Source organism: Pseudomonas sp. ATCC 43928, assembly GCF_005938665.2.
GTDB lineage: Bacteria > Pseudomonadota > Gammaproteobacteria > Pseudomonadales > Pseudomonadaceae > Aquipseudomonas.
Genome location: NZ_CP041753.1, coordinates 1,972,650 through 2,030,320, shown reverse-complemented (window position 1 = coordinate 2,030,320; position 57,671 = coordinate 1,972,650). Strand labels below are relative to the sequence as shown.

The window sequence follows — 57,671 nt, the reverse complement described above, 5'->3', positions numbered from 1 at the left end:
CGGGATTCTGGGTATTAATCATGATGATAATTAAGTTAATTCCTGGCGCACTCTTCAAAAAAATGAATATGTGAAATCACTCACTTCCAGACGGGTGGGCAGTGCGAATGTTGTAGTTATGCTACAGGCGCAAATTGTTGCGCAATAACAATGTACCGCGCTTCTGGTCATTGATCATGATGGTCATCCGGAAGTTGCCGCAATTCATATTCAAAAAAAAAAAATTCTGATATTCAAACTTTTAGACGGGCTGGGGTGGATCCTTGAAGCTATTCAAGTTGGCAGATAATGAGCTGCTGATCGAGCGCAGTATCAAATGCATTGCCGTATTGACGGTGCTTTACGCGACCTATTTGGCGTTTCGCTTTTCGGGGCAGCCATTGCTCGAATTGTTCGGCTTTCGCCAGACCCAAACAGCGCTGACCTCCTTCTGGTTCATCAAGGAGGGTTTCAAGTTCGCCTACGAAACACCCGTCTCCGGCGCCCCCTGGTCAATCCCGTTTGAATTCCCGCTCTATCAGGCGCTGGTGGCGCTGATCAGCAAGTTCACGGGCATCGATCTGGGCAAGGTCGGCAGGATCGTTTCTTTCGTGTTCTTGGTGCTGTGCCTGCTGCCGGCTCGCTCAATCTGCCAGTCGTTGAAGCTAGCCCCGCGCAGCTTCTATATTTTCGCCGGTCTGCTGTTCTCCAGCCCTCTTTACCTGTTCTGGGGTCGCACCTTCATGATCGAGACGGTGGCGGTGTTCTTCGCCGTTGCCGCGATTAAGTATTTCCTCGATTTCCTGGCCGCAGGTCGCCACCGGGACGCGATTTATTTCACCACTCTGATTTCGCTTTCGATCCTGCAAAAAGCCACCACCGGCCTGCCGGTGCTGGCGGTAATGGCACTGGTATTCCTGGTCCACGAAATCCAGCGCAATGGGGGCCTGTTCAAGGCCATCAGTGCACGCAACATCACGCTGGGCATTCTGCTGTTCGCACTGCCCATCGTGTTCGGGGTTGCCTGGACCCACTACACTGACGTGCTCAAGAACCAGAATGAATTCGGCAGCGCCCTGACGTCCAGCGCACTCTCGACATGGAACTGGGGTACTTTGCCTCAACGCTTTTCCAAGCTGTTGTATGGCGAGGTCATCTGGTCACGCATCGTCAAGGGCAACCTGTCGGGCGTCTTCGGTATCGCAATCATCCTTTGCGCCCTGTTGATGGCTCGCGACACCAGAACTCGCCTAGTGGTGCTGATGAGCTGCGTCCTGGCATTGTTGCCCCTGTTCCTATTCACCAATCTTCATCTAGTCCATAGCTACTACCAGTCGGCCAGCGTCATTTTCATCATCTTCGCACTGGCTGTGGCGCTGTCCGAAGGCCTCGCTCATCCGCAGTCTCGCCTGTGGATATTGGGGCTGTTCGTAGCCTTGCTGGCCAATAACTACAGCACCTTCGCACAAGGGTACGGCGAAAACCTGCGGCAGAAGATTGACCTGAGCAACTCCAGAGACCTGCTGGTGGCTGACACGCTGAAGCACAACATGAAGGAAGGCGAGGCATTTACCCTGTACGGCAACGACTGGAGTTCGTCGATCGTCTACTACGCACAACACAAGTCATTCACCATTGCCAACAGCTTCAAGGATCTGGACAAGACCATCGAATCCCCCGAGACCTTCCTGGGTGGCGCGCCCCTGGGCGCGGTAGTCGCGTGCCCGCCGGTTGAGAAGCCCAGCCTTGGCCAATTGGTTAACCAGCAACACAAAGACGGTCAGTGGAAGGTCGCCGAAGTATCAGGCTGCTACATCAGCCTGCCACAGACGAACGTGGGCCTGGACCTACCGAAGGCCCCAGCGCAATGCATTGGTAGCCTTGACTTCGCGAACCCGACCACGCAGAAGCTCGCAGGCGCCATTGAAGCCAAGGGCTGGACCGTCGTGGATGCGGCCCGCAACCAGCTGCCGTCACAGGTCTACATCACCCTCACCGATGCCCACCAGAACGTGCGTTACTATGATGCGACCCAGTACGCACGCCCTGATGTAAACGACTTCTTCAAAAAATCCGACCTCGGCAACGCCGGCTTCGGCCGCGTTATAGACACCCGCGACCTCAAGGGCAGCTATGCCGTTGGCGTGGCCCGCGTGGTAGGCAAGGAACTGCAGTTGTGCCAATTTCGCAAAGACATTCAGGTTAACCCGCAATGACCGCTATTAATCTTGATGAACGTATCATCCTGCCCGGCGGTGCCGGGCTGGTCGGACAGAATCTGGTAGCTCGCCTCAAAGCCAAGGGCTACAGCAATATCGTGGTCATCGACAAGCACCGCGAAAACCTGGATATCCTCAAGCGCGTGCAGCCTGACGTGATCACTATTTTTGGTGACCTGTCCATGCCCGGCGAATGGCAACAGGCCTTCGCCGGTGCCAATGTGGTCGTCATGCTGCAGGCACAGATCGGCGGTATTGACTATCAGGAATTCGTCAAGAACAACGTTGATGCCACCCGCCTGATTCTTGAACAGATCAAACTGCACAGCATCGACTATCTGGTGCACATCAGCTCTTCGGTGGTCGAATCGGTGGCCGACGACTTCTACACAAAAAGCAAAATAGACCAGGAAAAGATGGTGCTGGAAAGTGGCATCCCCTGCCCGGTGCTGCGCCCGACGCTCATGTTTGGCTGGTTTGACCGCAAACACCTGGGCTGGCTGTCGCGCTTCATGAAGAAGGTTCCGGTCTTCCCTATTCCTGGTCATGGCCGCTACATGCGCCAGCCGTTGTACGTGGGCGATTTTTGCAATGTCATCATCAGCTGCATACAAAACCGTGTGCGCGACGGCATCTATAACGTATCGGGGCACGAAAAAGTCGACTACATCGATATCATTCGCGAAATCAAGCGTGCCACCGGCGCCAAGGCCGTGATCGCATGCATTCCCTACGGCCTGTTCTACAGCCTGATCTGGACATGGAGCCTGTTCGACAAGAACCCACCCTTCACCACCCAACAGCTGGCTGCACTCAGCGCCAAGGACGAATTCGAGGTCAATGACTGGCCCGGCACCTTCGGCGTGACCTACACGCCGTTTGCCAAGGCGATACAGGAAACCTTCAACGACCCCACTTACAGCAAAGTGGTTCTGGAGTTTTGACGATGGGACAAAGAGTTGCCGTGCTGGGCGCTGGCCCCATGGGCCTGGCAGTGGCCTACCAGTTGGCCAGGGACGGGCATAAACCCGTGGTATTCGAGGCGGATGACCGTGTGGGTGGAATGACCGCGGCGTTCGATTTCTCGGGCACCACCATCGAGCGCTACTACCACTTCCATTGCATTTCTGACCACGCCTTCCTGAAGGTACTGGACGAGTTGGGCTTGGCCTCGAAAATGCGCTGGGTCGAAACCAAAATGGGCTATTGGTATCAAAACCGCTTGCAACCTTGGGGTAACCCCATTGCTCTGCTCAAGTTCAAGGGCCTAAGTCTGACAGCCAAAGTCCGTTATGGCCTACACGCATTCCTGTCCACCAAGAGAAATGACTGGAAGCCTCTGGACAACGTCGAAGCCACGGGCTGGATCAAGCGCTGGGTCGGGGCCGAGGCCTGGGAAGTGCTATGGAAGCGCCTGTTCGACTACAAGTTTTACCATTACACCGATAACCTATCGGCAGCCTGGATCTGGAGCCGCATCCGCCGCATCGGCCGCTCGCGCTATAGCCTGTTCCGCGAAAAACTCGGCTACCTGGATGGCGGTTCTGACACCCTGCTGCAAGCGCTGAAGGCCGACATCGAAAAACACGGCGGGATCATTTGCCTGAAGTCGCCGGTCAACCGCGTGATCATCGAACACGGCAAGGTTCAGGGTGTGGTCTGCGGGGAAGAAACCCAGCGCTTCGACAAGGTCATCAGCACCGTGCCGCTGCCCTATGTGCCCTCCCTGATGCCGGACCTGCCACAGGATATTCTCGCGCGCTTCGCAGCCCTCAAGAACGTTGCGGTGGTCTGCGTGATCGCCAAGCTGCGCAAGCCTCTGACCGAGAACTTCTGGCTCAATACCAACGACCCCGAGATGGATATCCCCGGACTTGTCGAATACACCAACCTGCGCCCAATGAACGAACACATTGTCTATGTGCCGTTCTACATGCCTGGTGAACATCCTAAGTTCGCCGAACCGGACCAGGCTTTCCTCGACAAGGTGCGTCGCTACTTAAAGAAGATCAACCCGACGCTGAACGATGAGGACTTCATCGATATCCGCGCCAGCCGCTATCGGCATGCGCAGCCCATTTGCGACCCGGGCTATCTGGACCGGCTGCCGCCGGTTTCGCTGCCAGTGCAAGGCTTGTGGGTAGCCGATACCTCCTACTACTATCCCGAGGATCGCGGTATTTCCGAGAGCATCGATTTCGGTAGAAACATGGCAAGGGATGCAGTTAAGTGAAACAACTGCTTAATCGACAGTTCCTTGCCTTTCTGGTGACGGGGGGTAGTGCAGCTGCTGTCAACTTCTTCTCGAGGATTCTTTATAACCAATGGCTGAGCTTTTCAGTCTCGATCGGGCTCGCCTACCTGACCGGCATGATCACCGCCTTTGTACTGGCACGAATGTTTGTCTTTACCGAAAGCCAACAGCCCATCCATCACTCGGCAATGTTCTTTGTACTGGTCAACCTGGTTGCGGTCGTACAGACATGGATCATCAGTATTGGCCTGGCATCGTACATCCTGCCTGCAATGGGCATGGAGTCCTTCAAGCATGAAATAGCGCACGCTGTCGGCGTGGCTGTGCCGGTGTTTACCAGCTACTTCGGCCACAAGCGCTGGTCATTTCGCTGAAATCGCGCATCCAGGCGCCCGGGCCATGGCCCGGGCTCCGGCAATGAGACCGCCTTGGACCGCGCCCACAGCACCTTCAATAATCCATAGTAAGCGCTCCATAAACCCCATCTACTTCAAAATTGGCGCGCTCAGCTAGATTATGCCTGCGAGCAATTCCACGGCAGTAGGGTTTGGTAATCTTGTACACGATCCATAAACCCCACCTACTTCAAGATGGGGTTACGGTTTACCGTGGCATCTCTGGCGAGCAGTTCCACGGCAGCCTTGATCCAATGCTGTCCAGGTAACTGATGGCTTTGCCCAGTGCATTTTGCGCCGTCACTTGTGGCTGCGTTTTCTCCAGCCATGTTTGCAACTGCGCCGACACTGGCAGGCTGTTTTGCTGTCGGCTTCCGTGGCGATGTTCATCGCCGACTTCTTTAAAATCTCGCTCGAAACCGTACAGCTTGTTGATCAAATTCAGGGCGATATGGGCACGCCCGGTTTTGCCTTTAGGCTGCACCTTTTGCGCCTCGAAAAACTTGAGCCGCTCTTATGCCCAACAGCCTAAACGTTCGACACCGGATTGCGCACCCAAGGCGTTATAACCAGCGTAATCATCGGTTATCAGGTGTTCGACCAGCGCCGCGAGGCCATCAATGGGTTTTTGGAAGTCGACGGTCTTAGGGTAGAGATAGACATTTTCGACTTTTACGTCGGGACGCATCATCAGGTGATGGCTCCGGAAAGGAATCGGGAACACAGCATCCGGGATCAAGTGGCGGGTTTGAATGTAGGGTTTATGGAGTAGTTACGAATAATCTGAGCAAATATTATGAATATCAAATCACCCTTAAAAAAAACAGTCCAACTAACACGCAACAACTAAACCAGAACACACCACAACAAAATAAAAACACGGCTTACAGAGCACATTAAAATAATTGGCTTTTTGCCTACCAGGCAAAAAGCCAATTAGCGACTTAGCGACTTAGCGACTTAGCGACTTAGCGTGTGCTACCTCTAACATTTGTTACTGCATATTCAAAGCCCTCATGTTCACAGACTAAGGGAATGATACGCTCTAGTGCATGCAGCAACGAGCCATCATACGGAAGGGGCTCTGCAGGATAATCCTCCCACTTCAAACACAAATTAACTAGTGGCGCCAATACTTCTGAGCGACCCCAGAACATTGTTCCCACCGGAAAGTTAATATTCTTAGGCAACTGGTCAATCGACAAGCGTAAAGCTAGTTCTTGAGCAGGTTTTTCGTTTGCATCCCAACCCACGACATTCGAATCATCTGGAAAAATCAACCCGAATTTCGGATTCAAGCACATTTGACCAACGATGACGTCAGCCATATTTCCAGCTGCTCCGCCCAACAAATTATCCAAGAGGAAGTTGAACCATTTTCTACCAACCTCCAAGTCTTTTACATCAACAGTTTTCTTCGTGTGAATATGCCCAACAATTTGATAATTTTGTACGAGCTCTGAACCGAAAGCAGTCAGCAAGGGACCGATGTCTCTCCCTCTATTTGGAACAACTTCAACACAGACAGCCTCTACGTTACTAGCCTTTAATAGAGCCAGGATTTCAAGCTTAACTTCTAACGAAGGAGCACTGATAAATAGATCTGGCCTTACCTTGTTCGCCTTGAGTCTTTGCAAAATTTCCGGGAGTAAATCCGGATAGAATACGTGAATATGAAGCGCTATCTTTGTGTCATCCAACACATCGGCAACTATTGTCTTTGGCGTCAGCACTGGACGCAGCCAAGCGCCCTGAGGTTTGCCTGCCTGAAGAAAATGAGAGTAAGGATCAATCTCAAGATTATCGAGATTGTTCTGTTCAAGGTAGATACCCGGATGAAAGCCCGGGAAAGGTTTCTTTCTGCCTATTCCGCGCACCCAAGAACGCATATACATACAGAGCAGGTCGCCATCACTAAAGTTCACCCGATGGGAATCTCTGAGAAACTCAAAATCGGTCAAATCAGAGTCCTTCACGATCAAATAATCTGCATATTCCTGCTTCGTTCGCGCTTCGACAACATGCGCAATCCGTTCCAAACTTTCAATATATTTATTCATATCGAAATAATCTTGAGATTTAGAACGACTCTGCTTACTGACGTCAGCTCTCAAACTTTGAGAGTTCGCTAACGAAAGGATTTTTCCTGCCATTGATACAGTATCCAGATACGGCGCAACACATTCTTCAACAAGACCGCACGAAGATAAGAAGTCAGCTATACCCGTAGTTTTATCAAAACACACAATCGGCAAGCCATGGCTGAGTGCATCAATGGCAACATTGGGCAACGGATCCAGTCGTGACGTCAGCAGGAAAATATCGGAGTTTTCATACACCGTATCGATGGCGGAGGTTTCGGAAATGAAGAATACATTTTTCTCGAGGTTCGCTCTCGCTATTTGATCTGCCAAATAGACAGAATAGCCTATATCGTGATCGGGATTGTAGCCTTGTCCAACCCAGACAAAACGGCAGTTTTTACCCCCAGGTGCATTGACCACCCTTGCCGCACATTCAATGAAAAGGTCCACTCCCTTTCTCAGCTGCACATAACCGGCTCCAAGGATTACGACCTGCCCCTCAGCACTCCCATTAGGTCGCATTGCATTTATAATGCGTTGTTGCTCCCTCTCGATTTCGGAAGAACTATGGTTCTCGGGAGGCAGAAGGCAGCGACCTTGGGGAAGAATATGCGTATGCCCTTTGTTTAGCTCCGCGTACTCCGCCTGGGCACTTTTCAATGTAATGTCTGTTGAAAATATCAGCTCACCTGACCAAAAAAGCGCTTCTCGAAATGCACTGCGAGGTCGAGTATTTGCTGCGAATTCATGCACTAGGCTTAAGCAAGGAACAAACCGCTCAGCAAGAGCAGGCAGTACGTATCGGGCTTCAATACTATTCGCTATTGCGCAATCTATATTGAAACGCTCAAGTATCTGTTTTACGATCGCCTTGGTAATTACCGAGTTATTTTTTATATCCGCGACGGGCCCAATTACCGCAGCACCTGAAGCTAAAAATGCATCCTCTAAATCCCCCCCACCAAGAAGAAGGGCGACAACATTGTACTTTTTAGACAGGTTTATAATTATATTGAGACTTAATATAGGTGCGCCTGTCCTGGAAGCTTCGTGACTGACAACCAAAAACGTTTTGCGTAATGGATCGACAGACCCGTTTGCACCCCGAACTTCAAGAGCAGGCATGGCTCCCATGCGCCCCTCCCTTTTACCTGTAGATCGATAATGCACCTCTGGATCTACGCCGGAGTTTTTTACATCAGGGTAAAGAGCACGATATAACTCCGCATCAAAAATGTCCGCGTCTTGGATTTCAATAGAAAGCGGACGTCCTTCAATAGCTCCATTCACAAGGAAGTGCTCTTCTGGAGAAACTCCGATAGCAGCCACATCTGAGTTAGCATGTAAATATTTATTGTACTCAAAGCTAAAATGCTTTGAAAGCACACGTGCAAATGGGTGCTCAACCGCCCCCATTAGCTTACGCGCCGCTCGCATAGCTTTCCACGGACGGGAAGAAAATATAATTTTCAGACACTCGGCCAGAACTATAGTTAGCTGATGTTTACTATCCAGCAATACTTCGAACTGATGATGAGCCTCCTTATTTCGCTCATTCAAGGAGCGATTCTGTTGCCTCAGGGAAAGATTTTCGTCTCGCTGCTTAACCAATTCAAGTTTTAAATTCTCCCGTTCAGTCAGTACAGTGGAAACTTTCGCTTCTAGCCCCTTCAGTCGCCCCTCAAGTCCATCAGAGAGCTCTCTAAGTTTGTATTGTTCTGCCTGAGCATCTTTTATCTGTAGGTGAAAGTCAGCGATCCTGGAGTGCCGACCTTTAATCATACTGATCCCTTTCAGCGCCATATCGAGTGCATCTTGACTCAACTCGGCTTTACCCTTAGGTACATCCAAAGGGTAGTTGAAAGCAGCAAAATCCCCAGCATACAAAAGCTTTATCAACTCCGCAGACCTTGAAGTAATAAAGCTTTCGGAGTAAGGAATTAGACTTTGGTTAGCTCGATTTGTCACAAACGGGGCAATAAACCCATCACCTATAATACTTTCAAGCTCTGCTTCCAGGCTCGACGTATCTTCCAGCTGCGCAACAATGTCGTATTTTATTAAATCAGGACGCAGCAAGGCTACTTGTGGAGTCCAATGCGGATCCAAAAAACTCGGAGCCTCAACAGCTAACAAATATTCAAGAAAACCTTCAAAAGCATTCGAGATATCAACGGTGCTCGCTATTTTATGACAATAAAATTCGTGCTTAACATACCGCCCTATTTGCAATGGCTCACGAAGTAAAATTTTTGATTGCCAAGCTGAAAATATACGTTCGTAAGGATTTCGAACCACCGCAAAACGAAAAACCCCATCAGTGTTAACTAGCTCACCCAGCCGGGACTCGGAAAGGCCGGTAACTGATGGAGCAACCAGATGAAAGGTGTCATGGATGGTTAACTCTGGCGTACTCTCTAAACTTTTCAGGTCTTTATTGATGTCAGGCACATAACCTTCAAGCTTAGCAAACCACCATTTTAATGAAGTGGAGCCTGCTTTCGGCGTCGACACATAAAAAATCTTATATTTTTCAGAGTAGCATGAGCTATATCTCATCAACTCCGCTTGACCTTTAGAAATAACACCAAACATAACGCACCCACCCTTTATCACAGAATTTTTTTCATATAACAACAAACCGTCTACAGCACCCTACTAACAGGCAACTAAACTATGAGTTAACAATACCAAAAAACCCCCTAGTTAATGCCGGAGAGACTCGAAACACCAAAGTATCCATGACACGACAAAACTCATTCGACTGATAATTCGACCATAGCCCGCGGCCAGTAGAACAAACGCACGACTGTAGATTCATGACACAAGAGAAATCAACTGCGGACCGTTGTCCAGCCGCAGCCATTCTAATAATTTTGGGATATTTAGGATATTGCAGCCCTGCCACTTCAAACCCTAATAACATTTTAATGAGCGACCCGAAGTAAAATGGTGGAGTCGTCAAGAATCGGATCGTCCAGCGAGAGCCGGGTGAACTGGCGTAACAAGGTACTTTCATGGAACGCATCCATCGTCGGATCACTTCAAGAAAAACCAGTATTGCAGCAAACGAATAGGCAGCATGGGCTCCAGAGGATACAACTTACGACCATCACCCACCTTGGGAAAGTACGGTTCAATCAGCGCCAGTAATCCGCTCCAGGGCACCACCCGCGCCATTTCAGCCAGAAAGCGTTCACGCCGGGGTTGCTTACGCTTGCTGGCGTATTCGAAATCGGAACAGCTCATCTGATTCATGCAGGGCTCAGGTCAGGTAGTCATGGCGTATTCAAGCACATCTGAGGACTTGTTCCGAGTTTCTCCAACACACCTACGACAAAAAAACTGCGAATAATTGACAGTCGGGCGCGCTTTCTGACCAAACGCGTGAAACGCCTAAAAGTCGAACGCGATCCCCCCTACGCCCCAAACAAAGTCTACTTCAGCACGCGGGTGACGATCGAAGACGCGCATGACAGGGCATCGCGCTTCCAGATTGTAGGCACTGACGGCTGGACCTGAAACTGTATCTGATCAGCGTCGCCCCCATACGCTGGCGAACAGTTCGTGTAGATCGTCGCGATCGACTACCCCTGAATCTCAGCGACGAGTTATCAGACCTAGGAGGGCAATGCGCGTCAGCTGCCTGATGACCTCGGGTGCATCTTCGAAGCCAGGTGATGACGGCCAGGTCGAAGCTGTCGCCGGCAAAACGTACGATCAACTCACCGTCGTCAAAGAACTGGACCAGGATCGCCGAAAGGTTTCCGTTATGTTGTGGCCAGCCGTCAAAATAGCGAAGCAAGGTGGGCTGGTATTAATCAGCAAAGAGTTTTTTTGGATTGCGCAGGGTAAGGTATGCCGTGATCGGCGCAGGACTTAGCAAGGGTCGTAGTGCATTCATCTTGCCTCAAAAGTCTGCATTACAGGTGAGAGGCAGCACCGAACCAGCGCTTTAACTGTAATTCTGTCTGCAGCATGCGCGTTACTGGTGTCGGACTTGACCACAGGCGCAGCAATAGCACCAACATAAGCGCTGGTCATCAGGGAAAAAAAGAGAGTAGAACTAGCCTGTACCCTTAAATGACGCTCCATGGCATTGATAAGGAAGAACAGCTTTTCCGAAGCTGCCTCCCAAACCTGGGTCATGGGCAATTCTGTCAAAAATGTGTCCGTTACAGCCTGTGTAACGATCAGGGCTCGAGGCGACGCTGCTGGTAAATCAAGTCGACGATTTCACCATCCGGGGCGTAACCACTGACAGTGTCACGCAGAAGTTCGCGAACCCGCGAATAATCATCTCGCTCAACGGCAGACAGCAACTCCATCAAGCTGCGCTTGAGCACTTCCCAAGGCAAATGATCCTCTTTGGCGCTCATGATCATCGGATGCCGGGTAGCAGACACGTTGTCTCCGATCAGCAACTCTTCGTAAAGCTTTTCCCCGGGACGCAGTCCAGTGAACTCGATGGCAATATCGCCTTGCGGATTTTTCTCCGAGCGAATGCTCAAGCCAGACAGGTGAATCATCTTCTCCGCCAACTCAATGATCTTGACCGGCTCGCCCATGTCCAGCACAAACACGTCACCACCCTGCCCCATGGAGCCGGCCTGTATTACCAATTGTGCGGCCTCGGGAATGGTCATGAAGTAACGGGTAATCTTCGGATGGGTAACCGTCAAAGGCCCACCCGACTTGATCTGGCTGTGAAAAAGCGGAATAACCGATCCCGATGAGCCCAACACATTACCGAACCGCACCATGGTGAAACGGGTCTTGTTGACCCGGGACACATTGGACTTGTCCCCGAACAACACCGGCGCCAACTCACGACTTAGGGCCTGCAAGGTCAACTCGGCAAGCCGTTTGGTGCTACCCATGACATTGGTCGGGCGTACAGCCTTATCAGTCGAGATCAGCACAAAGTTTGCAACACCTGCCTCCAATGCAGCCTGAGCGGTATTGAGCGTCCCGATCACATTGTTCAGCACACCTTCGGCAATGTTGTGCTCAACCATCGGCACGTGCTTATAGGCCGCCGCGTGATAAACCGTGTCCACATTCCAGGTCTTCATCACATCCAGAAGTTTATGGGGATGACGAATCGACCCCAGTATCGGCAACAACCGGACAGACAACGACTCACGAGCAATACGATGCTCGAGCTCTGACAAAATGCTGTAGAGATTGAATTCGCTATGATCGAACAACAACAGCGTGGTTGGCCCCAGGGAGAAAATCTGACGACAGAGTTCGGAACCGATCGAACCGCCCGCCCCCGTAACCAAAACCGTCTTGCCCTTGACGCATCGAGCCAACAAATCAGGCTGCGCCGGCACCGAATCCCGCCCCAACAGGTCAGCAATGTCGACTTCCTGAATGTCGTCCACCTTGACCCGACCACTGGCCAGATCAGTGAAATTCGGAACACTGCGCACATGGAGCGGGAAGCCCTCCAGAAAATTGAGAATCTCCCTACGCCGCGCACGAGTCGAAGACGGCAGCGCCAGAAGGATTTCCTGAGCACCAGTCACGTCGATCATCTGCTGAATATGCTTGGGCTTGAAGACCTGCAACCCAGCAATCGAACGATCCGCGATAGAGGAATCGTCATCGATAAACGCCACAGGACGCATCACGCGCCCCATGCGCAACGCTGCAACCAACTGGTTGCCCGCGACGCCAGCACCGTAAATGGCGACCTTGGTCAAACCATCGTCTCGATTGACAAACGGTACATGCTGCGCAGCGGTGAACCAATCGCCCATGAAATACTGACGCATGCACAGACGCAGGCCGCCAATGATTACCAGGCTTAGCCACCAATAATTGAAGATGATGGAGCGCGGCACCACGACTTCGTGATTGCTGTACCAGTAGACCACCACGGCGAGGATCAGCGAGGACAGACTGACCGCCTTGACGATGGCAATCAGTGCATCATTACCGAAGTAGCGCATGACAGCGCGGTACATGCCAAAGCGTACGAAAAGGGGAATGGCAATAATCGAGGCACTGACGAACAGCCAGAAATGCGACTTTAGCGGATTGTACATGTCGTCGATGCCGAGGCGGACGATAAAGGCCAGCCACAAAGCGACCCACACCAAAACCACATCGGTGGCGACCTGTATCAGTCTTTTTTGCCTACGAGGCAAACCCAGCAAAACTCTCCGTACTTTATCCATTCAAACTTTCGAGCACGCAGCCCCCCCCCTTTTTACGCGGTCGTTGATCAGCATTGTAACCTCAATGAGGACGAGATCACCCAATACTTGCAAATGGCAGGGTCCAGGAAGGAGCATTTAACTGAAAGCGCCGCTATAATTCACCCCTCTGACCGGCCTGCCCGACAGACAACGCACGGACGCGAAACTCGCTTGAAAACCACGAAACGTTGCTGCCGCGAAACTGCTCGTCGGCAACCATTGGCTAATCGCTCCGCCCGCTTCCGAGCAGGCGATTTATCGGAGCGCTGACGATCAGACGCCGTGACTTAACCCAAAAATGCGTTTCTGGAGTGAGGGAAATTTCTTGGGAGTTCACATCTGACCGTGGGATGATGGGATGATAGAGAAAGTGCGAATCATCTGACAGAGATTTTATTTATGATCGCTAGCACACCTGACCCGCTCAACACAAGTACTTATTTTTTGAGCGAATAGCTCAAGCTTGGCATGATAGCGAGCGCGCGCCATACGAAATAGCTGCAGGCTTTATGCTCCCTCCTTGCAACAGGGGGAGGCACTCTACGTGGAGTACATCCCGCGATCGTAAAAAACTGGAAACCAGACGGGATGGAAAAAGTGACACCCCCCCCTCCTACAAGATTACAATCATTGACTGTTTTGACAACCCGGTGTTTCGAATGCTAAACAACTCAATTACCGCCGCCATGGCAGATATAGCGACAGCTGTAAAGCGCTATTCTCTGGTAGGCATGCTCGGATGGCAGGATGTACGTCAACGGTATAGACGCTCTGCTGTCGGACCGTTTTGGCTAACCATCAGCATGGGCGTTATGATTGGTACCATTGGCCTCGTATTTGGCCAAATTTTTAACTCCCCCATGAAAGACTTTCTGCCATTTCTTGCAGCAGGTATGATTCTCTGGAGTTTTATTTCTACCTGCGTGTTAGAGGGCTGCACCAGCCTCATCGCCGCAGAAAGCATTATCAAACAACTCCCCATCCCATTATTCGTGCATATTTTACGCACAATATGGCGCAATACTTTGATCCTCGCGCACAACATCGTCATTTTCCCGCTTGTACTGCTGGCTGTTCAGAAGCCATTGGGTCTTGGAGCACTGTTGAGTGTCCCGGGCTTTGCACTGCTTGTTCTCAATCTGGCATGGATCTGCTTGATATTGAGCCTTTTATGCGCTCGATATCGCGATCTCCCGCAGATCATTGCGAGCGCCTTGCAAATTGCCTTTTACTTGACGCCAATCATGTGGCTTCCAAGCCTGCTACCAGGACGAGCCGGCACTTATTTACTGGATTTGAACCCCATCTATCACCTCATACAAATCGTCAGGGCCCCCTTGCTCGGACAGGATGTGAGCACTGTTAGCTGGTGCGTGGCCGGGGGCATGGCTCTGTTTGGCTGGTGCATAGCGATCATCATCTATGGCCTCTATAAACGTCGCATTGCTTATTGGCTCTAAGAAGAAAACTATTATGGCTTGTATTGAATTTCATAACGCATGCGTTGATTTCCCTATCTACAACGCAAGTTCTCGCTCTCTGAAAAAGCAACTGATTCAAGTCGCTACAGGCGGCAAACTCAGTGCCAACGACCAAGGCCGAGTGATCGTCAGAGCACTGGAGGACCTTACTTTCTCCCTCAATGACGGAGACCGGGTTGGATTGCTCGGTCATAACGGCGCTGGCAAAAGCACATTACTCAGACTGCTGAGCGGTGTATACGCCCCCTCCGCTGGCACCGCCAGTATCAGCGGCGAAGTCGCTTCCCTCATTGATATTTCATTAGGGATAGACCCGGAGGCATCCGGCAGGGAAAACATCTTCATGCGCGGCATCCTGCTTGGGATGACAAAAAGCGATATTGCAGAAAAACTCGACGAAATCATTGAGTTTTCAGAACTGGGTGACTTCATTGACCTGCCGGTACGCACGTACTCTTCCGGCATGCACTTGCGCCTGGCCTTTGCGGTATCGACGACCATCAGACCTGAAATATTGATCATGGACGAATGGCTGTCCGTAGGGGACGAAGGCTTCAAGCACAAAGCAGAAGCCCGGATGAACGAACTGGTCCAAGCCACCAGCATTTTGGTGATAGCCAGCCACTCCCGTGACCTGGTGCTGCATACATGCAATCGGGTCATTTGGCTGGAGCACGGCAAAATAAAAATGGACTCGGACCCCGAAACAGTTACCCGAGCTTATTTTGGCCACTAATATTTTCGTTCGCGCCTGCAACCCTCAATAAGCTAATAAACCGGCGAACTCATAAAAAACCACTTTATCAAGTTAGGATGAACATTGGTTTTTTATGAAAGTAGCCGCTTAGCCATTGCAGCGTAGAAGCCAAAGCAACAACGCCTCTTGCCAGCTACATCTCATGATGCAACCCGACGCAAAAGCCGAAAATGTTTATCTGCATCCAATCCCCCCAAAAAAATTATCGATAGCCTCGCAACTCCGATTGAACGGGTCATTATGGTGACGTTATTCACCTACCTGCGCTGACGCGCTCGTCAACAAATTCGGCGACCGTGTGAAAACTCCCCCAGCGCGGAGAGAGACGACGCCACCGCTGGGCAACTCCCCCAAAGCTACTGGCCAAGGCTAGCCAAAACAAATAAATATGCCTATTATCCCGCACTCATAGATCAAACGATAAATATTCAAGGCCTGACATGTCAGCAAAACTGGAAACTGGAAGCAATAGACTATTCCCCCTAGAAGCCTATAGGGGAATAGCTGCATTTATTGTGCTTGTTCACCATTTTTTTTTAGGGTTTTCCCCATATACAACTGGATTATTAGGGGACGCACGAAACAAAGACAGTTTAATAGGGCAGCCATATTTTGCTCTTTTTAACGGCACAGCAGCTGTCGGTTTTTTCTTCACCCTTTCCGGGTTTGTTTTATGCTGGTCCTATTTTAATCATGAAAACCCACAAAAACTGCTTCTGGCATTTCTTAAAAGATTTCCTAGACTGGCCGCCACAGTAACGATTACCACTGTCGCAAGTTACTGCTTATTCAAGCTTGGTTTTTACTATTTCCACGACGCTTCACAACTTAGCTTGAGCCCATGGCTTGCGACATTTGCTTACGGATGGACGCCAGGGTTTGAACCGAGCTTCTGGGGAGCTCTAACACAAGGAATAACAACTTTTTTCACAGGAGTAGCTAGCTACAATACAAACCTTTGGACTATGAAACCCGAATTTTACGGCAGCATGATTGTCTTTATGCTTGCATGCTTTATTTCAGTAATACTCGAATACCGCTACCTTATTTACGCCTTCATAATTATTTCAATATCAGCACTGTTCTATAACGACTTCATATTCCCCTTTGTTGCCGGTACATTTCTTTCTGTTTATCTGACCAAAAACAAAAATGAAATCCCCTTCCTCGCCTCCATAGCATTAATTATTTTCGGGCTATACTTGCTCGGATACATGATCCCGGAAAAGTCATACGTTTGGGCTTCAGTCATCCCAGATATTATGAAAGCTCACACCCAAACCTTGCTCCACACACTTGGTTCCGCCTGCATAATATTCGCAACCATGAGCAATCAAAAGGTTTTTAAAAACCTGAACGGGAAATTTTTAAGGGGTATTGGAAAAATCAGTTTTCCACTCTATCTTGTCCATACCCTTGTGATCTGCTCACTATCAAGCTACGTATATATCAAACTTGCAAATCACGGAATCAGCAACACACAAAGCTTAATTATCGTATTTATTGTCACCGCTACCACTTCAATAGCACTAGCAGTACCACTCTCTCGCTTTGATGACTGGTGGGTTAAGCAGGTCAATTCAATCACACGAAAACTATTGAAAGAAAAACAATTAGTCCATCGACTCGACCCACAAGATGCACCTGCCGACCACCGATAAATCAGCTACAGGTGCGTAAATGGCCTTTCACGGATGAAAGGAAATACAGAAACAAGAACGCCGACTTGATTGATGATGTTCGCGGATGCAAACATATTCAACAAATCGGCGTTCTTATATGTAATATTCTAGAAGGGCATTTCTTTCGTCACAACCCGGCCGGATGGCGACCCTTTACAGATCGATTTGACGCCTTATGCCCCCCCCGCTTTTGAAGCCTTCCCAGAGATCGTAACCACCCCATAAGCTCACCTTCCAAGAAGCGGGCTTATACAGTGCTTACATCGTTATATCAACGTGCTTATTCCGGATTATCCAATAACCAAGCAGCAAAGCGCTCCAACCCCTCATCGAAACTCACGAAAGGGGCCCACCCCAAAGACTGTTTGGCGCGCTCGATATCCAGGACACTGACAGGCACATCAAATCCTCGACCCGACAAGTACTCACGACTGGCATTTCGCCCCGTGACCCTCTCGATCGCGCCAAGAACCTCATTGAGACTATGTCCGCGCCCTGAACCGATATTGAACACATGCTCTTCACCGGATTGCGCTGACGATGCCAACAACGCTCTCACCACATCAGAGACATGAATGTAGTCACGTACAACCGTGCCATCGCCCCAAATCTCAACCGTCTCGCCACGCAGGACTTTGCCAAGGAATACGGCTACCGCGCCTTGGCTAGCATAGGTGCGCTGCCCCTCACCAAAGGGGTTTGCAAGACGTAGAACAGTATAATCAAGGCCGTATAAGCGATGGAAAAGCGCCAAATACTTCTCGATCGCCAACTTGGCAATTCCATAGGAACAAGCCGGGTCAGTAGCATGGGTTTCTGGAATAGGTACTTGCGTAGGGTCTCCATACACCGTGCCGCCGGAGGAAATAAAAACAATCTTCCTCAGCCCGGACTTCACCGCGAGGTTTAGCAGGCGGATGGTCGCAACGACATTGCTCTCCACATCGAAGACGGGATCCGCATTTGAAGACTTGGGGAGGGTCGTAGACACCAGGTGATAGCAAACATCGCAACCTTCCAATGCCTTGGCGACTTCGGCCTCGCTGGTGAAGTCTCCTTCGCAAAGCTCGAAATTAGGATGATTGAAGTGGGATTCACCCAACGGCGCCACATTGGGACGATCGAAACAGCGCACAAAATGGCCCTGATCGAGCAATGCGTCTATTAAGTGGGTGCCTATGAAACCACGCCCCCCCAAAACCAGGGACCGCTTAACGGGATTAGGGGAAGTGTTCTCGGAATTATTCAACGTTGCCCTCCAGCGCTTGATATGGTTGAAACTGCCGCCTTGTGCAGCAGCAGACAAGGCGGGCGTGACCTGCCCCATCCTTGGCAACCATTGCAACGACCTACACTTTATTGTTTAACGGAACACACTGTGACGGCTAATGATACGTCAAGAGAGGCGGCTTACCAAATTGCCGGAGACGCCCGTCTTGCTCTCAGCGCAGGCCTGGTAATCAGCCGGACCTGCCCTGTGAGCCCTCCCCTTAACGCTAGCTGTCCTGCTTACAGCAACTCCGGCTACAGGTCTTGGACAGTCAGGCCAGCGGCTTCGGCCTTCGCCGGCTCCGCCCTGCGCTGCTGAATGTCACGCTCGAACAAACGAAGATATTGAGAGGCAACGGCGTCAATTCGATATCGACTGGAAACGTCTTTCACCAGGCCGACGGCTTCCTTGTATTTCCGTTCATCTGTCGCGAACGCTGCAATCACGCGGGCCGCACTCTCGATTGGGACGACCCAATCTTCCAACCCGATAATCTCCCCGGCAACGCCGCTCTCTATCGTCAACATGTTTTTGATGTCGCCTACGTCTGTGGCAATGTATGGCTTGCCGGCGAACAGACAATCGACAATGGTCAGAGGGAAACTCTCTGACCTGAAGGTCGATAACATGATGCCCATGTCCGCGGCAGCATAATGGCCTACGGAGTTATCACTAAAGCCAGCCAGGTAAACGAAGTCCGGCGCACCTGCTTGACAGTATTCATCGTACACCAGGCCATTACCGACCAATATAATACGGATGTCCCGACCGGAAAGTGATCGCGCAAGTTCTACCGCCTGGATAGCTTCGCCCCAGCCTTTATCGGGAATTGCCCGACTGACACAACACAATACAAAAGCATCTTCCGGTATACCCATCTGCACGCGCGAGATTGGAACGATTTCCGGCGGCTGCAACCCGTTAGGAACCTTGACGAAACGGGGAGAAGACTTGTCGTACAGTGAGATGTCCGAGAAAGGAACAAGATTTTTCTCAGCGGTGTAGACCCATGTACTGACACCTTTGTCAGCAATGCGCAACTGTTCATCAGTCACTCCATTGCCATGTTCAATCATCCCGTGCAGAGCAGCCACATGGGCGCCAAGCTCGGAAAAAACATCCGGGACATCGACCGGATACTTCTGAACGTACCACTGGTGGCTATTAAGTGCTTCAATTCCGAAATCATGAATGATCTCTTTCACTGATTCGATATTCGACGTCTCGATCACCGGCACGTCGTTTCTCAGCATCTTGCGAACACCATCTTCGCGTTTTGGTATCCCGGCGCTAAACAAGGAGACGGAAATACCTTGGCGTTTAAACTCGTTTGCCAGTCGAATCGGAAGAATTTCGGCACCGCCCGGATAGAAGCCGATGGTGGAAACCATCACGTTCGGCAGTCGGTCAGCCCTTGCACGAACAATCGAATCATGGTCGTACCAACGTAGAAACTCTTCTGCGGAGCCCCCGACATAGTGGTCATACAGCTTCTTGCTGGATTCCTCACAAGCCTCAAGCACCGACATCGGAACATTGTAGAGGGACTGGACCGTTCTGTTCGCCACCCCGAGCTCGCGATAAAAGACCTCTTTGCGATAAGTGGTGTTGGCAGTACTTGCATAATGTCGACGGAAATAGTTTGTACCCTCAGTGGAGTAAGCAATCTTTCCGCCACGCATGATGTGCAAATAGAAGACCCAGTCACCGGCAACCTTCATTGATAACCACGACTGATCATCCAACAGTGGCATATCAACGGGACGCTTGAAAAGCACGCCACTGGCATTAGGTATTGTGTTTTTAATACCCAACGCCGAGCGCACTTCGTTATGCGCTGTGCTTACATAGGAACCCGCCCATTTATTCGCACACTCCAGATCACTTACATAGTTAAGGAACTGGTCCGGCATCACAACTTCGTCGGTCGTTACGAACTCACATTTCGAGTACGCAAGCATGACCGCTTCATCATCAAAACAACTAACAAGCGCCTCCAGGAAACGCTCATCACAGTAATCATCGCTTTCAGCGACCCATACCAGATCACCTTTGGCCGCCTTGATCCCCTTAGCCCACTGATGAAAAACGCCACCCGAATTCGTCTCATTGAACAACAAGCGCGTTATATCAGGGTACTTTTCCGCATAACCAGTTAACACCGAACGGCTATCATCAGTCGAACAGTCATCCATCAGGATAACTTCTATATTCTTGTAAGTCTGCCCATAAATACTATCCAGCCGACGAGCAAGGTAGCTCTCATGATTATAGTTTGGAACAATTACCGAAACTTTTGGCATAACGATACTGGAATCAATATCCAGCAAAGCGCGTGTTGTTTCGTTCAACCGACCAAAACCGGTGATACTGTCTGGCTCAAGGAAAAGTCCTTCCTGCCAATTGTTCCAGGCATTCACGAACAGTAGACGGCGATCCTCGGGGAGCGCCTTTCTCGCGCCCCTGATCGCCGCGTCAAGCCAACGTCCATAGTCACGAATGTGAAAGCGCGAATACACAAGAGGAGAATATTGCTTAAGCGCAGTTTCATCACGCCCCAATGAAATAGCGTGGAAAACCGGAGTAGTACGAAGATGTGTTTTCTGCGCTCGTACGATCCCTTGCGAAGCAACAAGGTTATACGGAACGGTATCTATTCCATTCTTGTTTTGCGGTGTAAATACGCCAGTTTCGCCCGGTACAGGATCTGCAGAAAGATCAAGCACGGCGTCACACAAACCATCCAGGTCCTGCGCCAACTCTTCCGAACCCGCAAAACCAAACTGAGCAATCAGGTACACGCCGTCACACAGTTCATTCAATCGCTCACGTAGCTTGCGAATTGAATCAACGATGTCTTCGTCGTACTCATTGAGCTTAACCAAGATGACGGGACGCTCATCAACCCGCACACATCGCTTATCAGCTAGAACTGCAACAACAGGCGTAATCAAGTTGTTCGCCAGGCCTTCCAGATGCAAATCTATTTGAACGCAGAAATTAAAGTCGATTTCTGTGTGGGCAAGAAAAATGTCCAGAGGCTGTGGCGACGCTTGCACAACCGAATCCGCGCTCAGTTTAAAGCAAAAGCCAAAAAAGCCATGGCTCTTGGCACTGAGTACCTGCTGGGTGAGCACACGCCCATCCAACGGATCATACAACCCAAGCATCTTGTCAGGACGTGGTCGCTGCGAATTGCCTTTGGCAGCGAATCTGGCACTACGCAACGCCTCCCAGTCAGGCGATACATAGAACGCGAGCAACTTGATGTCGCTGTTAACCTCACCAAAACGGATGTCGTTTTCGTGATTAATGAGTGCATCCGGTACCGCTATTCTATGCTCCGCCGCGCCAGTGACAATGTAATGCCAAAGCGGGTTGAGACCAATGTGTTGAATGTCTTTGTAAAGTGCGAGATAGGCGCGCGTATCAAAGTCCATGGAAGGATTTTTACCTTCGCGCCAGCCCTGTTCACAGTAGTGCCTGAGCGGATCGACCGAGACCTCTGGCACATCGCTGTACATCGCAAGGTAGTACTTCTCGTCGAACAATCCTGACTTTTTGACGGCTTCGATCTGTGCCTCGAGCACAGCCTTGAGAACCGGTATCGGTGTATATTCACCATACGGATTGAAAACCGCATTGCGCCCGACGGGTCGACGCTTGACCGCCGTCATTTCGCAAATGCGAACTGGCAATCTGATTGGGCGACCTTCGAGCTGTCCGCATTGAATGTAGTGAAGCAGCGGATGAACCTGAGCCTCGGCAACATCAGGGTTGGCCAACAGATAATCCGAAGGACTGAAAGCGGCGCAAGGATTGCGATTTTCTATCCAGCCCTTGAGCATGTAGTGCTTGAGTGGATCAGTGCCTTTTGCACGCACTTCTGCATTATTGGCCAGGTAATAATCCGGATCAAACAACCCGCTTTCCTGAATCTCACGAAGAGTATTTTCGTTATAAAGCTCTCGACGACGCCTTAACGAGTCGACAACTTTACTCCATGTCAGCGTTCTGACGTTATGGACGGACTCTCGCACAAACCCTGAAACCATGCGCACAGACGACATTAAACGCCAGGAATGCGAAGAGAGTAATGCCTGGAGTTCCTGCTGCGTCTTGAGCAGATCAGCCTTCAGACTGACATTCTCTTTTTCGTAATCAACCAAAACGGCTTTGAGATCGACTAACTGCCTATTGAGCACACCCACAGATTGCTCAAGACTGGCGATATGCCGGTCACGTTTAACCAAAGAACCCATGAGCTCTTTTAACTGCGATTCACGCTCGAACAGAGTCGGGTTCAATGAGGCAATTCGCTGATTCAAATCCTCGATCTGTTGGGTCAAGTCCTGAATTTGAAGGGAGCGCGCACCTATTTGTTGACGACTTTCCCGAATCAGCCTGGCCGCGTCAAACGCAAGATCCAACTGCTCTACCGAAAACGCTTCTGTACGTTCTGGTACTTGCCTATCATATTCGAAGACATCAAAATCTTCGGCATACAACTCTTTAATCAAACTCGCACTTCGTTCCGTTATAAAAGCAGGAAGGAAGGGAATGACATTTTCACTTTGCGAAGGCTCTGCGAAAGGATCGGCGGCCTGCTCACCGAAGTGCTCCGATAATGCTTTATGGAGTTCAGAGGAGTTTTCAATTTTGACCAACAGGGAATAATTGATCAAATCCGGACGCAATAGCGTGGCTTGAGGCGCCCAAAAATCTTTTTCAGGTGAAGATGCGCTATTACTTGCGAGATACTCCAGAAACGCCTCAAAAGCCGAAGCAACATCCGCTACGCTTTTTACCGGCTGCTGTAATAACTCAAACTTTGGATACGATGCGACCTGCTCCGGATCTTGTAACAGTATTTTCGACTGCCATGCGGAGAAGATGCGCTTATAAGGATTTCGTACGGCGGCAAATCGAAAATATGTATCAGCAAGAAGCGGTTCCAAAAGGTCGTCTATTTCCAGCCCGCTGACATGGGGCGCAACCTTGTGAATCTCGTGAACAACTTGATCAGAATTGCTTCCCGCAGCCTCACCGACGCCGCGCAAGGCCTGCGAGCAACCTTCCAGTGACGCAAACCACCACTTCAGGGAAGTACTCGCAACTTTGGGGGTACTAACGTATAAAACCTTGTACTTCTCGGAACGGAAACTGTTCCATTTGAGATAGTCGAAGACTTTTTGTTTGTCCACTGATGACAAATCACTAATATTTAGCATATGCGTCAAAAAATCCTATGGGCATGCTGACTCTCAGCAACGCACTTCCAAACGAGTAAATTATCTGCACTAATACGAACACCCTGTAAGACGGCTACAACCATAGCCCTACATAAAAGGGTAACACTTGCAAATGACCACTCCCTGGTTCCACGACGACTTTACGTCGACGACGTTAGCCCCCTTGGGCCGAGTGAACCTCAAACGCGGTCACTGACCCGGAGCAAACAAGCGCGAAACCATCCAAAACTGATTTATAACATTTTTTGGTCTTAACATTCAAAATAGCTCAGAAATACCGGGTTCCTTACCTATGGTCTAGCTGCAGCCCCCAACAAAAAAGGTTCCCCCCTACCGCCAAGAGCGAAAAACACGTCAACCCCAGGCAGACACACGGCGGACTGAATCGTTGACGGGACAGAGGATGGGCACCGCTCGAAACCATCCCGGCCCAGACCTGCGCCCCCTCCCGAAACAGCCAGATTTGATTACTTTAAAGGGCTGCCGCCGTCCATCTGAAAAAAAGCCAGAATATTGAGGAGCAAAAAACCAATAAAGAGTCAACAAATCGTATACAAAACCAACCACTTCGACTAACGAGCCAGAGCTACATCAGTAGAAAAATACAAAAAAAGAGTCACTCACTCGGAATGACTCAATTCAAAAACTCGATACCACAAACCGCTAAAGCACGAACTTAGGTATAACTCTTACACGTTTTCAGCGCGTGATTCTTGGCAATATAATATGCGTCATGCAACTGCATATGCCGCTCTACCCGTACAGTGGGGTCACCTGGAGTTCTAAACAAAGACGTGGTTTTTGGCACATAAACAAACTTATTGCCATAACCATACCGCAACCAAAGATTCCAGTCTTCGAGACTGCTCATATCGGTTTGAAATCCGCCTCGTTGCAAGAAGAGATCCTTTTGAAAAAGGAGAGACTGGATAGCTATATAGTTGTGATCCAGCAGAACCTCATAGTCATATTCTTGCTTGAGAATCGGAGGTACCGCATGGCTAACCTCAAAATATTGCCCTTCCACGCCACTGGCAACAGTACCGACTTCCAGCGCCAATGAGTAGGCCGCTACCGCGTCAGCATTTTTCGCCAACGCACCAACAAGCACCTCGACATGATCCGCGAAAAGCAAATCATCATCATCGAGAAACATGCAATATTTTCCGGCAGCCTTTTCCAAACCATAATTACCGGTCACCGAACGACCGACTTTATCGAGGGAGTAGTAACTAACACTCATTCCCTCCGGAAATTCAAAATCAGACACAACCGAGCTCATCGTAGAACCGCCATCCTCAACGACTATCAACTCGATATTCGGGTACGTCTGATTACACACAGACATCATGGACTGTCTGAGAAACTCTCCTCGATTCTTGTAAGTTCGAGTAACCACAGTAACAAGAGGGTAATCAGCCAATGATTCGCCCACCTCCCAGAACGCCCCATCCCTGATCATTTCATAATCAAAGCCCCTGAAAGGGAAGTAGCAGTTTTCACTCGGTCCCTTGCCCCGCATAAAATACCGAGCCTTCTTGAATATCACACCGAAGTTTCTGAACACATCGCGACGGGCGCCAGCATAGGGTTCTGGACGGAGCAAAAGCAGGCATTGCAAGATAAAGCCACCCACTCTATCGCTCAAATTCCCATAGCGCAGCCTGATATAAGCATTGGCCAGCGTGCTGCCGGTATACTGAATCGGTTTTATATGATGCTCATGCTCATAGGTATAATGATAGACGACGGCGGATGGGCAATACTTGAGTTGGTATCCATAGGACCTGAAGCGATAGGAAAGCTCGACGTCTTCGCCATACATGAAGATCTCGCGCTCGTATCCACCGACCTCAACGTAAGCCGACCTTCTTACAAGTACGCAAGCATGGGACGACCAGTTGGTTTCCAACGTTACCGGATCATAATATTTAGGGTGTTCATAAGGTGCCTGCCTCAACTCCCAGGATGCCACCTCAGCCTTGGCATCAGCCAGAGCAGCAGCCACCACTTTGGTTATAGAGTCTTTGGCAAAAACGATATCCACATTACTAACAAGAAAATATTCAGAGCGTCCTTTACGGATTGCCTTTTCATGCCCGGCACCAAACCCGACATTGGCGCCTTCCATAATGTCGAAACCAGCCACTTCCTGACCAAGCAATGTCTGCCAACGCTGCAATGCTTCGAGGGTGCTGTCCGAAGACCCGTTATCAACAAAGAACATATTCAATTTGCTGAGCGGGTAATTTTGCGCTCTTAACGATTCAAAAAAACCATCAATCCACTTGCCACTATTGAACGTCACCACCGACACATCAATAACTGGTTGCGCCTGAGCGATCGACGAGCTCTGGAACCGTGAGAAACGACGATTCAATATAGCCTGGATAGCCTTGGTATTATTCCGCGAATTAATCACTAACATTATGTTTTCGCGCAAACGCTTGAAAAACAAATGTATACGAACACGAATCCACACAAGGAAAGGAAACTTTTGGTAAAAGGGCCGAATAAACGCTTTAGACTTAGCCAAAAAAGAGCGCAGCCCTCGTGAAAAACGCGTTATGACTTGCCAGATTTTTGAAGCAACCATACTGAATAAACCACTCATCAAATCGAACTCCCTAACCAATGCAACTTAGCGACCTGCAAATATCACAACATCAGCGGCAGGTACATCCCTAGATGCTCTATAAGAGAGGCGACCATGCAAACCCGTGTTGATATGTGTTTTTGACGCTTTTTAATTACACTACTTGCTCCGACTCTCCTGCTTTGTAGGTACGTGCGATAAACAGCAGTGGCGCATAAGCTACGACCATACCAAAAAATCCGGAAATCCAGCCACTTGCTACAGCAATCGATAACGGCATGAGCCATACAAAATTGATAGTGATCGATGCCAGCGTTACTGCTTTATGGCTACGGTGCTTGCGAGAGGCATATTGATAACCATGACTGCGATGGGCTTCATATACCTTTTCACCTCGTAAAAGCCTGCGCATCAGGGTCCACGTCGCATCAACAATGAAAACGCCAAGCATGATCAACCAGCTCCAGAGCAACTCGGGCGACTTGGAGGCTGCCTCAATCGACATCCCTGCTAATACAATCCCCAAAAAACCGCTGCCTGCGTCTCCCATGAAAATTTTCGCCGGCGGATAGTTCCAACAGAGAAAGCCCGCGACCGCAGCTACCAGAGCCAGAGGCCCCCAGGCCAGTTCGAGGTTTGCGCTAAACCAATAGACCAGCAACATTCCGAGGCAGACGCTGATCGCTTCAGCACTGGCCAGGCCGTCAATGCCATCCATGAAGTTGTAAAGATTCAGCATCCAGACCAAATACAGCACAAACAAAATATTCCCAATCCACCCTGGATCAAGGGTGACTCCAAAGAGCGTGACACCAGGAGAGCCTCCCAGCCAATATAACGCCCATATCGAGGCTGCAAAATGGCCTAATAGGCGCCACCTTGCGGCGATATGCCCGTGATCATCGGCAAAACCGATAAGCGCGACCAACAAGCCGCCCCCCAGTAAACCGACGAGCGTCGCCAGGCTCATCAAATCAAGCCCCCGAAGGATCAGAAGCGCCAACAGAAAGGAGACAACGATAGCTACACCTCCACCCCGAGGAGTAGGCACAGAGTGAGAGCTGCGCTCGTTTGGTGTATCCATCAAGCTATTGGCCAAAGCATAACGACGTAAAACAAACGTCAGCCCCCAGGAAACAACGAATACTGCTAGTAGCAGCCACAAAAAAGTCATTTCGTCTGCGCGTCCAGATAGTGACCTGCGGTTTGGCGCATGGCTTCATCCATGTTGATGGGGGGGGTCCACCCCAATAATTCACGATTTTTGCTGATGTCGACCTGCAATGACCCGCAGATCCGTTGAGCAACGGATTGCTTTCTCAATGCCGAAGCTGCCATTACCAGCAACCACTTTGGCAGTGGCAAGAGCCAGGCCTTCGTCCCGAGCGCATTGCCCAGGCGACGTAGTATTTCAGTTGTGGACAAGTCCTGGCCATCACTGACCAGAAAGGTTTGGTTCGCTGCGGCAGGATGATCGATACAAGTGATTACAAGGTCCACCAGGTTTCCGATCGCCACAAGGCTACGCTGGTTCCGGACCGCTCCCAACGGTAACGGAATACCTTTGTTCAGCCAGCGCAGCATACTCAGAAAATTGGCTTTAACACCCGCCCCATAGATCAATGGCGGGCGAATAATCACGACTTCCATTCCGGTTTCGCGAGCAAGTTTTCTCAGGCCTTGTTCAGCCTCGTGCTTGGACACGCCATAAGGATCCGCCGGGGCCGGTGTATCATCAGCCTTGAACGGCTTGCCTGGCTGGGTGCTTTCGCCATTGACCTTGATCGAACTGATGAAGATGAAGCGTTTGACTCCCGATTCAGCGGCGCGCTTTGCCAACCGAAGAGTGCCCTCCACATTAACCTTGCGAAACTCGGCCAAGGCATCAGAAGCGATTTCGTTCATCACATGAACTCTGGCCGCCGCGTGGACGACCGCACTGACTTCCTTCAACTCAGGCAAGGCTTCAGGATCATTCAGATCAAAGGGTACAACCGGGCATAAACCCTGCAACCGGGTGAGACTGCGAGCGGCCGCGATCGGAGCGAACTGTTTGTCCACCAACATCCTGAAAACCAGCGCCTCACCCACGAAACCGCCTGCCCCCGTGACCAATACCTTTGGGGCTGTCATTGAGCTTTGTTTCCCATCAATGCGGTGAACCAACAGATAAAAAAGAAAAAAATCTTGTCCCGCACCCGGCGCCTGCATTGCCAGGCACTGAAGGACAGTTTCATCAGTTCCGTACGCCGTAATTGCAACAAGACGCCTTTAAAGGGCTTCGCCCCCTGCCCCACCAGATCTGCAATCAGGTGAACCTGACCGAACCACCAACCGTCATGAATGGTTTTGTAACGAGCGATCAACGGACTCAGGCCTGTGTTGGCACCCACCTGATTACGCTCGTGCTGCCGGTAATCCATGCTGGGTAACGGGTCGATATACCAACGGTAACCATGACTGCGCGCAAAGGCGTAGAAATACCAGTCATGCAAAGTTACACCTTGCAGTTGCTGCCAGTTGGCGAGCATCGAGCCTTTCAAGGCTTCTATCAGGCTTTTTCTAAAGACATAGGTGCAGCCAGGCCCGGCTGCCTCGAACAAAAAATCCCAGGCGACCTGAGGTTGCGCCTTGTCCAGCAGCAGGGTTCTGCCATTTGGCCAGAACGCCGTCACGTTACTGGAGTAGGCATCCACTCCTCGTGCCTGCAACGCCTGGGTTGCTCTGTGCAGCTTATCGGGATACCAGATGTCGTCCTGGTCGGCAAAGGCGACGAAGTCGTAGCCATCGAAGTCAACGTCCCGGATCAGCCGAAAGAAGTTGCGCGATGCTCCGCCGAAGCGATTGGCATCCGGAAGCACTACAACTGCTGGATGCTCAGCCGCATAAGCTCTACACCACGCCTCGGTGCCGTCAGTAGAGGGGTCGATGCTAATGTGCAGGGTAACGTCGACCGATAACTGGCCGAGAATCGAGACCAATTGCTCCTCAATCCACTGCATTCCGTTGTACGCAGCCAGCAAAACTGCAACCTTGGGATGTTTTACTGGCATGCTATTCCTGCTTGCTCGGATTAAACGCTAGGTTTGAAAGTAAACCCTCTCGACTCAGAGGGAATCCAAATCCAGCAGTTTTTGCAGGTACTGACCATAGCCAGTCTTCTTCAGCCTATCGGCCTGAGCGCCCAACTGTTCAGCGGTAATCCAACCGTTGTTGTAGGCGATCTCCTCCAGGCAGGCCACTTTCAAGCCTTGACGCTGCTCGATCGTGTGCACGAAGTGACTGGCCTCGAGCAACGAGTCGTGAGTCCCCGTGTCCAGCCAGGCAAAACCGCGTCCGAGCATTTCTACATTGAGGGTGTTCTGCTCGAGGTAGGCGCGGTTAACGTCGGTGATTTCCAACTCGCCACGCTCGGACGGCTTGATGTTCTTGGCGATCTCGACAACCTGGTTGTCGTAGAAGTACAGGCCAGTCACCGCGTAGCTGGATTTTGGCTTCAGCGGCTTCTCTTCGATGCTCAAGGCACGGCCGGCAGCGTCGAACTCGACGACACCAAAACGCTCTGGATCCGACACGTGATAGCCGAATACAGTCGCGCCGCGTTCTTGAGTGCTAGCCGAACGCAGGTTGTCCGAGAAGTGTTGACCGTAAAAGATGTTGTCGCCCAGGATCAGGCAGCAAGGATCCTTGCCAATGAATTCTTCGCCGATGATGAAAGCCTGAGCCAGACCATCCGGGCTAGGTTGCTCGGCATAAGTCAGCTTGATGCCGTACAGGCTGCCGTCACCCAACAACTTCTGGAAACATGGCAGGTCTTCAGGCGTGGAGATAATCAGGACTTCGCGCATACCGGCGAGCATCAGCACCGACAGCGGATAGAAGATCATCGGCTTGTCGTAGATTGGCAGCATTTGCTTGGATACGCCGAGGGTCAGCGGGTGCAGACGAGTGCCCGAGCCGCCAGCGAGGATGATGCCTTTACGATTTGTCGTGGTCATTTATTCAGGACTTCCATAAGCATTCGGGTGACACCACTTTGCCAATCCGGCAAGTGTAGAGAAAAATTTTCGCGCAGCTTCTGAGTGTTCAACCGGGAATTCAGAGGGCGGCGTGCCGGTGTTGGATAAGCGGTCGTGTCGATCGGATTGATTGCCGTGACAGCAAGCTCTTCACCGTTGGCCTTGGCAAAACCAATCACATGGCTGGCATAGCCGTGCCAGGACACTTCGCCAGCGGCCGCCAGATGATACAGGCCCGCCAGCTCAGGACGCTGCAAGACTTGCTGAATAGCCAGCGCCGTCACGTCGGCGATCAGGTCTGCGCCGGTAGGGGCGCCGATCTGGTCGGCGATGACGCTCAGGGTTTCGCGATCCTTGGCCAGGCGCAACATAGTCTTGGCGAAGTTGTTGCCGCGTGCGCCATAGACCCAACTGGTGCGGAAGATCAGGTGCTTGCAGCCGGAGGCGATAATCGCCTGCTCGCCGGCAAGTTTGCTGGCACCGTAGTGATTCACCGGCGCGACAGCATCTGTCTCTTGCCATGGCGTCAGGCCTTCACCGCTGAACACGTAATCGGTCGAGTAGTGAATCAGCCACGCCCCTAGAGATGCCGCCTCTTCAGCCATGACCTGACTCGCCTGACCGTTCACGCGGTCGGCCAACTCTGTCTCGGACTCAGCTTTATCGACCGCCGTGTAGGCCGCTGCGTTGACGATGACGTCTGGTTTGACCTGACGAATCGTCGTGCGCAACGCATCGAGATCAGACAGGTCACCGCTCAAACCATCAACCGGGTGACGATCCAATGCGATCAGTTCACCAAGAGGCGCCAGGGAGCGTTGCAGCTCCCAGCCCACTTGACCGTTTTTTCCCAACAGGAGGATTTTCATGCCTTGTCCGAACGGTCCGTGTAGTTCTGGTCGATCCATTGCTGGTAGCTGCCGCTCTTCACGTGAGCGACCCACTCAGCGTTGTTCAGATACCACTCGACGGTTTTGCGGATGCCGGTTTCAAAAGTCTCTTCCGGCGTCCAACCCAGCTCACGCTGGATCTTGCTGGCGTCGATCGCGTAACGCTGGTCGTGGCCCGGGCGATCCTGAACGTAGGTGATCAGGCTGGCGTGTGGACGATGAGCGGAGTCTGGACGCAGCTCGTCGAGCAGTGCACAAAGGGTATGCACCACTTCGATGTTTTGTTTCTCGTTATGGCCGCCGATGTTGTAGGTCTCGCCGATAACACCTTCGGTCACGACTTTGTAGAGTGCGCGGGCGTGGTCTTCGACGTAGAGCCAGTCACGGACCTGATTGCCTTTGCCGTAGACCGGCAGCGGCTTGCCTTCCAGCGCGTTGAGAATGATCAGCGGGATCAACTTCTCAGGGAAGTGGCAAGGACCGTAGTTGTTCGAGCAGTTGGTGACCAGGGTCGGCAAGCCATAAGTACGGCTCCAGGCGCGAACCAGGTGATCGGAACTGGCCTTGCTCGCGGAGTAAGGCGAACTTGGCTGATATGGCGTTGTTTCGGTGAAGAGGTCTTCCGGACCTTCAAGGTCTCCGTAAACTTCGTCAGTCGAAATGTGGTGGAAGCGGAAGCTGGCTTTACGCGCGTCATCCAGCGCCGCCCAGTAGTGGCGCGCAGCTTCAAGCAGGGTGTAAGTGCCAATAATGTTGGTCTGGATGAATTCGGACGGGCCGGAGATCGAGCGATCAACGTGGGACTCTGCGGCCAGGTGCATGATGGCATCCGGCTGGTGTTCACGCAGGACACGGTCAATTTGATCGCGGTCACAGATATCGACGCGCTCGAACGCATAGCGCGGGTCTTCGCTGACTTCGGCCAAGGACTCAAGATTGCCGGCATAAGTCAGCTTATCGACGTTAACGACAGCGTCAGTGGTGTTGGAGATGATATGACGGATGACCGCCGAGCCAATAAACCCGGCGCCGCCGGTAACTAGAATTTTCACGCGAAACCATACCCTTGAGTTGCTGACAGGGCCGCCAACCGAGCACTGTCGAATCCATGAATGCAAAAGCCATCAAATTCGCTGAGGCTTCTGACAGAGTCAGTCTGAACCGATGTGGGAATATGCCACTATCGGATAAGCGCAGCATTTTACAGCTAAATGAAGGTTTTACTAATGGATATAGACAAGCTGTGATGCAAATCCGATGCTCACCATGGGTTTGTCGCAATCAGACAAGGCGCTTGCGTGAGGCTCTGGACGTACGCCCCAGAAACCAGCCGAGAACCGGCCCTATCACCATACCGATCAGCAACGTAATCACCATGATCAACGACACTGGCAACTGCGGGCTCGCCCACCCCAGGAACAGCAGTGACATGGCCTGCTGATTCTCAAGAACGAACGCCAGGATCGCCAGAACAAGCAAAAGGACAAATACAGCAAGGAGTACGCGCTTGAAGTTACGCATCAGCGGCCCCCTGGAGTGCAACAGCCGTCAAAGCCCTTCCTCCTCATCCTCGTTCACACGATCACGCAGTTCTTTGCCTGGCTTGAAATGTGGAACGAACTTGCCGTCAAGGCTGACGGACTGACCGGTTTTTGGATTACGCCCCACGCGCGGCGCGCGATAGTGCAGTGAAAAGCTGCCAAAACCACGGATCTCGATTCGATCACCAGTGGCCAGACATTGGGACATTTGCTCAAGCATGGTCTTGATGGCCAGCTCCACATCTTTAGATGAGAGTAGCCCTTGATGGGTGACAATTCGTTCGATCAACTCCGACTTCGTCATATTTTTCCCTTCTTTTTCAAGCAGCTAGATCAGCGCTTCAAAGGTTTTAGCATGCCCCGAGTAATTTGAACAGCCCGAGTGTTGACATATCGTCCCCAGCAGCGAGATGCCCGATTTCAAGGCACCGGAACTCTGATCGAACCCACACACTCACCTGCAGATAACCAGCATGGTGCGTGTCAGATAGCCCGCGGGATTGAAACCGAAAGGGAATATATCTTCCTCCTTGGCGTCATCAGACCTTACGATGACTTTATAACCTGCCCCTTTACACTCCTTGGCCGCTCGCTTGTGACACCTCTCCCATCCCGAGCCCAATCCCGAACAATCGACCTCTATACCACTGACGCCGCGCACCACATGAGTCTTGGCGCTGGTGGTACAACCTGCCAATGTCATTACTGCTATCACGACAATGAGCTTATTCATTCACTTCCTTATGCCGGATACGCAACCCGGCGGTCGTTCACTTCAGACTAAGCCTAGCCTTGAATAGACGATTGACCTGTATGAAGTTACAGACAACTTATGTAGATCATTGGTTTCACGAAAGAAATATTGCAGCGTCAGCACGTCTGGGATTCACCAAATCGCAGACACAAAAAAGGGCGACCGAAGTCGCCCTTTTTCTATGGTCTGACAGAACTCAGTTCTGTTTTTCCATTTGTGCACGCAACAGGTCGCCCAGAGTGGTAGGACCAGCAGCGATGTCAGCAGCAGGCTTGTCTTTCAAGCTCTGGATTGCTTCTTTCTCTTCAGCATCATCTTTCGACTTGATGGAGAGCTGGATTACGCGGCTCTTGCGATCAACGCTGATGATCTTGGCTTCTACTTCCTGGCCTTCTTTCAGAACGTTACGCGCGTCTTCAACGCGGTCACGGCTGATTTCGGAGGCTTTCAGAGTCGCTTCGATATCGTCGGCCAGAGTGATGATGGCGCCTTTAGCGTCAACTTCTTTCACGATGCCTTTAACGATGGCGCCTTTGTCGTTCTCTTGAACGTACTCGGAGAACGGATCGCTTTCCAGTTGCTTGATACCCAGGGAGATGCGCTCGCGCTCTGGGTCAACCGACAGGATAACGGTGTCCAGCTCGTCGCCTTTCTTGAAGCGGCGTACGGCTTCTTCGCCCACTTCGTTCCAGGAGATGTCGGACAGGTGAACCAGACCGTCGATGCCGCCGTCCAGACCAATGAAGATACCGAAATCGGTGATCGACTTGATGGTGCCGGAGATTTTATCGCCCTTGTTGAACTGGCCAGAGAAATCTTCCCATGGGTTAGATTTGCACTGCTTGATGCCGAGGGAGATACGACGACGCTCTTCGTCGATGTCCAGAACCATAACTTCCACTTCGTCGCCGACTTGTACGACTTTCGAAGGGTGGATGTTCTTGTTGGTCCAGTCCATTTCGGAAACGTGCACCAGACCTTCAACGCCTTCTTCCAGCTCAGCGAAGCAGCCGTAGTCGGTCAGGTTGGTTACACGAGCGGTAACGCGAGTGCTTTCTGGGTAACGGGCTTTGATAGCAACCCATGGATCTTCACCCAGTTGCTTGAGGCCCAGGGAAACACGATTGCGCTCGCGATCGTACTTCAGAACCTTGACATCGATCTCGTCGCCAACATTGACGATTTCGGAAGGATGCTTGATACGCTTCCAAGCCATGTCGGTAATGTGCAGCAGGCCATCGACGCCACCCAGATCGACGAATGCGCCGTAATCGGTGAGGTTCTTGACGATACCTTTGACTTGTTGGCCTTCCTGCAGGGATTCCAGCAGAGCTTCACGCTCGGCGGAGTTCTCGGCTTCGAGGACGCTGCGACGGGAAACGACAACGTTGTTGCGTTTCTGGTCGAGCTTGATGACCTTGAATTCCAGCTCTTTGCCTTCCAGGTGCGTGGTGTCGCGCACTGGACGGACGTCAACCAGAGAACCTGGCAGGAACGCACGGATGCCGTTAACGTCGACAGTGAAGCCGCCTTTAACCTTACCGTTGATAACGCCCTTGACCACTTCTTCGGCTGCGAAGGCTGCTTCCAGAACAATCCAGCATTCAGCGCGCTTGGCTTTTTCACGGGACAGCTTGGTTTCACCAAAGCCGTCTTCAACCGAGTCCAGAGCAACGTGAACTTCGTCACCGACGTTGATGTTCAGTTCGCCAGCGTCGTTGTAGAACTGCTCAAGCGGGATGAGTGCTTCAGACTTCAGGCCAGCGTGAACGGTTACCCAGCGAGCTTGGTAATCGATATCAACGATAACACCGGTGATGATGGAGCCTGCCTGAAGGTTCAGGGTTTTTAGGCTTTCTTCAAAGAGTTCCGCAAAGCTTTCGCTCATTTTAATTCCTGTTGATAAGGGCGAAGAATACGCCCATCTCCACATCCCAGACGATGTGGGTTAGTTTCATTTAAAAGAAGCTCCGCAGGACTATGACTGGTCCCCTGCGGCCCTCTTGGTCACCCGGCGATATCGCGAATGGCGATCTCGCTCATGATGCGTTCCAGCACCTGGTCGATGGATAATTCCGTGGAATCCAGCTGTATGGCGTCAGCCGCCGGTTTGAGCGGGGCTACCGCTCGCTGGGTGTCACGCTCATCGCGCGCACGTATCTCATCTAGCAGACTCGACAGACTAACACCATCGACTTTGCCCTTCAACTGCAAGTAACGTCGGCGCGCACGCTCTTCGGCACTGGCAGTGAGGAAAATCTTCAAGGGCGCGTCGGGAAATACCACCGTACCCATGTCGCGACCATCGGCCACCAGACCCGGCGCCTCCTGAAAAGCCCGCTGACGCTGCAACAACGCCTCGCGAACCGCAGGCAACGCGGCGACCTGCGAGGCACCCGAGCCGACACTCTCGGTACGGATCACATCGCTGACTTCATCACCTTCCAGAATAATGCGCTGCAACTGACCGTCGGTCGCTGCGATGAACTGCACATCCAGATGAGCGGCGAGCTTCTTGAGCAATTCCTCATTGGTCAGGTCGACGCCATGGTTATGCGCGGCGAAAGCCAGCAATCGATAAAGTGCACCGGAATCCAGCAGGTTCCAGCCCAGGCGCTTGGCCAGAATCCCGGCGACAGTACCTTTGCCAGAGCCGCTTGGCCCATCAATAGTGATGACCGGTGCAATGCTGATCACGACTGAGCCTCTTGTGCAACACGGATACCGACCTGCGCGCACAGCGCGAGGAAGTTCGGGAACGAGGTCGCGACGTTGGCGCAATCATGGATGCGGATCGGCGCAGTGGCGCGCAGTGAAGCCACGCTGAAGGCCATGGCAATCCGGTGGTCGCCGTGACCGTGCACTTCGCCGCCGCCGATCTGGCCGCCGTCGATGATGAGGCCGTCCGGAGTGGGCTCGCACTTGACGCCCAGCGCCAGCAGACCGTCCGCCATGACCTGGATCCGGTCCGATTCCTTCACGCGCAGCTCTTCGGCACCACGCAGCACAGTGCGACCTTCGGCACATGCAGCCGCCACGAACAGCACCGGAAACTCGTCGATAGCCAGTGGCACCAGCGCTTCGGGAATCTCGATACCTTTGAGTTTAGCTGCCCGTACGCGCAAGTCCGCTACCGGTTCGCCGCCGACTTCACGCTGGTTTTCCAGAGTGATGTCAGCGCCCATCAGACGCAGGATGTCGATTACGCCGGTACGGGTCGGGTTGATGCCGACGTGTTCGAGCACCAGCTCCGAACCCTCGGCAATCGACGCCGCCACCAGGAAGAACGCCGACGACGAGATATCGCCCGGCACCTCAATGTGGGTCGCGGTCAGCTTGTGGCCGGACTCGACCGAGGCGGTCGCCCCGTTAACGGTCACCGGGTAGCCGAAGCCGCGCAACATGCGCTCAGTGTGGTCGCGAGTCGGTGCCGGCTCGGTGACCGTGGTCTTGCCTTCGGCATACAGCCCCGCCAGCAGCAGGCAGGATTTAACCTGGGCACTGGCCATCGGCATGGTGTAAGTCAGGCCCTTGAGCTTGTTGCCGCCACGAATGGTCATCGGTGGACGACCGTCAGCGGCGGTCTCGATCACAGCGCCCATTTCACGTAGCGGATTGGCCACGCGATTCATCGGACGCTTGGACAACGAAGCGTCGCCGGTCAGGGTACTGTCGAAGTTCTGCGCAGCCAGCAGGCCAGACAGCAGACGCATCGAAGTGCCGGAGTTACCCAGATAGATCGGGCCCGGCGCAGGCTTCAGGCCATGCAGGCCGACGCCGTGAATGGTCACGCGACCATGGTGCGGACCTTCGATGACGACACCCATGTCGCGGAAAGCTTGCAGGGTCGCCAGGGCGTCTTCGCCCTCGAGGAAACCTTCCACTTCAGTGACGCCTTCGGCCAGGGAACCGAGCATGATCGAGCGGTGGGAAATCGATTTGTCGCCCGGTACACGAATCCGCCCAGTCAGGCGGCCACCAGGTTGTGCCAGGAAAATCAGATCGTTGGAATTCATAGCGTCCACATAGGCCCGGCGGGCCAGGATTTTACTGAAATGCTCGCGGGCAACCCGGGCGCGAGTGAACACGCCCAACAATTGGTGCCCATCCCCTGCATCGACCGCGTCGCGCAAGGCGTCGAGGTCGCTGCGAAATGTATCGAGTGTGCGCAGGACAGCTTCGCGGTTGGCGAGGAAGATGTCGTGCCACATGACCGGGTCGCTACCGGCGATTCTTGTGAAATCGCGGAAACCGCCCGCAGCGTAACGGAAGATCTCAAGATTTTCATTGCGTTTGGCCAATGAATCGACCAAACCGAACGCCAGCAAGTGCGGCAAATGGCTGGTCGCCGCCAACACTTCGTCATGACGCTCGACTTGCATGTGCTCGACGTCGGCGCCCAATTCGCGCCACAACCGGTCGACCACCGCCAGCGCGGCCGGATCGGTCTGATCCAGCGGCGTCAGAATCACTTTATGGCGACGGAACAGGTCAGCATTGGAGGCTTCCACCCCGCTCTGCTCGGAACCGGCAATCGGATGCCCTGGCACGAAACGCGCCGGCATACCGCCAAACGCCTCGGTCGCCGCGCGCACCACATTGCCCTTGGCACTGCCGACGTCAGTCAGGATCGCCTGCCCCAGATCCATGCCCGCCAACAGCGCGAGCAGTTTCTCCATGGCCAGGATCGGCACCGCCAACTGAATCACGTCCGCGCCCTGGCAAGCCGCCACCAGGTCTTCTTCGCAGCGATCCACCACACCCAACTCGACCGCCAGCTTGCGCGACTGCGGGTCGAGATCGACCCCGACCACTTCGCGGCACAGACCGCTTTCACGCAGGCCTTTGGCAAACGAACCGCCGATCAAACCCAGACCGACCACCACCAGGCGACCGATCATAGGTTCAGCAGATTGCAGTGCAGTGACATCAACCACGAGCCATAACCTTGGTCAGCGCCTCGAGGAAGCGGCTGTTTTCCGCTGGCAAACCGATGGTGATGCGCAGGTGATTCGGCATGCCGTAGTTGGCCACCGGACGCACGATCACGCCTTCGCGCAGCAACCCCTGGAAAACCGGGGCAGCAACGCGACCCAGATCGACACAGATGAAGTTGCCTTTGGAGGGAATCCAGCTCAGCCCCAACTCACGGAAACCCGCCTCAAGCTGCTGCATGCCGGATTGGTTCAGGCGACGGCTTTCAGCCAGGTACTCGACGTCTTGCAGCGCGGCACAAGCGGCGGCCAGCGCAAGGCTGTTGACGTTGAACGGCTGACGCACGCGATTGAGCACATCGGCGACGATGGCCGAGGACAAACCGTAGCCGACCCGCAGCGACGCCAGACCATAGGCCTTGGAGAAGGTGCGCGAGACCAGCAGGTTCGGATAGGCCGCCAGATAGTCCAGGCCATCCGGCAAGTCGCTGCCTTCGGCGTACTCGATGTAGGCCTCGTCCAGCACCACCAGCACATGGGCCGGAACGTCCTGCAGGAATTCATCCAGCGCCTCGGCATCGAACCAGGTCCCGGTCGGGTTGTTCGGGTTGGCGATGAACACCACGCGGGTATCGGCATCGATCGCGGCCAGCATCGCCGGCAGATCATGACCCCAGTCTTTGGCCGGGATCACTTTTGCCTGGGCACCAACGGCCTGGGTCGCGATCGGATAGACCGCAAACGCATGCTCGCTGAACACCGCGTTCAGGCCCGGCGCCAGATAGGCACGCGCCACCAGCTCCAGAATATCGTTGGAGCCGTTGCCCAGCGTCACTTGGTTCAGCTCGACGCGACACTGATCGGCCAACAGGGTTTTGAGCGCAAAACCATTGCCGTCCGGATAGCGGGTCAGCTCGGCCAGCGCTTCGCGAATCGCCGCCAGCGCCTTGGGACTGGCGCCCAACGGGTTTTCGTTGCTCGCCAGCTTGACGATGCTGGCCGGATCGAGGTTCAGCTCACGGGCCAGTTCGTCCACAGGCTTACCCGGAACGTAAGGCGAAAGTTGTTGCACGCCCGGCTGTGCCAGAGCGAGGAAGTTGCCACTCATTTGCTACCGCCCTTAGAGAACTGCTTTCGGGTAGGAACCCAGCACTTTGAGTGCCACCGCTTCCTGACTGATCTTTTCCAGCACACCTTTGACCAGCGGGTCGCGGTGATGGCCGACGAAGTCGATGAAGAACACGTAGGTCCATTTACCGCTGCGCGACGGACGGGTCTCGATCCGTGTCAGATCGATGCCATTGTCGTGGAACGGCACCAGCAACTCGTGGAGAGCGCCGGGCTTGTTGCTCATGGAAACGATGATCGAGGTCTTGTCATCACCGGTCGGCGGCACTTCCTGGCTGCCGATCATCAGGAATCGCGTGGAGTTGTCCGGGCGATCCTCGATTTTCTCAGCCAGACGGGTCAACCCGTAGAGGCCGGCAGCCATGTCGCCGGCAATCGCTGCCGAGTTCCACTCACCCTTGACCCGTTTGGCCGCTTCGGCGTTGCTGGACACCGCCACGCGCTCGACATTCGGGTAATGGGCGTCCAGCCACTTGCGGCACTGGGCCAGGGACTGGGCGTGGGAATAGATGCGGCTGATGCTGTCGGTCTTGGTGTTTTCGCCAACCAACAGGTGATGGTGAATACGCAGCTCGACTTCGCCACAGATCACCATGTCGTGCTCGAGGAAGCTGTCGAGGGTGTGGTTGACCGCGCCTTCGGTGGAGTTTTCCACCGGGACCACGCCAAAGTTCACCGCACCGGCCGCCACTTCACGGAACACTTCGTCGATCGCCGCCATTGGCTTGCTGATCACCGCGTGACCGAAGTGCTTCATGGCCGCAGCCTGAGTGAAGGTACCTTCAGGGCCGAGGTAAGCCACTTTCAGCGGCTGCTCGAGGGCCAGGCACGAGGACATGATTTCGCGGAACAGCCGCGCCATCTCTTCGTTGCCCAGCGGCCCCTGGTTACGCTCCATCACGCGCTTGAGCACCTGAGCTTCACGCTCAGGACGATAGAACACCGGCACTTCGCCTTCGGCCAGCGAGGCCATCTTTACTCGCGCAACTTCCTGGGCGCAGCGTGCGCGCTCACTGATCAGCTCCAGGACCTTTTCGTCCAGAGCATCAATGCGCAGGCGCAGTGCCTTGAGTTCTTGCTCAGACATTAGCCGTGTTCCTTCTCGAACTCTGCCATGTACGAAACCAGTGCGTTGACCGCAACGATATCGACGGCGTTATAGATGGAGGCACGCATGCCGCCCACGGAACGGTGACCTTTGAGGTTCAACAGGCCACGTTCGTCGGCACCGGCCAGGAACGGCTTGTCGAGACGATCGTCGGCCAGACGGAACGGCACGTTCATCCACGAGCGGTCCGACTTGTTGATCGGGTTGCTGTACAAGCCGCTGGCGTCGATGAAGTCGTACAGCGTGCGCTGCTTCACTTCATTGAGCTTGCCGATGGCTTCGACGCCGCCCTGCTCTTTCAGCCACTCGAACACCAGGCCGGACAAGTACCAGGCCAGGGTTGGCGGCGTGTTGTACATCGAGCCGTTGTCGGCCGCGACCTTGTAGTTGAGCATGGTCGGGCAGATGGAACGGGCGTTACCCAGCAGGTCTTCGCGAACGATGTTGACGACGATGCCGCTCGGACCGATGTTTTTCTGGGCCCCGGCGTAGATCATGCCGAAACGCGAGACATCCACCGGGCGCGAAAGAATGTCCGAGGACATGTCGGCGACCAGCGGCACATCACCGGTTTCCGGGATCCACTGGAATTCCAGGCCGCCGATGGTTTCGTTCGGCGCGTAGTGAACGTAGGCCGCATCTTTCGACAGGTTCCATTCGTTCTGACCGGGAATAGCGAAATAGTCGTAAGGCTTGGCGGTTGCGGCAACGTTGACGTGGCCGTAGCGCGAGGCTTCTTCGATCGCCTTCTGAGACCAGATACCGGTGTCGATATAGTCGGCGGTGCCGCTTTCCGGCAACAGGTTCAGCGGAATCTGAGCAAATTGCTGGCTCGCGCCACCTTGCAGAAACAGCACTTTATAGTTCGAGGGGATATTCAGCAGATCACGCAGATCCTGCTCGGCCTTGTTGGCAATGGACACGAACTCATCGCTGCGATGGCTCATTTCCATGACCGACAGGCCCTTGCCGTGCCAATCAAGGAGTTCAGCCTGGGCGCGCTTCAGGACAGCTTCGGGAAGCGCCGCAGGACCGGCACAGAAGTTATAGGCTCTCTTGCTCACATCCAATCTCGCTCTGATTTGGTGGTATCACGCAATAAATCTGTAGGAGCTGTCGAGCAGAGCGAGGCTGCGATCTTTTAGTGCTGAGCGAAAGCAAGAGCCAGATCAAGAGATCGCAGCATCGCTTCGCTCGACAACTCCTACATAAAAAACAATTCCACAGTTCCCTGAGGACAAACAACAAGGGGGCGAATCTTCATCCGCCCCCTGCTTGCCCGCTTACTCCTGCGGCTCTTCGTCGGCGGCGGCGTCGAGTTGCTGGTCGTCGGCAACATCGTCGATCACGACCTCACCCTCGAACACTGCACCCTCTTCACCTGCAAGCCCTTCGCCTTCAAGCTCTTCGCCTTCGACTTCCGACGGCTCCTGAACCCGCTCCAGGCCCACCAGCGTTTCATCGTTGGCCAGCTTGATCAGGGTCACACCCTGGGTGTTACGGCCCAGGCTGGACACTTCGTCGACGCGGGTACGAACCAACGTACCCTGGTCGGAAATCAGCATGATTTCCTCGCCGTCGAGCACTTGGACCGCGCCGACCAGACGGCCGTTACGCTCGTTGCTGACCATGGCGATAACACCCTGACCGCCACGCTTGTACTCAGGGAACTCGGTGATCGCGGTGCGCTTGCCGAAACCACGCGCCGAAGCGGTGAGGATCTGGCTGCCTTCTTCCGGGATCAACATGGAAATCAGCTTCTGGCCTTCCGGCAGACGCATGCCGCGGACACCGCGAGCGGTACGGCCCATGGCGCGAACGTCGGTTTCCTTGAAGCGAGTCACCTTGCCGCCGTCGGAGAACAGCATGACTTCGCGATCGCCATCGGTAATGGCCGCAGAGATCAGCACGTCGCCCTCATCCAGCTCCAGCGCGATCAGACCGACGCTGCGCTGACGGCTGAAGGATTCCAGCGGGGTCTTCTTCACGGTGCCTTTGGCAGTGGCCATGAAGATGAAGTGACCTTCGGTGTATTCCTCGACCGGCAGCATGGTGGTGATGTATTCATCACTGTCCAGCGGCAGCAGGTTGACCAGCGGGCGACCACGGGCCGCGCGGGAGGCTTCCGGGATTTCGTAGGTTTTCAGCCAGTACACTTTGCCTTTGCTGGAGAACAGCAGCAGCGTGGTGTGGCTGTTGGCGACCAGCAGGTGAGCGATGTAGTCCTCATCCTTCACGCCGGTAGCCGATTTACCTTTACCGCCACGACGCTGAGCCTGGTACGCAGCCAAAGGCTGGGTCTTGGCGTAGCCACCGTGGGAAATGGTCACGACGCGCTCTTCTTCCGGGATCATGTCGCCCAGGGTCAGGTCGAGACGGGCATCGAGAATCTCGGTGCGACGCACATCGCCGTACTCGGCGCGGATCACTTCCAGCTCTTCGCGGATCACTTCCATCAGGCGCGTGGCGCTGTTGAGGATGCGGATCAGCTCGCCGATCTGGTTGAGGATCTCTTGATACTCGGCCAGCAGCTTCTCGTGCTCCAGACCGGTCAGGCGGTGCAGACGCAGTTCCAGAATGGCTTGCGCCTGTTCCGGCGACAGGAAGTACTTGCCGTCGCGCAGACCGTATTGCGGATCGAGGTTTTCCGGACGGCACGAATCGGCACCGGCACGTTCAACCATTGCAACCACCGCGGAGGACTCCCACGGCGTGCTGATCAGCGCTTCCTTGGCTTCCGACGGGGTCGGCGAAGCCTTGATCAGGGCGATGACCGGGTCGATGTTCGACAGGGCAACCGCCTGACCTTCCAGGATGTGGCCACGTTCGCGCGCTTTACGCAGCTCGAACACGGTACGACGGGTCACGACTTCGCGACGGTGACGAACGAAGGCTTCCAGCAGATCCTTGAGGTTGAGGATCCGCGGACGGCCGTCGATCAGCGCAACGATGTTGATGCCGAACACGCTTTGCAGCTGAGTCTGGGCGTAGAGGTTGTTGAGGATCACCTCAGGCACTTCGCCGCGACGCAGCTCGATCACGACGCGCATACCGTCCTTGTCGGACTCGTCGCGCAGCTCGGTGATGCCTTCAAGCTTCTTCTCTTTGACCAGCTCGGCGATCTTCTCGATCAGACGGGCCTTGTTCAGCTGGTAAGGGAGTTCGGTAATGACGATCTGCTGACGACCACCGACCTTGTCGATGTCTTCGATGATTGAGCGGGCACGCATGTAAATGCGCCCGCGACCGGTGCGGTAGGCTTCGATGATGCCGGCGCGACCGTTGATGATCGCGGCGGTCGGGAAGTCCGGACCAGGGATGTATTGCATCAGCTCATCGACAGTCAGCTCCGGATTGTCGATGAGTGCCAGGCAACCGTCGATGACTTCACCGAGGTTGTGCGGCGGAATGTTGGTCGCCATGCCCACGGCGATACCGCTGGAGCCGTTGACCAGCAGGTTGGGGATCTTGGTCGGCATGACCGCGGGGATCATTTCGGTGCCGTCGTAGTTCGGCACCCAGTCCACGGTTTCTTTATGCAGGTCGGCCAGCAGCTCGTGCGCCAGCTTGGTCATGCGTACTTCGGTGTATCGCATGGCCGCGGCGTTGTCGCCGTCCACCGAACCGAAGTTGCCCTGACCGTCCACCAGCAGGTAACGCAGCGAGAATGGCTGCGCCATCCGAACGATGGTGTCGTACACCGCGGTATCACCGTGCGGGTGATACTTACCGATCACGTCACCGACAACACGGGCAGATTTCTTGTACGGCTTGTTGAAGTCGTTGCCCAGCTCGCTCATCGCGAACAGCACACGCCGGTGCACGGGCTTCAAGCCATCGCGCGCATCCGGCAGTGCCCGCCCGACAATAACGCTCATCGCGTAGTCGAGGTAGGACTGCTTCAGCTCGTCTTCGATATTGACCGGGAGGATTTCTTTGGCCAGTTCGCCCATGAGAAGCCTGATTCCTTTTTCTGGTGAAACTTCGTCACATCCATATGGGACGAACGAAGCTCGCCGGTACAGACTGAGTGCCATGCACCGACTTACGACAAATCAACGAGTTATGCCATGGATCTGCGCAGTAAAGGCAGCCACATCAGGCTACCCTGGAAACCGCCGGATGTTATCACAAGAGCCGCCACGCACCTATCCCCCAGATGCGCATGGAGCATAGTTAGTTGACCGGTGACAGGCTTGAAGGAGACGAGAGGGGCTTAGAGGCGTGATCAACCGGCATTCAACCGTATTTTTCACTTGTAAACACCGATTTCGTGCAGCCTGAATGATTTAATGCAGACGCTTGCGGCACATCAATTGAGCCATTTTCGCGGTGTCCGGGCGCTCGACGATGCCTTTTTCGGTGACGATCGCATCGATCAGGTCGGCCGGGGTCACGTCGAAAACCGGGTTGAACGCTTCCACATCTGCCCCCACCCGCTTGCCGCCAACTTCCAGCAACTCGCGGCCATCACGCTCCTCGATAGGAATCTCGTCGCCACTGGCCAGGTTCATGTCGATGGTCGAACTCGGCGCCACCACCATGAAGCGCACGCCGTGGTGCATGGCGTTGACCGCCAACTGGTAGGTACCGATCTTGTTCGCCACATCGCCATTGGCGGTAATCCGGTCGGCGCCGACGATCACCCAGGTCACACCCTTGGTTTTCATGATGTGCGCGGCAGCGGAATCGACATTGAGGGTCACCGGAATACCCTCATTGGCCAATTCCCACGCAGTCAATCGCGAACCTTGCAGCCATGGCCGGGTTTCGTCGGCGTAGACGCGCTCGACCATGCCTTCGATGAACGCCCCGCGAATCACCCCCAGCGCCGTGCCGAAACCACCGGTGGCCAGTGCACCGGTGTTGCAATGCGTAAGGATCGCCTGGGCGTTGCCTTGATGTTTGCGGATCAGGTCGACGCCCAACTGGGCCATGGTCAGGTTGGCTTCGCGATCACTTTCGTGGATGGCGATGGCTTCGGCTTCCAGCACCGACAACGGATCGGCGTGCTCCCTCAGGCGCTCAAGCCGCTCACGCATGCGACCCAAGGCCCAGAACAGATTGACCGCGGTCGGACGGGAGTCGGCCAGCAGCGCGAAATCCTCTTCCAGCGCCGCTTGCCAGTCGCCACCTTCGGCAAAACGGGTACGGGCCGCCAGCACCACGCCATAGGCCGCACTGATGCCAATAGCCGGCGCACCGCGCACCACCATCGAGCGAATGGCTTCGGCCACACCCGCAGCGCTGGTGTAGGCGATCCAGGTTTCCTCGAACGGCAAAATACGCTGATCCAGCAAGTACAGTGCGCCATCACGCCAATCGATGGCCTTCACCTTCTCCGCAGCCAACAGTCGATCGCGCATCCCACACCCCGCACTCATGAACAAAAGCCGCCGATTATAGCGATCCCCCCGCGAAGACGCTCGGGTATACTTCGCCATCCTTTACAAAAGCACTGGAACCGACTCTCGATGCCGACCCCCACCGCTGCGCTCGACCTATTATTGCTGCCGACCTGGCTGGTACCCGTCGAACCGGCTGGCGTGGTCCTTAAAGAGCATGCCCTGGGTATCCGCGACGGTCGTATCGTGTTTATCGGCCCACGCGCAGCAGCCTTGAAGCTTAACGCAACCGAAGTGCGCGAATTGCCGGGCATGCTGCTCAGCCCGGGCCTGATCAATGCCCACGGGCATGCAGCAATGACGCTGTTCCGCGGCCTGGCCGACGATCTGCCGCTGATGACCTGGCTGGAAAACCACATCTGGCCGGCCGAAGCCAAATGGGTCGACGAGGCGTTCGTACGCGACGGCACGGACCTGGCCATCGCCGAGCAGATCAAAGGTGGCATCACCTGCTTCTCTGACATGTATTTCTTCCCGAAGGTCGCCAGCGAACGCGTACATAACAGCGGCATTCGCGCCCAGATCGCCATTCCGATCCTCGACTTCCCGATTCCAGGCGCCAGCACGGCGGATGAAGCCATTCGTCAGGGCGTCGAATTATTCGGCGATCTCAAGCATCACGAACGGATCAAAGTCACCTTCGGCCCCCATGCCCCGTACACCGTGGGTGACGAAAACCTGGAAAAAATCCGGGTGATCGCCGAAGAGCTTGACGCCTCGATTCACATGCATGTCCACGAAACCGCCTTCGAAGTGCAGCAGTCGGTGGAGCAGCGCGGCGAACGCCCGCTGGCCCGCCTCGGCCGCCTGGGCCTGCTCGGACCGCGCTTCCAGGCCGTTCACATGACCCAGATCAGCGATGAAGACCTGGCGCTGCTGGTAGAAAGTAACACCAATGTGATTCATTGCCCGGAGTCGAACCTGAAGCTGGCCAGTGGCTTCTGCCCGGTCGAGCGCTTGTGGCAGGCTGGGGTGAATGTGGCAGTCGGCACCGATGGCGCGGCCAGCAATAATGACCTGGACCTGCTTGGTGAAACCCGCACCGCCGCATTGCTGGCCAAGGCTGTCGCCGGCTCGGCCACCGCGCTGGACGCCCATCGCGCCCTGCGCATGGCCACGCTCAATGGCGCCCGCGCGCTGGGAATCGAAGCGCAAACCGGTTCGCTGGAAGTCGGCAAGGCGGCAGACATCGTCGCATTCGACCTGTCGGGCCTGGCGCAGCAACCGGTCTACGACCCGGTTTCGCAACTTATATATGCCACTGGCCGCGACTGCGTGAAACACCTTTGGGTCGCCGGCAAGCAACTGCTCGACGACCGCCGCCTGACCCGCCTGGATGAAGCGCAACTGTGCGCCACCGCCAAGGCCTGGGGCAGGCGCATCAGCGGCCACACCGAATCGTAAGCACCCTGGACCAACACCGGGGCAACAGAATTTTTCAAGTTTTAGAGGACTGACACCATGAGCAACGTCGACCACGCCGAAATCGCCAAATTCGAAGCCCTGGCCCATCGCTGGTGGGACCGCGAAAGCGAGTTCAAACCGCTGCACGACATCAACCCCCTGCGGGTCAACTGGATCGACGAGCGCGTCAATCTGGCCGGCAAGAAAGTCCTCGACGTCGGTTGCGGCGGCGGCATCCTCAGCGAAGCCATGGCCCAGCGCGGCGCCACCGTGATGGGCATCGACATGGGCGAAGCGCCGCTGGCGGTCGCGCAATTGCATCAACTGGAATCCGGCGTAAACGTCGAGTACCGGCAAATCACCGCCGAAGCCCTGGCCGAAGAAATGCCTGAGCAGTTCGACGTCGTCACCTGCCTGGAAATGCTTGAACACGTTCCGGATCCGTCCTCGGTGATCCGCGCCTGCTTCCGCATGGTCAAGCCTGGCGGCCAGGTGTTCTTCTCCACCATCAACCGCAATCCGAAGGCCTATCTGTTCGCCATCGTCGGCGCCGAATACATCATGAAGCTGCTGCCGCGTGGCACTCACGACTTCAAGAAATTCATCCGCCCTTCCGAGCTCGGTGCCTGGAGTCGCATGGCCGGCCTGACCGTCAAGGACATCATCGGCCTGACCTACAACCCGCTGACCAAGCACTACAAACTGGCATCCGATGTCGACGTCAACTACATGATCCAGACCCTGCGCGAGGAGTAAGCCGATGCGTATCAGAGCAGTTCTTTTCGACATGGACGGCACCCTGCTCGACACCGCGCCGGACTTCATCGCCATCTGCCAGGCGATGCGTGCCGAGCGTGGTTTGCCGCCGATGAACGACAAGCACATCCGTGACGAGATCTCCGGCGGCGCCAGGGCGATGGTCGCGGTGACTTTCTCGATGGACCCGGAATCGCCGGGCTTCGAGGAGCTGCGCCTGGAGTTTCTGGAGCGCTATGTCAAAGGTTGCGCGGTGCACAGCAAGCTCTTCGACGGCATGGGCGAATTGCTGGCCGACATCGAGAAGGCCAACCTGATCTGGGGCGTGGTCACCAACAAGCCGCTGCGCTTCGCCGAGCCGATCATGCAGCAATTGGGGCTGGCCGAGCGTTCGGCGCTGCTGATCTGCCCGGATCATGTGAAGAACAGCAAACCGGACCCGGAGCCGTTGATCCTGGCGTGCAAGATGCTCGACCTCGATCCGGCCAGCGTGCTGTTCGTCGGCGATGACCTGCGCGATATCGAATCCGGCCGCGATGCCGGCACCAGAACAGCCGCCGTGACCTACGGCTACATTCATCCGGAGGATAACCCGCGGCATTGGGGCGCGGATGTGGTGGTCGATCATCCAATGGAGTTGCGCCTGGTGCTGGATAGCGCTTTGTGCAGTTGCTGATTACAGAGGCTTTTGTGGCGAGGGAGCTTGCTCCCGCGCCACAAATACGATGCCTGCCTGTTGAATTGTGTTGAGGTTTTTTATGTTTGATTATTCCGCCCGTCCTGAATTGCTCAAGGACCGGGTCATCCTGGTCACCGGCGCTGGCCGAGGCATCGGTGCTGCCGCCGCGAAAACCTACGCCGCTCATGGCGCCACCGTGTTGCTGCTGGGCAAGACCGAAGCCAATCTGACTCAGGTATACGACGAAATCGAAGCGGCCGGGCATCCACAACCGGTGGTGATCCCGTTCAACCTGGAAACCGCCCTGCCCCACCAATACGATGAACTGGCGGCCATGATCGAAACCGAATTCGGCCACCTCGACGGCCTGCTTCACAACGCGTCGATCATCGGCCCACGCACACCGATCGAGCAGTTGTCCGGCGAGAACTTCATGCGCGTCATGCAGGTCAACGTCAACGCCATGTTCATGCTCACCAGCACCCTGCTGCCGCTGCTCAAGCTATCGCAGGACGCCTCGGTGGTGTTCACCTCCAGCAGCGTCGGTCGCAAGGGTCGTGCGTATTGGGGCGCTTACGGCGTGTCCAAGTTCGCCACCGAAGGCCTGATGCAAACCCTGGCCGACGAAGTAGACACCGTCGCCCCCGTGCGCTCCAACAGCATCAACCCCGGCGCCACCCGCACCAGCATGCGCGCTCAGGCCTACCCTGGGGAAAATCCGCTGAACAACCCTACACCCGAGGAGATCATGCCGGTCTACCTTTACTTGATGGGGCCGGACAGTACCGGCATCAACGGTCAGGCGTTCGACGCTCAGTAATGCCCGTGCGTCGCTTTTGTGCCGCGACGACTTCCCGTCGCGGCACGCAAAGCCCGTGATAACTGTTGCTGTTTCAAGTCAAATAAATGCCAATACCCCCGACACCATCCTTCGCAACCTCCCCAACCTTGTTGATTTAGAACGCTTTTTAACCGACTGAACCGAATGGCACGACTTTCGCTCTAATTTTGCTCAGACACGCCGTGTGAAAGCAGACGGGGCAGAGCTCGAGCCGAGAGGTTACTAATCTTCGGCAAAGCGGACTAAACTCGTGCCAAATGTCCTACGGGACTGATGGACCAGTATGACGCGCAGCCCAAAGCCGCTCTCACCCAGCCTGTAAGACAGTCTTACTGTTTAGGGGCTCACGCCATATGAAATCGCCTTCCCAGACCAACGCAATTGACTTCGACAGCGCCAAATTGCAACGCCTGGGCTTTGGTCAGCAGCCTCCCCTTCTGGAGCGGCCCGTCAGTCTTGCGCAGTTGCGTCAGGAGCTGGGCCTGCAACTGCAAACCAGTCTTGAGCCGCAACGTATTCTCGGACTTTTCTTCCGTGAAATTCAGCGCCTTGTACCGCTGGATGCCTTGAATTATGAGCATCAGCCCAGCGACTTGCGCCTGCAGTTCGGCCAGCGAGGTCATCATTCGATCAGCTACAGCCTCAGTCATGAAGGCGAGCAATTGGGTGAACTGGTGTTCCGTCGCAATCAGCGTTTCAGCGATGAAGAGCAAGGCCATCTGGAATCGCTGTTATCAGCGCTTCTCTACCCGATGCGCAATGCCCTGCTCTACCGTGCCGCCACCCAAAGCGCCTTGCGCGACCCGCTGACCGACACCGGCAATCGCATCGCGATGGATCAGACGCTGCAACGGGAAATCGAGATGTCGCGCCGACACTCACAGCCCCTGTCGCTGCTGATGCTGGACATCGATCACTTCAAACAGATCAACGACACCTACGGGCACAGCGCCGGCGATGAAGTGCTCAAGGCCGTCGCGGCCTCGATCAAAAGCCAGTTGCGTAACGTGGACATGGTGTTCCGGTTTGGAGGCGAAGAATTCATGATCCTGCTGTCCAACACCAGCCGGGAAGCCGCGGCCATGGTCGGCGAACGACTGCGGTTCGCTGCGCAGGCCCAGGACTATGTGGCCGAAGGCAAGACCATCGAACTGACGGTCAGCCTGGGTTGCTCGACCCTGCTGCCCGGCGAGTCTGCCGAGAGCCTGTTGCGACGAGCCGACAGTGCGCTGTATGTGGCCAAGCGCGAGGGGCGTAACCGGTTGGCGATGGCGGGGTAGATATTTTTGAAGAGATCGCAGCCTACGGCAGCTCCTACGAGCTGCCGTAGGCTGCGTCTTTTAGCTCTCGGCCAACGCCATCCGCTCACGGACTACCGGGGCTTTTGCCGCCAGCTCCAACTGCATGCATCGCTCCAGGAACAGGTACATGTAGTCGTAACTTTTGCAGACTGCCTGACGCAATTCCATTTGCAGGGATTTGCTCGGGTTCAGCCCCGCCAGGGTGCAGATGATTTCCAGCGCTTCCCAAGGATGGGCATCGTCGTACTGGGCGTGCATCTTCAACCACTTCATGGCCCGCTTGCGATCCTCCTCGGGGAACGACGCCGCGTAGACGCCACTGGAACAAACCAGCGCCGACCACTCCCCGGTAGCACCCTCGATGGCATAGTTGGTGGCGGCGATAGCCACGATCAACGAGTCCGACGAACTGGTGTGCCAGCACCAGTGACTCAAGGCGTGAAGTTCAGGGGCAACCTGTTGCGCCTGCAGATCTTCCAGGCTGATACCGTGAGCACGGCTCCAGTGCACCCAGTAATCGGCATGGTTCAGTTCGACGCGAATATTGCGCATCAGCCAGCGACGCGCCATGTCTTCGCCGGGGTGGCGTGCAAAACGGGTCTTGGCCAGGTTCTGTGCCATGTATAAGGCGAACTGTTCGACCACCGGCCAGCCACCAATGAGGTACTGACGCATGGTTTTTGCGCTGAGCTTGTTATCGCGCATCCGCTGGTACAGTTCATGTTCGACGACGCGGCGCTTGCTCTCACTGCAATCCTGAATCAATTGCTGAGCCCAGGCGGGGTAACTTGCAGCTTCCATGAGGGGTCCGGTTCTGTTGAATGTGTCGATCACTGTCGCGCTCCTTTTGATTGTGATTTCAAGATCGACAGGAGCTTTCAACGGAATGTGCCGGGCGCCTTGAATAACAAAGGCCGGGGCCTGGCAGGACGACTTTGTAAACTGTCGCAGGTAAACAGATGCGGGCGTTCAATCAGATACCCTTGAGCGTAATCCACCCCGATCTCCAGCAATGCCTGCTCGATCTGAGGTGTTTCAACGAACTCGGCAATCGTACGCTTACCCATGACATGCCCGATGTGATTGATCACTTCGACCATGGCGCGGTTAATCGGGTCGTCCAGCATATCCTTTACGAAACTCCCGTCGATCTTCAGGAAGTCTACAGGTAAATGTTTCAGGTAAGCGAATGAGGACATACCGGCACAGAAGTCATCTAATGAGAAGTGGCAACCTAAGCCTTTGAGTTCATTAATAAATCTAATTGCGCTAGGCAAATTGGAAATCGCGCTGGTTTCTGTAATTTCAAAACAAATCATTTCAGGCGGAATTGAATATGCAACAAACTGTTCACGAAGGAAGTCCAGAAACGCCTCATCTCCGATAGTAATACCTGACAGATTTATCGCACACATGGCCAGCGGCTCTTCGCCCTCTTGGGCGATGGCCTGGGCAATGACCTTGAAAACGTTCTCCACCACCCAGCGGTCAAGCGACGTCATCAAACCATAACGCTCGGCGGCCGGAATGAAACTGTCCGGCAGAATCATGCGCCCGGCTTCGTCATGCAGGCGCAGCAGGATTTCGATATGTCCGCCGTCCCGCTCGCCAAGACCCAGAGGCGCGATTTCCTGGGAGTACAGGCAAAAGCGGTCCTCCTCCAACGCCATGTGCAGGCGCTGCACCCAAGCCATCTCGCCATAGCGCAGGGACAGTTCCGAATCGTCGGCGTGATAGACCTGAACCCGGTTGCGGCCCTTTTCCTTGGCCATGTAACAGGCCATATCAGCGGCTCGCAGCGAGGCCTCGAGGGTGGCCGGACTCTGAGTGACGTGCACCAGACCAATGCTCACCGTGGTCACGAACGGTCGGCCTTTCCAGACAAAATGCAGGTTCTGCACAGTCTGGCGCAGGACTTCGGCAATTTTCTCAGCCGCTTCCGGCGCACAGTTTTCCAACAGAATGCCGAACTCGTCACCACCCAATCGGGCCAGGGTGTCGCCTTCGCGCAATCCTGATTGCAGCAACGCACAAATATGCCGCAACAACTCATCGCCGGCAGCATGACCGCAGGTGTCGTTGACCAGTTTGAATTGATCCAGATCGAGGAACATCAAGGCGTGACGCCCCGCTTGTCGCATCAGGCCATGCAGGGCCTGTTCCAGGCGATATTCGAATTCGCGGCGGTTGGTCAGCCCGGTCAAGGCGTCATGGGTCGCCTGCCAGGACAGATTGGCGATGTACTGCCGCTCCTGGGTCATGTCATGCAGCACCAGCACGGTGCCACTGACCTTGCCCGCGTTACGGATCGGCGCACCGACCAGGGTGACCGAAACCGTGCTGCCATCCAGTCGCTGGATCAGTTTGGAATGTTCGCTGCCGCCGCTGAGCTGGCCGCTCAAAATGTGTTCGATCAAGGTAAAACCGTCGGCCTGAGCGTTCTCGTCCAGCAGATTGAACAGCGCCGCCAATGGCAACCCCGTCGCCTGTTCGGCCTTCCAGTGAGTCAAGGCCTCGGCGGCCGGGTTCATGTAGGCAATCGCGCCCTCGACGTCGGTGGTGATCACCCCGTCGCCAATCGATTGCAGGGTGATCTGCGCCCGGTCTTTCTCCAACTGCAAGGCATCGGCGAAGGCATGCCGCTGTTCGAGCAGTTTGTGGGTACGCAGCAACGCCAGCACGATCAGGCCCAGCGCGGTGGCGAGGTTCGTCGCCAGCAGCAGCCGGAGAATCATGCGCGAGCCCTCGCCCAAGGCATCGCTGAACGCTTTGGCAGGGGGCGTCACACCATCGTTGATGGCCAAAATCTGCACCTTCCAGCGCTTGATGTCGGCATCGGTGGCCTGGTTATCGACGATACCCTGATGCATTTCCCGCGCGACGTCATCGAGCCGCACTAGGTACGCGTCACCGATCGTCCAGAGCTCGATGGCTTTTTCCAGGTAACTGAAATGCCGGAAATTGAGGTACAGCCAAATCAGGCTGGGGACGTCGTCCGGGTGATTGCCGCCCTTGAGAATCGCGAGCCGCGCGGCCTCGATATTCGGTGGCTGATGATCCAGCGCCATACGCAACTCATGGCCGCCCTGAGGCACGGCAATCGCGTTCTGGTATTTGAGAAAAATCGTCTCGTCGCGACTGTCGGCGTAGAGATTGAGGTAATAGATGGCGTCTTTCTGGCCCTTGGACCACAGGCTCTCACCGCCGACGTAGCCACGAACCGCGGAAAGAACGTAAAGACTGACGCCGCCCAACAGTGCCTGAAACAACACAACGGCAATAAATGGCCAGACGATGCCCAACAGCCGTGGCGTTCCGAGAGTCCGCGCTTGATTCATGAGGTCCCTTGTTTTAGCACCGCCAGATCATCATCCAACGTGATCGCTACAGCTAGACTAGGGTGCGTTCTCGAAACCGGCAAGCAGAGGATCGACCTCAACGCCGTACACGTGCGCCCCATATAGATATATACCGCCAAGGCCAGTTTGGAGATCTGTTTACTGGGCACTTCGGGCTCCCCCTATCCGTTACGGGATCCCTTTCAAAGGAGTGCAACATGACAGAGACGTCTTCACCTTCACCCGATCAACCGGCGCTGTCACCGGCAGACGAAGAATTTCGCGCCAGACAGGCTCTGGGACTCGACGACGGCCCGGATATCGAAAACTTCGGCCTGCGCACCACCGCCCAGGATCGACGAGGGTTCAAGCTTATTCAACGCGGGGCCCCCAACCTCGCGCAACACATGACCATCGACACTTACAAGGCAAAACGCATCGATGTTCAAATCACCAACATCGTGAAGGCTTTCCTGAATGGCAAGCGTTCGTTAATCGGTCATCTCGGCGCCTCTGTACTGGCTTCCACCTCCATGGATCAACTGCGAGCAACGCCGTCAGTATTCCTCCAGCGAATACTGAACACAGTCGAAGCGAAAGAGCTGGGGGACAGGCTGCTCAAGATGCTCAGGTGGTATGGCGCAGGCCCTGGCGAACAAACTTCGGCGTCCGTGCGCCATCAGCTCGTATGCAAAGCCATATGCCTTTACTTGCAAGCCCCGTCAGCGGATGAGCCGCAGGAAGTCGCCGGATTCCGCTGGCAAGACACGGCTCACTGGGGCAAAAGCTACCAGGCCCTGCGCAGCGATTTTGAACAGCACTTGCTGCGCACCAACCGGGTGACCGATGCAAAAGAGGCGGCCTTTCTCGCGCGGGTGTTCGAGACCCGCCTCTCAAAGGACTTCGCTGTGCGCGATATCCCGTCCGACCTTCCTTACAAAAGTTCGGTGGTGTGGGTGAACTTCATGCACGGCGTGCTGCTGGCAGATGAACTCGGCCTTGATCGATTGCAAGCGCTGTCCTTTCAACAACTCGTCGACTTGCCCCTGAGCCGGAGCGCCGACGCCTCGCCCGAACAACTTGAGCAGATAACTCGACTGAGGATGGGGCCGGCACTGGAATGGGCGGTCTGCTGCGGCATCGTTCAATCGCGAACAAAATCCGATTACGACGAGGACGATATGAAGCGGGCGATGGCGGCGCTGGAAAGCCACAGCAAGAGCCTGAACAACGCCATTATGGCACTGGACTTGCCACCCCCTGAAAGATTGAAGATGGCCAAACGGGTAAAGGATGATCTGTTTGGCGAGGCCATGTTCGAATCGGACGGGCTCAAGTTGCTGCGCGATGATCCACCGAGCGGCGGCCCCAAAGACACACCCTCATTGAAGCTGCCAGGCTATGCATTCCTGGATGTCTATGCCGACGGCCAATTCGATGACAAGAGAAAATGGTTTGTAACCCGGTCCGACGGAAAAACACGAACCCGTCACTGGATCAAGATCGACGACAAGCGAATCCTGCGTCATGAGGAACTCTTTCGCAAGGATCATGAGGGGATCGAAAGGCGTGTGATTACCAGATACGGAGGCAAGACGTTGCCCGATATCAACACGCAGTTTGAAACAGACTTCACAAACTACCTCTCGAAAATCAGGACGGCCTATCAGCCCCTGATCGCCAGTTTGCTGACCTCACTGCCACTGACCGACCGCCAGGCCCTTGAACGGGGTGACGTCCGCTTGCTGAGCCTGCACCTGGACGAAAAACTCATCAAGGCAAGGGGAGACATCCGGCCAAGAAAAGGTTTCGTTCTACAGGTGACCCACAATCATGAAATTACCTATTACGAACTGATCCCGAGTGCTGGCGTCATTCGTCGTCGACCCCACCTGAGAGTTTCAACAGTCAACGGGGTTCGCACCACGTTTCCATTGCACGCCTCGATCCCCGGACAAACATATACTCCTGAAATCAGCACTACGCTGCTTCTCGATTGGGCCGCTCACTTAAATGGCACGCAGCCTGCTGACAGAGCGTACTGCGTGGCGATCCTCGGCGTGGTAGGCGACGTGCCCACAGTTGTATCGCCAATCGCAGCCGTTAACGATAGCGAAGTAACAGCGCTGGCATCCTCCCGTTTGAATGCAGTGGCCCACTACATTGCAACGAACTTCCTGTTCGTCGACGAACAGCTATTGCGTACCCAGTCTCGCGGCGTGACGGCATTCGACACCATCAGGACCAGAAGCGAACAAAGGATCAGTACGACCCTCGAAATAGCCAAAGGGCTTGTACCCTTCTGGGGCAGTATCGAGGACATTTTGTCGGGCAAAATTGAGCAGATACTCATAGGCGTAGCCGGAGTCGTGCTGGACCTGGCTTCATTCCTCACCCCTGTCGGGAAATTCATGTCAGGTTCGGTGCGGCTGATCAAGGCGGGCGCCAAAGCCTCGCAAATGACCGTCAAAGCAAGTCTGCCTTCCTTTTCAACATTGACCCGAAAACTCCTGACCGCTTCCCTGAGCAACCTCAATCCGCTGGATGGGGTCCCGACACTACTCAAGACACTGGGAAGCGGTGCGTGGAAAGGACTGCATACGGCGGGACGCATTGGTGTTAGCGGGTTCAAGAAACTGACAGGACACGCCGACAGCTACCGACTGGTGCACAACCTGCCCCAGACAACCGATCCGGGGCGCTGGAAGCCGCTGGCAAGCGGTGATCGACTGGCAACGGTCAACGGTGTCGATGATGTACTTGTGCGCAATACCAGCCCATCGGACCTGACCCGATTCCACCCCGTCGATCCAGTGACATCCTTGCCCTACGGCCCCCGCCTGCACAATCACAGCAAAAACCTCGTACAGGGCCGGTCAACCTTCAAAACGTTATCTCCTACCGAATCCCACGTCCTGGTAGAACTTCCGAAAGACGCCCATGTCCGTGAAGTACTTGAGGTCGATGGTCGAACCACGCTGTTCGTTGATGACATTCCCTATCGTCTGGACGGCAACCAACTGCGCCGTGCCGACTTGATTGATGATCAGGCAATGTTCAGATCCTTGCCTTGCCGGGTACGTCGCGCCCCTGGTCCCGAGCTGTGTCAAACAAGCTACGTCACTCGCGACCCGGCTCCTACCCCTGCTATCGCTACTTTCGATGAAACCAAAGGCTGGGCCCCCTGGTTCGGAGACGCCATTTACACCCCCGCAACAGGCAGGACACCGATGCAAGTGTCCTCAATAGCTGCCAATTCGTCCCTCAAGGCCGTACTGGAGTTTCAGAAAGGGATGTATGGGCGGGTCATGGTCAGCGTTCCCGTATCCGGGCAAAAACTCGTCGATAAATTTCGCGTGGGCGCAACTATCGTAGAGTCAATCGACGGTTCAAAA

Annotated in this window: 39 protein-coding genes and 3 pseudogenes (2 of these 42 cut by a window edge); 14 read left to right on the top strand and 28 right to left on the bottom strand. The window is 54.4% G+C overall.

Annotated elements, in window-relative coordinates; all coding sequences use genetic code 11:
* The 5 genes from FFH90_RS09185 to FFH90_RS09165 all read left to right on the top strand — a co-directional run.
* Window positions 1-74 carry the end of an SDR family oxidoreductase gene (locus FFH90_RS09185; protein WP_086944646.1) on the top strand. Its footprint begins 667 nt before the window's first position, so only the last 74 of its 741 coding nucleotides appear in the window; its start codon lies beyond the left edge, outside the window; the stop codon is at window positions 72-74.
* A 189-nt stretch (window positions 75-263) separates the two neighbouring features.
* The gene (locus tag FFH90_RS09180; protein WP_111454883.1) at window positions 264-2,195 is read left to right on the top strand and encodes a glycosyltransferase family 39 protein; all 1,932 of its coding nucleotides are present in this window, start codon (window positions 264-266) and stop codon (window positions 2,193-2,195) included.
* Window positions 2,192-3,142 carry an NAD(P)-dependent oxidoreductase gene (locus FFH90_RS09175; RefSeq protein ID WP_138867026.1) on the top strand — a complete coding sequence of 317 codons (951 nt, stop codon included), beginning with the start codon at window positions 2,192-2,194 and terminating at the stop codon, window positions 3,140-3,142. The genes FFH90_RS09180 and FFH90_RS09175 overlap by 4 nt, the downstream gene beginning before the upstream one ends.
* 2 nt (window positions 3,143-3,144) lie before the next feature.
* Window positions 3,145-4,431, top strand: coding sequence for an NAD(P)/FAD-dependent oxidoreductase (locus tag FFH90_RS09170; protein ID WP_138867025.1), 1,287 nt, complete (start codon window positions 3,145-3,147; stop codon window positions 4,429-4,431).
* Window positions 4,428-4,826: a GtrA family protein gene (locus FFH90_RS09165; protein WP_111454885.1), complete on the top strand. Its 399-nt coding sequence runs from the start codon at window positions 4,428-4,430 to the stop codon at window positions 4,824-4,826. The genes FFH90_RS09170 and FFH90_RS09165 overlap by 4 nt, the downstream gene beginning before the upstream one ends.
* 262 nt (window positions 4,827-5,088) lie before the next feature.
* Here the strand turns inward: FFH90_RS09165 and FFH90_RS09160 are convergent.
* From FFH90_RS09160 to FFH90_RS09130, 6 genes and pseudogenes are all read right to left on the bottom strand, one after another.
* Window positions 5,089-5,442: pseudogene (locus FFH90_RS09160) on the bottom strand (transposase); the annotation flags it as partial.
* 373 nt (window positions 5,443-5,815) lie between these two features.
* On the bottom strand, window positions 5,816-9,526 hold the full coding sequence (locus FFH90_RS09150) for a rhamnan synthesis F family protein (protein ID WP_138867024.1): 3,711 nt from the start codon (window positions 9,524-9,526) through the stop codon (window positions 5,816-5,818).
* 350 nt (window positions 9,527-9,876) lie between these two features.
* A pseudogene (locus FFH90_RS09145) lies at window positions 9,877-10,189 on the bottom strand (transposase); the annotation flags it as partial.
* Between the two features lie 342 nt (window positions 10,190-10,531).
* A pseudogene (locus FFH90_RS09140) lies at window positions 10,532-10,835 on the bottom strand (class I SAM-dependent methyltransferase).
* Window positions 10,832-11,080 carry a hypothetical protein gene (locus tag FFH90_RS09135; protein ID WP_138867022.1) on the bottom strand — a complete coding sequence of 83 codons (249 nt, stop codon included), beginning with the start codon at window positions 11,078-11,080 and terminating at the stop codon, window positions 10,832-10,834. Before FFH90_RS09135 ends, FFH90_RS09140 begins: the two are co-directional and overlap by 4 nt.
* Before the next feature lie 44 nt (window positions 11,081-11,124).
* Window positions 11,125-13,119, bottom strand: a complete 1,995-nt coding sequence (locus FFH90_RS09130; protein ID WP_138867021.1) for a nucleoside-diphosphate sugar epimerase/dehydratase — start codon at window positions 13,117-13,119, stop codon at window positions 11,125-11,127.
* A gap of 680 nt (window positions 13,120-13,799) precedes the next feature.
* On the opposite strand from FFH90_RS09130, the gene FFH90_RS09125 reads away from it, so the two are divergent.
* The 3 genes from FFH90_RS09125 (at window position 13,800) to FFH90_RS09115 (ending at window position 17,039) form a co-directional block, all read left to right on the top strand.
* The gene (locus FFH90_RS09125; protein WP_064616679.1) at window positions 13,800-14,600 is read left to right on the top strand and encodes an ABC transporter permease; all 801 of its coding nucleotides are present in this window, start codon (window positions 13,800-13,802) and stop codon (window positions 14,598-14,600) included.
* 13 nt (window positions 14,601-14,613) lie between these two features.
* On the top strand, window positions 14,614-15,357 hold the full coding sequence (locus FFH90_RS09120; protein WP_064616677.1) for an ABC transporter ATP-binding protein: 744 nt from the start codon (window positions 14,614-14,616) through the stop codon (window positions 15,355-15,357).
* A 461-nt stretch (window positions 15,358-15,818) separates the two neighbouring features.
* Window positions 15,819-17,039: an acyltransferase gene (locus tag FFH90_RS09115; protein WP_138867020.1), complete on the top strand. Its 1,221-nt coding sequence runs from the start codon at window positions 15,819-15,821 to the stop codon at window positions 17,037-17,039.
* 301 nt (window positions 17,040-17,340) lie between these two features.
* Here the strand turns inward: FFH90_RS09115 and FFH90_RS09110 are convergent, their stop codons facing one another.
* From FFH90_RS09110 to mtnA, 20 genes are all read right to left on the bottom strand, one after another.
* A complete protein-coding gene (locus FFH90_RS09110; RefSeq protein WP_256663676.1) occupies window positions 17,341-18,387 on the bottom strand; it encodes an NAD-dependent epimerase/dehydratase family protein in 1,047 nt (348 codons plus the stop codon).
* A gap of 197 nt (window positions 18,388-18,584) precedes the next feature.
* Window positions 18,585-23,534 (bottom strand): glycosyltransferase, encoded by a 4,950-nt coding sequence (locus tag FFH90_RS09105; protein WP_168206156.1) that lies wholly within the window; start codon window positions 23,532-23,534, stop codon window positions 18,585-18,587.
* A gap of 724 nt (window positions 23,535-24,258) precedes the next feature.
* Window positions 24,259-26,196 carry a glycosyltransferase family 2 protein gene (locus FFH90_RS09100; RefSeq protein ID WP_138867018.1) on the bottom strand — a complete coding sequence of 646 codons (1,938 nt, stop codon included), beginning with the start codon at window positions 26,194-26,196 and terminating at the stop codon, window positions 24,259-24,261.
* A 136-nt stretch (window positions 26,197-26,332) separates the two neighbouring features.
* Window positions 26,333-27,352, bottom strand: a complete 1,020-nt coding sequence (locus FFH90_RS09095) for a glycosyltransferase family 4 protein (RefSeq protein WP_064616668.1) — start codon at window positions 27,350-27,352, stop codon at window positions 26,333-26,335.
* The gene (locus FFH90_RS09090; RefSeq protein ID WP_064616666.1) at window positions 27,349-28,311 is read right to left on the bottom strand and encodes an SDR family oxidoreductase; all 963 of its coding nucleotides are present in this window, start codon (window positions 28,309-28,311) and stop codon (window positions 27,349-27,351) included. The genes FFH90_RS09095 and FFH90_RS09090 overlap by 4 nt, the downstream gene beginning before the upstream one ends.
* Window positions 28,308-29,231, bottom strand: coding sequence for a glycosyltransferase (locus tag FFH90_RS09085; protein ID WP_064616664.1), 924 nt, complete (start codon window positions 29,229-29,231; stop codon window positions 28,308-28,310). Before FFH90_RS09085 ends, FFH90_RS09090 begins: the two co-directional genes overlap by 4 nt.
* Window positions 29,232-29,285: 54 nt before the next feature.
* Window positions 29,286-30,176, bottom strand: coding sequence for a glucose-1-phosphate thymidylyltransferase RfbA (rfbA, locus tag FFH90_RS09080; protein ID WP_064616662.1), 891 nt, complete (start codon window positions 30,174-30,176; stop codon window positions 29,286-29,288).
* Window positions 30,173-31,066, bottom strand: coding sequence for a dTDP-4-dehydrorhamnose reductase (gene rfbD, locus FFH90_RS09075; RefSeq protein ID WP_111454896.1), 894 nt, complete (start codon window positions 31,064-31,066; stop codon window positions 30,173-30,175). Before rfbD ends, rfbA begins: the two co-directional genes overlap by 4 nt.
* Entirely contained in the window at window positions 31,063-32,139 is a 1,077-nt protein-coding gene (rfbB, locus tag FFH90_RS09070) for a dTDP-glucose 4,6-dehydratase (RefSeq protein ID WP_086944628.1), read from the bottom strand. Before rfbB ends, rfbD begins: the two co-directional genes overlap by 4 nt.
* Before the next feature lie 229 nt (window positions 32,140-32,368).
* On the bottom strand, window positions 32,369-32,608 hold the full coding sequence (locus tag FFH90_RS09065; protein WP_064616656.1) for a LapA family protein: 240 nt from the start codon (window positions 32,606-32,608) through the stop codon (window positions 32,369-32,371).
* A gap of 27 nt (window positions 32,609-32,635) precedes the next feature.
* Window positions 32,636-32,932, bottom strand: coding sequence for an integration host factor subunit beta (ihfB, locus tag FFH90_RS09060; protein ID WP_003369729.1), 297 nt, complete (start codon window positions 32,930-32,932; stop codon window positions 32,636-32,638).
* A 150-nt stretch (window positions 32,933-33,082) separates the two neighbouring features.
* Window positions 33,083-33,361, bottom strand: coding sequence for a hypothetical protein (locus FFH90_RS09055; RefSeq protein ID WP_019650498.1), 279 nt, complete (start codon window positions 33,359-33,361; stop codon window positions 33,083-33,085).
* Between the two features lie 217 nt (window positions 33,362-33,578).
* Window positions 33,579-35,270: a 30S ribosomal protein S1 gene (gene rpsA / locus FFH90_RS09050; RefSeq protein WP_018929851.1), complete on the bottom strand. Its 1,692-nt coding sequence runs from the start codon at window positions 35,268-35,270 to the stop codon at window positions 33,579-33,581.
* Between the two features lie 119 nt (window positions 35,271-35,389).
* Window positions 35,390-36,079 (bottom strand): (d)CMP kinase, encoded by a 690-nt coding sequence (cmk, locus tag FFH90_RS09045; RefSeq protein ID WP_007939921.1) that lies wholly within the window; start codon window positions 36,077-36,079, stop codon window positions 35,390-35,392.
* Window positions 36,076-38,283, bottom strand: coding sequence for a bifunctional prephenate dehydrogenase/3-phosphoshikimate 1-carboxyvinyltransferase (locus tag FFH90_RS09040; protein WP_018929852.1), 2,208 nt, complete (start codon window positions 38,281-38,283; stop codon window positions 36,076-36,078). The genes cmk and FFH90_RS09040 overlap by 4 nt, the downstream gene beginning before the upstream one ends.
* A gap of 28 nt (window positions 38,284-38,311) precedes the next feature.
* Complete coding sequence (hisC, locus tag FFH90_RS09035) at window positions 38,312-39,424, bottom strand: histidinol-phosphate transaminase (RefSeq protein WP_007939918.1); 1,113 nt, start codon at window positions 39,422-39,424, stop codon at window positions 38,312-38,314.
* Between the two features lie 12 nt (window positions 39,425-39,436).
* Window positions 39,437-40,531 carry a prephenate dehydratase gene (gene pheA / locus FFH90_RS09030; protein ID WP_007899727.1) on the bottom strand — a complete coding sequence of 365 codons (1,095 nt, stop codon included), beginning with the start codon at window positions 40,529-40,531 and terminating at the stop codon, window positions 39,437-39,439.
* A complete protein-coding gene (serC, locus tag FFH90_RS09025; RefSeq protein ID WP_138867017.1) occupies window positions 40,531-41,616 on the bottom strand; it encodes a 3-phosphoserine/phosphohydroxythreonine transaminase in 1,086 nt (361 codons plus the stop codon). Before serC ends, pheA begins: the two co-directional genes overlap by 1 nt.
* A 219-nt stretch (window positions 41,617-41,835) precedes the next feature.
* The gene (gene gyrA / locus FFH90_RS09020) at window positions 41,836-44,505 is read right to left on the bottom strand and encodes a DNA gyrase subunit A (protein WP_018929855.1); all 2,670 of its coding nucleotides are present in this window, start codon (window positions 44,503-44,505) and stop codon (window positions 41,836-41,838) included.
* 336 nt (window positions 44,506-44,841) lie between these two features.
* Complete coding sequence (gene mtnA, locus FFH90_RS09015; protein WP_018929856.1) at window positions 44,842-45,918, bottom strand: S-methyl-5-thioribose-1-phosphate isomerase; 1,077 nt, start codon at window positions 45,916-45,918, stop codon at window positions 44,842-44,844.
* 108 nt (window positions 45,919-46,026) lie between these two features.
* Between mtnA and FFH90_RS09010 the strand changes: the two genes are divergently transcribed.
* The 5 genes from FFH90_RS09010 (at window position 46,027) to FFH90_RS08990 (ending at window position 50,917) form a co-directional block, all read left to right on the top strand.
* Window positions 46,027-47,361 carry a TRZ/ATZ family hydrolase gene (locus FFH90_RS09010; RefSeq protein ID WP_138867016.1) on the top strand — a complete coding sequence of 445 codons (1,335 nt, stop codon included), beginning with the start codon at window positions 46,027-46,029 and terminating at the stop codon, window positions 47,359-47,361.
* 57 nt (window positions 47,362-47,418) lie between these two features.
* Window positions 47,419-48,117, top strand: a complete 699-nt coding sequence (ubiG, locus tag FFH90_RS09005) for a bifunctional 2-polyprenyl-6-hydroxyphenol methylase/3-demethylubiquinol 3-O-methyltransferase UbiG (protein WP_018929858.1) — start codon at window positions 47,419-47,421, stop codon at window positions 48,115-48,117.
* A 4-nt stretch (window positions 48,118-48,121) separates the two neighbouring features.
* Window positions 48,122-48,793 carry an N-acetylmuramic acid 6-phosphate phosphatase MupP gene (gene mupP / locus FFH90_RS09000; RefSeq protein ID WP_018929859.1) on the top strand — a complete coding sequence of 224 codons (672 nt, stop codon included), beginning with the start codon at window positions 48,122-48,124 and terminating at the stop codon, window positions 48,791-48,793.
* A gap of 82 nt (window positions 48,794-48,875) precedes the next feature.
* Window positions 48,876-49,616, top strand: coding sequence for a YciK family oxidoreductase (locus tag FFH90_RS08995; protein ID WP_007939907.1), 741 nt, complete (start codon window positions 48,876-48,878; stop codon window positions 49,614-49,616).
* A 374-nt stretch (window positions 49,617-49,990) separates the two neighbouring features.
* Window positions 49,991-50,917 carry a GGDEF domain-containing protein gene (locus tag FFH90_RS08990; RefSeq protein WP_018929860.1) on the top strand — a complete coding sequence of 309 codons (927 nt, stop codon included), beginning with the start codon at window positions 49,991-49,993 and terminating at the stop codon, window positions 50,915-50,917.
* Between the two features lie 60 nt (window positions 50,918-50,977).
* On the opposite strand, the gene FFH90_RS08985 is transcribed toward FFH90_RS08990, so the two are convergent.
* Together FFH90_RS08985 and FFH90_RS08980 are read right to left on the bottom strand one after the other, a co-directional pair.
* Window positions 50,978-51,739, bottom strand: a complete 762-nt coding sequence (locus FFH90_RS08985; RefSeq protein WP_218584820.1) for a TenA family transcriptional regulator — start codon at window positions 51,737-51,739, stop codon at window positions 50,978-50,980.
* 77 nt (window positions 51,740-51,816) lie between these two features.
* Window positions 51,817-54,276: an EAL domain-containing protein gene (locus FFH90_RS08980; protein WP_064616650.1), complete on the bottom strand. Its 2,460-nt coding sequence runs from the start codon at window positions 54,274-54,276 to the stop codon at window positions 51,817-51,819.
* Between the two features lie 218 nt (window positions 54,277-54,494).
* Here FFH90_RS08980 and FFH90_RS08975 point away from each other — a divergent pair, with 218 nt between their 5' ends.
* Window positions 54,495-57,671, top strand: the 5' portion of a protein-coding gene (locus FFH90_RS08975; protein ID WP_111454900.1) for a deaminase domain-containing protein. Its footprint extends 1,017 nt past the window's final position; only the first 3,177 of its 4,194 coding nucleotides appear in the window; it begins with the start codon at window positions 54,495-54,497; its stop codon lies beyond the right edge, outside the window.

Excerpts from the sequence above, each read along its gene's own strand:
- FFH90_RS09175 (WP_138867026.1), top strand. The coding sequence starts at position 2,192 with ATGACCGCTATTAATCTTGATGAACGTATCATCCTGCCCGGCGGTGCC.
- FFH90_RS09170 (WP_138867025.1), top strand. The coding sequence starts at position 3,145 with ATGGGACAAAGAGTTGCCGTGCTGGGCGCTGGCCCCATGGGCCTGGCA.
- FFH90_RS09150 (WP_138867024.1), bottom strand. The coding sequence starts at position 9,526 with ATGTTTGGTGTTATTTCTAAAGGTCAAGCGGAGTTGATGAGATATAGC.
- FFH90_RS09135 (WP_138867022.1), bottom strand. The coding sequence starts at position 11,080 with ATGACCCAGGTTTGGGAGGCAGCTTCGGAAAAGCTGTTCTTCCTTATC.
- FFH90_RS09130 (WP_138867021.1), bottom strand. The coding sequence starts at position 13,119 with ATGGATAAAGTACGGAGAGTTTTGCTGGGTTTGCCTCGTAGGCAAAAA.
- FFH90_RS09125 (WP_064616679.1), top strand. The coding sequence starts at position 13,800 with ATGCTAAACAACTCAATTACCGCCGCCATGGCAGATATAGCGACAGCT.
- FFH90_RS09120 (WP_064616677.1), top strand. The coding sequence starts at position 14,614 with ATGGCTTGTATTGAATTTCATAACGCATGCGTTGATTTCCCTATCTAC.
- FFH90_RS09115 (WP_138867020.1), top strand. The coding sequence starts at position 15,819 with ATGTCAGCAAAACTGGAAACTGGAAGCAATAGACTATTCCCCCTAGAA.
- FFH90_RS09110 (WP_256663676.1), bottom strand. The coding sequence starts at position 18,387 with ATGGGGCAGGTCACGCCCGCCTTGTCTGCTGCTGCACAAGGCGGCAGT.
- FFH90_RS09100 (WP_138867018.1), bottom strand. The coding sequence starts at position 26,196 with ATGAGTGGTTTATTCAGTATGGTTGCTTCAAAAATCTGGCAAGTCATA.
- FFH90_RS09095 (WP_064616668.1), bottom strand. The coding sequence starts at position 27,352 with ATGACTTTTTTGTGGCTGCTACTAGCAGTATTCGTTGTTTCCTGGGGG.
- FFH90_RS09090 (WP_064616666.1), bottom strand. The coding sequence starts at position 28,311 with ATGACAGCCCCAAAGGTATTGGTCACGGGGGCAGGCGGTTTCGTGGGT.
- FFH90_RS09085 (WP_064616664.1), bottom strand. The coding sequence starts at position 29,231 with ATGCCAGTAAAACATCCCAAGGTTGCAGTTTTGCTGGCTGCGTACAAC.
- rfbA (WP_064616662.1), bottom strand. The coding sequence starts at position 30,176 with ATGACCACGACAAATCGTAAAGGCATCATCCTCGCTGGCGGCTCGGGC.
- rfbD (WP_111454896.1), bottom strand. The coding sequence starts at position 31,066 with ATGAAAATCCTCCTGTTGGGAAAAAACGGTCAAGTGGGCTGGGAGCTG.
- FFH90_RS09065 (WP_064616656.1), bottom strand. The coding sequence starts at position 32,608 with ATGCGTAACTTCAAGCGCGTACTCCTTGCTGTATTTGTCCTTTTGCTT.
- ihfB (WP_003369729.1), bottom strand. The coding sequence starts at position 32,932 with ATGACGAAGTCGGAGTTGATCGAACGAATTGTCACCCATCAAGGGCTA.
- FFH90_RS09055 (WP_019650498.1), bottom strand. The coding sequence starts at position 33,361 with ATGAATAAGCTCATTGTCGTGATAGCAGTAATGACATTGGCAGGTTGT.
- rpsA (WP_018929851.1), bottom strand. The coding sequence starts at position 35,270 with ATGAGCGAAAGCTTTGCGGAACTCTTTGAAGAAAGCCTAAAAACCCTG.
- FFH90_RS09040 (WP_018929852.1), bottom strand. The coding sequence starts at position 38,283 with ATGATCGGTCGCCTGGTGGTGGTCGGTCTGGGTTTGATCGGCGGTTCG.
- hisC (WP_007939918.1), bottom strand. The coding sequence starts at position 39,424 with ATGAGTGGCAACTTCCTCGCTCTGGCACAGCCGGGCGTGCAACAACTT.
- pheA (WP_007899727.1), bottom strand. The coding sequence starts at position 40,531 with ATGTCTGAGCAAGAACTCAAGGCACTGCGCCTGCGCATTGATGCTCTG.
- gyrA (WP_018929855.1), bottom strand. The coding sequence starts at position 44,505 with ATGGGCGAACTGGCCAAAGAAATCCTCCCGGTCAATATCGAAGACGAG.
- mtnA (WP_018929856.1), bottom strand. The coding sequence starts at position 45,918 with ATGCGCGATCGACTGTTGGCTGCGGAGAAGGTGAAGGCCATCGATTGG.
- FFH90_RS09010 (WP_138867016.1), top strand. The coding sequence starts at position 46,027 with ATGCCGACCCCCACCGCTGCGCTCGACCTATTATTGCTGCCGACCTGG.
- ubiG (WP_018929858.1), top strand. The coding sequence starts at position 47,419 with ATGAGCAACGTCGACCACGCCGAAATCGCCAAATTCGAAGCCCTGGCC.
- mupP (WP_018929859.1), top strand. The coding sequence starts at position 48,122 with ATGCGTATCAGAGCAGTTCTTTTCGACATGGACGGCACCCTGCTCGAC.
- FFH90_RS08995 (WP_007939907.1), top strand. The coding sequence starts at position 48,876 with ATGTTTGATTATTCCGCCCGTCCTGAATTGCTCAAGGACCGGGTCATC.
- FFH90_RS08990 (WP_018929860.1), top strand. The coding sequence starts at position 49,991 with ATGAAATCGCCTTCCCAGACCAACGCAATTGACTTCGACAGCGCCAAA.
- FFH90_RS08985 (WP_218584820.1), bottom strand. The coding sequence starts at position 51,739 with ATGGAAGCTGCAAGTTACCCCGCCTGGGCTCAGCAATTGATTCAGGAT.
- FFH90_RS08980 (WP_064616650.1), bottom strand. The coding sequence starts at position 54,276 with ATGAATCAAGCGCGGACTCTCGGAACGCCACGGCTGTTGGGCATCGTC.